Source organism: Alteromonas sp. AMM-1 (assembly GCF_047290655.1).
GTDB lineage: Bacteria > Pseudomonadota > Gammaproteobacteria > Enterobacterales > Alteromonadaceae > Alteromonas > Alteromonas mangrovi.
Genome location: NZ_JBLBUE010000004.1, coordinates 1 through 57,671, shown reverse-complemented (window position 1 = coordinate 57,671; position 57,671 = coordinate 1). Strand labels below are relative to the sequence as shown.

57 protein-coding genes and 1 tRNA gene (1 of these 58 running past the window's edge) are annotated in these 57,671 nt (G+C 47.8%); 29 read left to right on the top strand and 29 right to left on the bottom strand.

All coding sequences use genetic code 11. The features are described from left to right. The 3 genes from ACLR2L_RS01810 to ACLR2L_RS01800 all read left to right on the top strand — a co-directional run. Positions 1 to 167, top strand: the 3' portion of a protein-coding gene (locus ACLR2L_RS01810; protein WP_140958195.1) for a TorF family putative porin. It extends 550 nt beyond the left edge of the window; the window shows 167 of its 717 coding nt (coding positions 551-717); the start codon falls outside the window, past its left edge; its stop codon occupies positions 165 to 167. Between the two features lie 145 nt (positions 168 to 312). After that, on the top strand, positions 313 to 570 hold the full coding sequence (locus ACLR2L_RS01805) for a hypothetical protein (RefSeq protein WP_140958194.1): 258 nt from the start codon (positions 313 to 315) through the stop codon (positions 568 to 570). A gap of 5 nt (positions 571 to 575) precedes the next feature. Beyond that, a complete protein-coding gene (locus ACLR2L_RS01800; protein WP_140958193.1) occupies positions 576 to 767 on the top strand; it encodes a DUF2970 domain-containing protein in 192 nt (63 codons plus the stop codon). A gap of 10 nt (positions 768 to 777) precedes the next feature. Here ACLR2L_RS01800 and ACLR2L_RS01795 read toward each other — a convergent pair whose 3' ends face one another. The 9 genes from ACLR2L_RS01795 to pilM form a co-directional block, all read right to left on the bottom strand. Continuing rightward, positions 778 to 1,632 carry a Dam family site-specific DNA-(adenine-N6)-methyltransferase gene (locus ACLR2L_RS01795; protein WP_140958192.1) on the bottom strand — a complete coding sequence of 285 codons (855 nt, stop codon included), beginning with the start codon at positions 1,630 to 1,632 and terminating at the stop codon, positions 778 to 780. Between the two features lie 252 nt (positions 1,633 to 1,884). After that, entirely contained in the window at positions 1,885 to 3,330 is a 1,446-nt protein-coding gene (locus tag ACLR2L_RS01790) for an SPOR domain-containing protein (RefSeq protein ID WP_413365177.1), read from the bottom strand. 23 nt (positions 3,331 to 3,353) lie between these two features. Continuing rightward, on the bottom strand, positions 3,354 to 4,433 hold the full coding sequence (gene aroB / locus ACLR2L_RS01785; protein ID WP_140958190.1) for a 3-dehydroquinate synthase: 1,080 nt from the start codon (positions 4,431 to 4,433) through the stop codon (positions 3,354 to 3,356). A gap of 21 nt (positions 4,434 to 4,454) precedes the next feature. Beyond that, the gene (gene aroK / locus ACLR2L_RS01780; RefSeq protein WP_140958189.1) at positions 4,455 to 4,970 is read right to left on the bottom strand and encodes a shikimate kinase AroK; all 516 of its coding nucleotides are present in this window, start codon (positions 4,968 to 4,970) and stop codon (positions 4,455 to 4,457) included. A gap of 277 nt (positions 4,971 to 5,247) precedes the next feature. Continuing rightward, positions 5,248 to 7,023, bottom strand: coding sequence for a type IV pilus secretin PilQ (locus tag ACLR2L_RS01775; RefSeq protein WP_140958188.1), 1,776 nt, complete (start codon positions 7,021 to 7,023; stop codon positions 5,248 to 5,250). A gap of 16 nt (positions 7,024 to 7,039) precedes the next feature. Beyond that, positions 7,040 to 7,561, bottom strand: coding sequence for a pilus assembly protein PilP (locus ACLR2L_RS01770; RefSeq protein WP_140958187.1), 522 nt, complete (start codon positions 7,559 to 7,561; stop codon positions 7,040 to 7,042). Further along, positions 7,558 to 8,166, bottom strand: a complete 609-nt coding sequence (locus ACLR2L_RS01765) for a type 4a pilus biogenesis protein PilO (protein WP_140958186.1) — start codon at positions 8,164 to 8,166, stop codon at positions 7,558 to 7,560. Before ACLR2L_RS01765 ends, ACLR2L_RS01770 begins: the two co-directional genes overlap by 4 nt. Further along, positions 8,163 to 8,756 carry a PilN domain-containing protein gene (locus tag ACLR2L_RS01760; protein WP_140958185.1) on the bottom strand — a complete coding sequence of 198 codons (594 nt, stop codon included), beginning with the start codon at positions 8,754 to 8,756 and terminating at the stop codon, positions 8,163 to 8,165. The genes ACLR2L_RS01765 and ACLR2L_RS01760 overlap by 4 nt, the downstream gene beginning before the upstream one ends. After that, entirely contained in the window at positions 8,744 to 9,811 is a 1,068-nt protein-coding gene (gene pilM / locus ACLR2L_RS01755; protein ID WP_413365217.1) for a type IV pilus assembly protein PilM, read from the bottom strand. Before pilM ends, ACLR2L_RS01760 begins: the two co-directional genes overlap by 13 nt. 142 nt (positions 9,812 to 9,953) lie before the next feature. Here pilM and ACLR2L_RS01750 point away from each other — a divergent pair, with 142 nt between their 5' ends. From ACLR2L_RS01750 to ACLR2L_RS01740, 3 genes are all read left to right on the top strand, one after another. Next, the gene (locus ACLR2L_RS01750) at positions 9,954 to 12,626 is read left to right on the top strand and encodes a penicillin-binding protein 1A (RefSeq protein ID WP_413365173.1); all 2,673 of its coding nucleotides are present in this window, start codon (positions 9,954 to 9,956) and stop codon (positions 12,624 to 12,626) included. Positions 12,627 to 12,672: 46 nt separating this feature from the next. Further along, on the top strand, positions 12,673 to 14,364 hold the full coding sequence (locus ACLR2L_RS01745; protein ID WP_413365171.1) for an NAD-dependent malic enzyme: 1,692 nt from the start codon (positions 12,673 to 12,675) through the stop codon (positions 14,362 to 14,364). Positions 14,365 to 14,575: 211 nt separating this feature from the next. After that, a complete protein-coding gene (locus ACLR2L_RS01740; protein ID WP_413365169.1) occupies positions 14,576 to 15,553 on the top strand; it encodes a DUF4382 domain-containing protein in 978 nt (325 codons plus the stop codon). Between the two features lie 30 nt (positions 15,554 to 15,583). Here ACLR2L_RS01740 and ACLR2L_RS01735 read toward each other — a convergent pair whose 3' ends face one another. Then, positions 15,584 to 16,447 (bottom strand): alpha/beta fold hydrolase, encoded by an 864-nt coding sequence (locus tag ACLR2L_RS01735; protein WP_413365167.1) that lies wholly within the window; start codon positions 16,445 to 16,447, stop codon positions 15,584 to 15,586. Positions 16,448 to 16,640: 193 nt separating this feature from the next. Here ACLR2L_RS01735 and ACLR2L_RS01730 point away from each other — a divergent pair, with 193 nt between their 5' ends. Beyond that, positions 16,641 to 16,928 (top strand): hypothetical protein, encoded by a 288-nt coding sequence (locus ACLR2L_RS01730; protein ID WP_413365165.1) that lies wholly within the window; start codon positions 16,641 to 16,643, stop codon positions 16,926 to 16,928. Between the two features lie 124 nt (positions 16,929 to 17,052). Here the strand turns inward: ACLR2L_RS01730 and ACLR2L_RS01725 are convergent, their stop codons facing one another. After that, positions 17,053 to 17,400, bottom strand: a complete 348-nt coding sequence (locus ACLR2L_RS01725) for a hypothetical protein (protein WP_413365163.1) — start codon at positions 17,398 to 17,400, stop codon at positions 17,053 to 17,055. A gap of 786 nt (positions 17,401 to 18,186) precedes the next feature. On the opposite strand from ACLR2L_RS01725, the gene ACLR2L_RS01720 reads away from it, so the two are divergent. The 7 genes from ACLR2L_RS01720 to nadS all read left to right on the top strand — a co-directional run bounded on the left by ACLR2L_RS01720 (position 18,187) and on the right by nadS (position 24,687). Then, entirely contained in the window at positions 18,187 to 19,098 is a 912-nt protein-coding gene (locus ACLR2L_RS01720; RefSeq protein WP_413365161.1) for a sugar phosphate isomerase/epimerase family protein, read from the top strand. 514 nt (positions 19,099 to 19,612) lie between these two features. Beyond that, positions 19,613 to 20,713: a polyamine ABC transporter substrate-binding protein gene (locus tag ACLR2L_RS01715; protein ID WP_413365159.1), complete on the top strand. Its 1,101-nt coding sequence runs from the start codon at positions 19,613 to 19,615 to the stop codon at positions 20,711 to 20,713. Between the two features lie 148 nt (positions 20,714 to 20,861). Beyond that, positions 20,862 to 22,007 (top strand): ABC transporter ATP-binding protein, encoded by a 1,146-nt coding sequence (locus ACLR2L_RS01710; RefSeq protein WP_413365157.1) that lies wholly within the window; start codon positions 20,862 to 20,864, stop codon positions 22,005 to 22,007. Continuing rightward, on the top strand, positions 22,007 to 22,921 hold the full coding sequence (locus ACLR2L_RS01705; protein WP_413365215.1) for an ABC transporter permease subunit: 915 nt from the start codon (positions 22,007 to 22,009) through the stop codon (positions 22,919 to 22,921). Before ACLR2L_RS01710 ends, ACLR2L_RS01705 begins: the two co-directional genes overlap by 1 nt. Next, the gene (locus ACLR2L_RS01700; protein ID WP_140958177.1) at positions 22,918 to 23,733 is read left to right on the top strand and encodes an ABC transporter permease subunit; all 816 of its coding nucleotides are present in this window, start codon (positions 22,918 to 22,920) and stop codon (positions 23,731 to 23,733) included. The genes ACLR2L_RS01705 and ACLR2L_RS01700 overlap by 4 nt, the downstream gene beginning before the upstream one ends. A gap of 334 nt (positions 23,734 to 24,067) precedes the next feature. Then, positions 24,068 to 24,403, top strand: a complete 336-nt coding sequence (locus ACLR2L_RS01695; protein WP_413365154.1) for a type II toxin-antitoxin system RelE/ParE family toxin — start codon at positions 24,068 to 24,070, stop codon at positions 24,401 to 24,403. After that, the gene (gene nadS, locus ACLR2L_RS01690; RefSeq protein WP_413365152.1) at positions 24,400 to 24,687 is read left to right on the top strand and encodes a NadS family protein; all 288 of its coding nucleotides are present in this window, start codon (positions 24,400 to 24,402) and stop codon (positions 24,685 to 24,687) included. The genes ACLR2L_RS01695 and nadS overlap by 4 nt, the downstream gene beginning before the upstream one ends. A gap of 243 nt (positions 24,688 to 24,930) precedes the next feature. Here the strand turns inward: nadS and argA are convergent, their stop codons facing one another. The 7 genes from argA to ACLR2L_RS01655 form a co-directional block, all read right to left on the bottom strand. Further along, positions 24,931 to 26,241 carry an amino-acid N-acetyltransferase gene (argA, locus tag ACLR2L_RS01685; protein WP_140958176.1) on the bottom strand — a complete coding sequence of 437 codons (1,311 nt, stop codon included), beginning with the start codon at positions 26,239 to 26,241 and terminating at the stop codon, positions 24,931 to 24,933. Between the two features lie 6 nt (positions 26,242 to 26,247). Continuing rightward, positions 26,248 to 27,630 carry an argininosuccinate lyase gene (gene argH / locus ACLR2L_RS01680; RefSeq protein WP_413365150.1) on the bottom strand — a complete coding sequence of 461 codons (1,383 nt, stop codon included), beginning with the start codon at positions 27,628 to 27,630 and terminating at the stop codon, positions 26,248 to 26,250. A gap of 2 nt (positions 27,631 to 27,632) precedes the next feature. Further along, on the bottom strand, positions 27,633 to 28,841 hold the full coding sequence (locus ACLR2L_RS01675; RefSeq protein ID WP_413365148.1) for an argininosuccinate synthase: 1,209 nt from the start codon (positions 28,839 to 28,841) through the stop codon (positions 27,633 to 27,635). 14 nt (positions 28,842 to 28,855) lie between these two features. Beyond that, a complete protein-coding gene (locus ACLR2L_RS01670) occupies positions 28,856 to 29,767 on the bottom strand; it encodes an ornithine carbamoyltransferase (protein ID WP_413365146.1) in 912 nt (303 codons plus the stop codon). A 1-nt stretch (position 29,768) separates the two neighbouring features. Continuing rightward, a complete protein-coding gene (argB, locus tag ACLR2L_RS01665) occupies positions 29,769 to 30,560 on the bottom strand; it encodes an acetylglutamate kinase (protein WP_413365144.1) in 792 nt (263 codons plus the stop codon). After that, positions 30,550 to 31,572, bottom strand: coding sequence for an N-acetyl-gamma-glutamyl-phosphate reductase (gene argC, locus ACLR2L_RS01660; RefSeq protein WP_413365142.1), 1,023 nt, complete (start codon positions 31,570 to 31,572; stop codon positions 30,550 to 30,552). Before argC ends, argB begins: the two co-directional genes overlap by 11 nt. 119 nt (positions 31,573 to 31,691) lie before the next feature. Further along, positions 31,692 to 31,814, bottom strand: a complete 123-nt coding sequence (locus ACLR2L_RS01655; RefSeq protein WP_255439114.1) for a hypothetical protein — start codon at positions 31,812 to 31,814, stop codon at positions 31,692 to 31,694. 264 nt (positions 31,815 to 32,078) lie between these two features. On the opposite strand from ACLR2L_RS01655, the gene ACLR2L_RS01650 reads away from it, so the two are divergent. From ACLR2L_RS01650 to trmL, 5 genes are all read left to right on the top strand, one after another. After that, positions 32,079 to 32,495 (top strand): methylglyoxal synthase, encoded by a 417-nt coding sequence (locus ACLR2L_RS01650; RefSeq protein ID WP_413365140.1) that lies wholly within the window; start codon positions 32,079 to 32,081, stop codon positions 32,493 to 32,495. A gap of 426 nt (positions 32,496 to 32,921) precedes the next feature. After that, the gene (locus ACLR2L_RS01645; RefSeq protein ID WP_140958367.1) at positions 32,922 to 33,635 is read left to right on the top strand and encodes a response regulator; all 714 of its coding nucleotides are present in this window, start codon (positions 32,922 to 32,924) and stop codon (positions 33,633 to 33,635) included. Continuing rightward, positions 33,632 to 35,002, top strand: coding sequence for an ATP-binding protein (locus ACLR2L_RS01640; protein WP_140958167.1), 1,371 nt, complete (start codon positions 33,632 to 33,634; stop codon positions 35,000 to 35,002). The genes ACLR2L_RS01645 and ACLR2L_RS01640 overlap by 4 nt, the downstream gene beginning before the upstream one ends. After that, positions 34,989 to 35,972 carry an alpha/beta fold hydrolase gene (locus ACLR2L_RS01635; RefSeq protein ID WP_413365137.1) on the top strand — a complete coding sequence of 328 codons (984 nt, stop codon included), beginning with the start codon at positions 34,989 to 34,991 and terminating at the stop codon, positions 35,970 to 35,972. The genes ACLR2L_RS01640 and ACLR2L_RS01635 overlap by 14 nt, the downstream gene beginning before the upstream one ends. Positions 35,973 to 36,043: 71 nt before the next feature. Then, the gene (gene trmL / locus ACLR2L_RS01630) at positions 36,044 to 36,508 is read left to right on the top strand and encodes a tRNA (uridine(34)/cytosine(34)/5-carboxymethylaminomethyluridine(34)-2'-O)-methyltransferase TrmL (RefSeq protein ID WP_413365135.1); all 465 of its coding nucleotides are present in this window, start codon (positions 36,044 to 36,046) and stop codon (positions 36,506 to 36,508) included. A gap of 10 nt (positions 36,509 to 36,518) precedes the next feature. Here the strand turns inward: trmL and gpsA are convergent, their stop codons facing one another. From gpsA to ACLR2L_RS01610, 4 genes are read right to left on the bottom strand one after another with little or no spacing between them, the layout of a single operon-like run. Further along, positions 36,519 to 37,520: an NAD(P)H-dependent glycerol-3-phosphate dehydrogenase gene (gene gpsA / locus ACLR2L_RS01625; RefSeq protein ID WP_413365133.1), complete on the bottom strand. Its 1,002-nt coding sequence runs from the start codon at positions 37,518 to 37,520 to the stop codon at positions 36,519 to 36,521. A 9-nt stretch (positions 37,521 to 37,529) separates the two neighbouring features. Further along, the gene (gene secB / locus ACLR2L_RS01620) at positions 37,530 to 38,039 is read right to left on the bottom strand and encodes a protein-export chaperone SecB (protein ID WP_140958163.1); all 510 of its coding nucleotides are present in this window, start codon (positions 38,037 to 38,039) and stop codon (positions 37,530 to 37,532) included. Between the two features lie 36 nt (positions 38,040 to 38,075). Beyond that, positions 38,076 to 38,333, bottom strand: a complete 258-nt coding sequence (gene grxC, locus ACLR2L_RS01615) for a glutaredoxin 3 (RefSeq protein WP_140958162.1) — start codon at positions 38,331 to 38,333, stop codon at positions 38,076 to 38,078. Between the two features lie 20 nt (positions 38,334 to 38,353). Continuing rightward, positions 38,354 to 38,779: a rhodanese-like domain-containing protein gene (locus tag ACLR2L_RS01610; RefSeq protein ID WP_140958161.1), complete on the bottom strand. Its 426-nt coding sequence runs from the start codon at positions 38,777 to 38,779 to the stop codon at positions 38,354 to 38,356. A gap of 437 nt (positions 38,780 to 39,216) precedes the next feature. Between ACLR2L_RS01610 and gpmM the strand changes: the two genes are divergently transcribed. The 3 genes from gpmM (at position 39,217) to ACLR2L_RS01595 (ending at position 42,841) form a co-directional block, all read left to right on the top strand. Further along, a complete protein-coding gene (gene gpmM / locus ACLR2L_RS01605) occupies positions 39,217 to 40,752 on the top strand; it encodes a 2,3-bisphosphoglycerate-independent phosphoglycerate mutase (protein ID WP_413365130.1) in 1,536 nt (511 codons plus the stop codon). Positions 40,753 to 40,782: 30 nt separating this feature from the next. Then, the gene (locus ACLR2L_RS01600) at positions 40,783 to 41,922 is read left to right on the top strand and encodes a murein hydrolase activator EnvC family protein (protein WP_413365128.1); all 1,140 of its coding nucleotides are present in this window, start codon (positions 40,783 to 40,785) and stop codon (positions 41,920 to 41,922) included. Positions 41,923 to 42,028: 106 nt separating this feature from the next. After that, positions 42,029 to 42,841, top strand: a complete 813-nt coding sequence (locus tag ACLR2L_RS01595) for a divergent polysaccharide deacetylase family protein (RefSeq protein WP_413365125.1) — start codon at positions 42,029 to 42,031, stop codon at positions 42,839 to 42,841. Between the two features lie 145 nt (positions 42,842 to 42,986). Here the strand turns inward: ACLR2L_RS01595 and ACLR2L_RS01590 are convergent, their stop codons facing one another. Then, the gene (locus ACLR2L_RS01590; protein WP_140958157.1) at positions 42,987 to 46,106 is read right to left on the bottom strand and encodes a TonB-dependent receptor domain-containing protein; all 3,120 of its coding nucleotides are present in this window, start codon (positions 46,104 to 46,106) and stop codon (positions 42,987 to 42,989) included. Positions 46,107 to 46,323: 217 nt separating this feature from the next. Next, positions 46,324 to 48,132: a sulfotransferase gene (locus tag ACLR2L_RS01585; protein WP_413365122.1), complete on the bottom strand. Its 1,809-nt coding sequence runs from the start codon at positions 48,130 to 48,132 to the stop codon at positions 46,324 to 46,326. A 207-nt stretch (positions 48,133 to 48,339) separates the two neighbouring features. Here ACLR2L_RS01585 and ACLR2L_RS01580 point away from each other — a divergent pair, with 207 nt between their 5' ends. Beyond that, positions 48,340 to 48,753 carry a MerC domain-containing protein gene (locus tag ACLR2L_RS01580; RefSeq protein ID WP_140958155.1) on the top strand — a complete coding sequence of 138 codons (414 nt, stop codon included), beginning with the start codon at positions 48,340 to 48,342 and terminating at the stop codon, positions 48,751 to 48,753. Here ACLR2L_RS01580 and ACLR2L_RS01575 read toward each other — a convergent pair. From ACLR2L_RS01575 to rsgA, 4 genes are all read right to left on the bottom strand, one after another. Then, a complete protein-coding gene (locus tag ACLR2L_RS01575; RefSeq protein WP_413365119.1) occupies positions 48,750 to 49,439 on the bottom strand; it encodes a glycerophosphodiester phosphodiesterase in 690 nt (229 codons plus the stop codon). The genes ACLR2L_RS01580 and ACLR2L_RS01575 overlap by 4 nt on opposite strands. A 3-nt stretch (positions 49,440 to 49,442) precedes the next feature. Beyond that, the gene (locus ACLR2L_RS01570) at positions 49,443 to 50,318 is read right to left on the bottom strand and encodes a DMT family transporter (protein WP_413365117.1); all 876 of its coding nucleotides are present in this window, start codon (positions 50,316 to 50,318) and stop codon (positions 49,443 to 49,445) included. Positions 50,319 to 50,321: 3 nt separating this feature from the next. Further along, a complete protein-coding gene (gene asd, locus ACLR2L_RS01565) occupies positions 50,322 to 51,209 on the bottom strand; it encodes an archaetidylserine decarboxylase (protein ID WP_413365114.1) in 888 nt (295 codons plus the stop codon). Positions 51,210 to 51,336: 127 nt separating this feature from the next. Beyond that, a complete protein-coding gene (gene rsgA / locus ACLR2L_RS01560; RefSeq protein WP_413365112.1) occupies positions 51,337 to 52,365 on the bottom strand; it encodes a small ribosomal subunit biogenesis GTPase RsgA in 1,029 nt (342 codons plus the stop codon). A gap of 88 nt (positions 52,366 to 52,453) precedes the next feature. Here rsgA and orn point away from each other — a divergent pair, with 88 nt between their 5' ends. From orn to ACLR2L_RS01545, 3 genes are all read left to right on the top strand, one after another. Next, positions 52,454 to 53,011, top strand: coding sequence for an oligoribonuclease (gene orn / locus ACLR2L_RS01555; protein ID WP_413365110.1), 558 nt, complete (start codon positions 52,454 to 52,456; stop codon positions 53,009 to 53,011). A 100-nt stretch (positions 53,012 to 53,111) separates the two neighbouring features. Beyond that, positions 53,112 to 53,187 (top strand) — tRNA-Gly (locus ACLR2L_RS01550). A gap of 257 nt (positions 53,188 to 53,444) precedes the next feature. Further along, complete coding sequence (locus tag ACLR2L_RS01545; RefSeq protein WP_413365108.1) at positions 53,445 to 53,933, top strand: DUF4442 domain-containing protein; 489 nt, start codon at positions 53,445 to 53,447, stop codon at positions 53,931 to 53,933. 86 nt (positions 53,934 to 54,019) lie between these two features. Here the strand turns inward: ACLR2L_RS01545 and ACLR2L_RS01540 are convergent, their stop codons facing one another. After that, positions 54,020 to 54,217, bottom strand: a complete 198-nt coding sequence (locus tag ACLR2L_RS01540) for a hypothetical protein (protein WP_413365106.1) — start codon at positions 54,215 to 54,217, stop codon at positions 54,020 to 54,022. A gap of 435 nt (positions 54,218 to 54,652) precedes the next feature. Here ACLR2L_RS01540 and ACLR2L_RS01535 point away from each other — a divergent pair, with 435 nt between their 5' ends. From ACLR2L_RS01535 to ACLR2L_RS01525, 3 genes are all read left to right on the top strand, one after another. After that, the gene (locus ACLR2L_RS01535) at positions 54,653 to 56,371 is read left to right on the top strand and encodes an acetolactate synthase 3 large subunit (protein WP_413365104.1); all 1,719 of its coding nucleotides are present in this window, start codon (positions 54,653 to 54,655) and stop codon (positions 56,369 to 56,371) included. Beyond that, positions 56,371 to 56,868, top strand: a complete 498-nt coding sequence (gene ilvN, locus ACLR2L_RS01530) for an acetolactate synthase small subunit (protein ID WP_140958147.1) — start codon at positions 56,371 to 56,373, stop codon at positions 56,866 to 56,868. The genes ACLR2L_RS01535 and ilvN overlap by 1 nt, the downstream gene beginning before the upstream one ends. 229 nt (positions 56,869 to 57,097) lie before the next feature. Next, positions 57,098 to 57,535, top strand: coding sequence for a hypothetical protein (locus ACLR2L_RS01525; protein ID WP_413365101.1), 438 nt, complete (start codon positions 57,098 to 57,100; stop codon positions 57,533 to 57,535). Positions 57,536 to 57,671 lie beyond the last annotated feature (136 nt).

Sequence of the window (57,671 nt, the reverse complement as noted above, 5' to 3'; positions counted from 1 at the left end):
CGTTCAATGGCGTACCAGGAGACTACATCGATTACTCTTTGAGCCTGTCTAAAGACGGTTTCGGATTCATGATCAGCGGTACTGACCTGGACGATTCAGGTCCGGATGCATACGACAACGACAGCATGAAGTTCACTGTTTCTTACGCAGTAGATTTCGAACTGTAAGCGATAATCGCTTAAAAATTATTTGTTGTGCGTACGGGGCCATGCAGAAATGCATGGCCTTTGTACTTTTGGATGATCTTTTCGTTGCCACACGGACGTATCTGGTTATAATTACGCCAATGGAATCTACTGGGTAGATAAGTGAATGATTAAACAAAACCTCAAATGGCGGGTATCAAGCACAGTTTTAACTGTGGGCTTGCTGGTAGGTACATTTCACCTGGCAACGGATAGCCGCGAATTAACTGCAACAGAGTGTCAGCCTCCTTGCACAGATGTGCAACAGCAAGCCGAGCAAGTGAGCTGGATGAGCTGGTTAACAGGTCGCTCTACATCTTACCGATTCCACTATCTCGATCTGCTGGAATTGTTGTCTCGCCAGAAAGGCTCGGAAAGCGAATAAGCAATATGGCCAGTAAACCCGGTTTACTGCAAGTAGTGCAAAGCGTGTTAGCCAGTGCCTTTGGCGTGCAAAGTCAGAAGAAATATCAAAGTGATTTCTCTCAGCCGGATGCGAAAGTCTACATTGCGGTAGGGATTGTATTTGTGGTGCTGTTTGTCTTGTCTCTCATTGCACTTGTGCAATGGATTATACCCTAAACTACAAGCGCTAAGCCTTCGGCTTACTGATGGGCATGACTGGTGTGTCGTCGAAATACGCCAGCAACTCACTTACTGCATTACGTTTACTGCCGTTTTGACTGATTGAGCGTTTCACATTTAATGTTGAAATGCGTGCGCCATTGTATAACTGGCGGGTTAACGGTAGATCGTGATTTGAGATCAGTACAGGTATGTCACGTTTGTATGCGGCGCGTTTGGCCAGGGTAGCCAACTTGTGCTGACACGCCAGGCTAAATTGCTTTGCAGCATAACTGGTGAACAGTGCCGTTTTACTGATGGGGGCATAGGGCGGATCGCAGTAAATCACACTGCCTTTGCGGGCGCGCTGAAACACCTTTTCAAATGGCAAACAGGTAAATTTTGCCTTCTGCGACTTTTCCGCAAACACATACATTTCGCGTTCGGGAAAATACGGACGTTTATAGCGGCCAAAGGGCACGTTGAACCGGCCACTCAAACTATAGCGACACAATCCGTTGTAGCCATGGCGATTTAAGTACACAAACAACAATGCTCTGTAATGTTCATCTGTCGTTTGGTTAAATTCTTCACGCAGAGCGTAATAGGTGGTCTCGTCGTTATTTTTCGGCGTGAAGTACGATTTCACATCATTAATCAGCGCATCTGGCTGCTGCTTTAGCAGGTTGTACAGACTGATTAGATCCGGATTAATATCGTTGAGGACATACTGAGGGTAATCTGAGTTGAGAAACACCGACCCGGCGCCAACAAAAGGTTCAATGAGTTTGTTCGCTGCTGGCAATTGCGCGTTGATTTTTTCTACCAGGCTGTATTTGCCTCCTGCCCATTTGAGGAACGCCCGGTTTTTATTAATTGCCATTATGTTAGTAACTACTCACTGACGATTTATTGATTATTAGTCTTCGTGTAAAGCATAGCCATGACAGCGCACATATTAAAAATGAAGCTGTAATACCAACTTAAATAGAAGTTTCGACTCGCCCTCAGGGATCACTCTGAGAGGGCAAACTTCTATGCGATTTGGTATATAACCTGTTTAACCCAGATAAACCATGATTGTAGCGACCACAGCGGATCCCGACAACCAGCAATTTCCAGAAACCGTAAAAATTTAGTTTGAAGCGTTGAGTTCGCGTTGGATTTGCCTTCCGGACTTCACAAAAACCGCATCCCGGCCTGGAAAAGCTGGCAGCGCGGCAATCATTTCTCTGGCCTGCTGCAAAGACGCCGCGCTGGTTTGCCATAACAGCACATACCAATCGCCGCCATAGCGTGTAGTTTTGTATACTGTTACGTTGGAGGTGAGATTGTGGTCGTTTAAAAAGCTCGTTGCCAATGGTAAATCTTTCATACCTGCTATCTGAATATAATAGCTGGCTGCATCTACAGCCGACATCAGGCTTACGGCAGAGGTATCAGCCGCGTCATTGCTGGTGATTGCCTCAGCACTAAGCGTTGCTTCCGGCTGGTGGCTGGGCATGGCGACACTGGCTTGTTCATGTGTATCTTCCATCAGGCTAACATCCTGACTCTGCTCTGTTTTGGCCGGGTCAGACTCCGTTGCAGATGAAGTAGAAAGTGCAGTGGGCAAACTGGCAGCTGCCGTCAATTCGGGCACAGTATCTTCTTGTTGCTCAACGATGTCGGACTGCGTAGGCAGTGCGTTCATTGCGTCGCTGAAACTGCTTACAACTCGATTATTCGTTTGTTCTGCTTGCAGAGTTGTGTCGTCTGAGCTGTCGGTTTGCATCGGTACGCTAATGGTCTGACTGGGCAAGGATGCCTGTGAAGATAACGCTACTTCGTTTGCGCTATGCACATTCGCGCTATCAGAGTGCTGCTCAATAGGATTGAACAAAGTGCTTAGCGTGGCCCCATATTGCCAGCCTAATAAGGCAACAAAAGAGGAAATAAACACTGCACTGATTACCAGCCAAACCCACGGAGACCGAAGCCGATTCGGCCGTGTTTCTATATGTGCCAATCCTTTCGCTTGTCTGTAACGCTCAAATGCTGCTCTGCGCTGCGCCAGTAACTTGTCTACCTCGCTACCATAACTGTCACGGCTAACAGACTGACTGCTAATAAGTAGTGGTGTATCGGTATTCTTGGCGGGTAGCCATTGCTTGGCTTGTTCTGCCCATTCGGATTCGCCAAACAGTAAAACATTAAGGTGCTGCTTATTGTTGGCGAAGCGGCTTTGTAGTACCAATTCCCACAATTCCTGTAAGAATTGGTTAGGTAAAAACTGCGCGTTGGTAATGGTGATCAGTACCGGACCATTGTGATGATTAAGCTCGGCAAGTAGCTCATTGAGTGGCCTTACAAAGCTCCCGACCACCTGACCTAATAACTGACGGCACACATCGCGGCGATAATCCGCAACCTGCATAGTTTCGTTGGCAGTAATAAAGGCCAACTCAGTATTGTCGGCCTGTTGAAATACAAATGATTCAAGCGTGCGCTGCTGTTCTGCAATAGAGTCACCGCTAACAAAAATTAGCTGAGACGAATAATTGACCAGATATTCCAGTCGGTCATGCAGTTCAGACGCCACGTTGTAAACCTTATAGCTTGTAATTAACCTGCTGGTTGGCTTAACAACTCTGTCAGTATGGCTTCACTGACGTTCTTTGTTACCACCGCGTGCCCGATACCTTGCGGAATGACAAAGCGAATGTGTCCGGCCTCAACTTTTTTGTCGCGAGCCATATGACGCATATAATCGTTGTAAGACATGGTGTTGGGTCCGGCAACCGGTAAATCAAATGCCTGTTGCAACGCCTCAACCCGACGGGTTTCTGACGGTGTTAGCCAATCCAGCTTCTCTGCTGTCTTGCAAGCAAGGATAATACCAGCCGCAACGGCCTCGCCGTGTAACCAGTTGCCATAGCCTTGCTCGGCTTCAATGGCATGGCCAAAGGTGTGTCCCAAATTCAGTAACGCGCGAATGCCACCTTCGCGTTCATCCTGGGCCACCACCTCTGCTTTTATTTGGCAGCAGCGGAAGATCGCGTGCGCTAAAGCGGATTGATCCAACTCCCTGAGCGCTTGCTGATTGGTCTCCAACCATTCAAAAAAGGCATTGTCGTAAATGATGCCGTATTTGATCACTTCGGCCATACCTGCTGAAAATTCACGTGCTGGCAGCGTGTTGAGCGTGTTGATATCAATAGCAACCAAAATGGGCTGATAAAACGCGCCAATCATGTTTTTGCCAAGCGGATGATTTACTGCGGTCTTGCCACCCACCGATGAATCAACCTGAGAGAGCAGGGTAGTAGGTACCTGAATAAAGGGTACACCCCGCTGGTAAGTGGCGGCCACGAAGCCACACAGATCACCAATTACACCACCACCCAACGCAATCAGTGTGGTATCGCGCGCAGCGTTCATTTCAAGCAATCGCGTCATCACCACTTCAAATTGCTCTAAGGTTTTGTATTGTTCGCCGTCGGGCAATGTGACTACATCTACCTGCTTGTCACCACAAGCCGCAATAACCTTTTCCAGATACAAAGGGGCAATGGTTTCATTGGTAACGATAACTGCCCGCGGACCTTTTATGTAAGGCACAAAAAAGCCGGCTTGGTTTAGTAAGCCGGCTTCTATCTGGATTGGGTAGCTACGATCGTCAAGTTCTACAGTTAAGATTGACACCGGGGTAGCTCCTAAAAAAATTTATAATCCGATTTTGCTGATGATTTGATTTGCCACTGCCCGGGCAGATTGATCATCGGTATCCACCACGTAATCAGCCACTTCTTCGTACAGTGGATTACGCTTTTCAGCCAGATCTCTTAATACCTGCTCTGGATCGTCCTTTTGTAATAATGGACGACGCTTATCGCGCTGAGTGCGGGCGACCTGCTTGTCGATTGTTGTTTGTAAATACACTACGATGCCGCGAGCCGATAAACGATTGCGAACTGCTTTGGTCATAATAGAACCACCGCCAGTTGCTAATACAATGCCTTGCTTATCGGTAAGGTCGTTAATGACAGTCTCTTCGCGCTTGCGGAAACCTTCTTCGCCTTCTAAATCGAAAATCCAGGTAATATCAGCGCCAGTGCGACGTTCAATCTCCTGATCAGAATCGTAGAATTCCAGATGTAATTCATCTGCTAAATGACGACCAATGGTACTTTTACCTGCGCCCATTGGACCAACCAAAAAGATATTACGTTTTTCAGCCATATTTGCTTATTTCACAACTCATCAATGTTAAGGGTGCGTTAACTGAGTTTCTCAACCACCCATTCACACGTGCTTATTTTGTTGCTAATAAGCACATATACTCAACCTCGTAAAAATTTCGAGAGCGGGATTATCTCAGTTTCTCAGACCGCTATGCAAGTGTTGTTGCAACATTGGGGTGGATGTTTTGAAATCAAGGGGGAAATCAACGCTGTGCGCAACAAAAAAACAGCAAAATTATGTTGCGGCTGACCAATACCCCTATTTTTCATAGGGGCTAAAGGTCCTCTGTTACAATTTTGGGGGTCACAAATATTAGTAGCTCGCGTTTTTGATAAACAGTAGAACTGTTTCTGAATAGCGCGCCGACTACCGGTAAATCACCAAACAACGGTACTTTGCTAACGTCATTGCTGTTTACTTGCTGGAATATGCCTCCCAGCACAATGGTTTCGCCATTCTCTACCAGTACCTGGGTTTTGATTTCCTGTGTATCAATGGCAACGGCATCGCCGGTTGCCGTTGCAACGGTTTCGCCTCGGGTATCCTGCGTAACCACCAGATCCAAAATAATACGATTATCCGGTGTGATATGAGGGGTTACTTTCAGACTCAGTACGGCCTTTTTGAATTCTACCGAGGTGGCACCACTGGAAGTGGCTTGAGAATAAGGAATTTCAGTACCCTGCTCAATGTAAGCTTCTTGCTGATTGGCAACAGTGATGCGCGGGCTGGCAATGATTTCACCTTTGTTTTCCGTTTCCAGTGCCGACAGTTCTAAATCAAGAATAGTACCGTCTGCCAGGCTCGCAATTTGAAAACCAATTGCGCCTGCTGCACTGGTTACCGGTAAATTAACGTTCAGTCGGTCACTTAAATCAGGCACTACGCCACTTGCAATAGTGTCAGCGCCTTCCAGTGAACCTGAAATGCCGTTGTCGTCCTGACGGTCAGAGAATCCCCAGCGTACACCGAAGTCTTCTCCAACGTTGTCGCGCACAGTTACCATACGCGACTCAATAAGTACTTGTTTAACCGGAATATCCAGTGATGAAATTACTTTTCTGGCTTCATCAATGGATTCTATGGTATCGCGAACCAAAATGGTGTTAGTGCGTTCGTCTACGGTTACTGTACCGCGCTCGGTTAAGATGCCGCCGCTACCTTCACTGGCTTTCAGAATATTTGCCAGCTCGATTGCCTTTGCATAATTTACGGTAATGCTGGCTGAAGATAATGGAGCAAGTTGCGCTACCTGCTGGTCGCTTTGTAGTTTTTGCGTTTCCCGTTGCGACAATTCTTCGCTTGGCGCAATCAGCAGAATGTTGCCTTCACGACGCTTATCCAGACCTTTGATCTTCAGGATCATATCCAGCGCCTGATCCCAGGGTACCCCGGTGAGGCTAATGGTGACATTACCCGTAACGGTATCAGTAGTCACCAGGTTAAAGCCGTTAACTTTGGCAATAATTTGCAGCACCTGACGAACGGGGACGTCCTGGAAATCCAGCGAAATCGGTTCGCCTTCATACTTACTGCTTGCCAGGCTGGCTACCTGATCGGCACTCATTGGAATAATGATTACCCGCAGTGTTTTACCATCCTGCTCTGTGCTGGCGGTTACTTTTCCTTCGTAGTTAAATACCACGCGCGATGATTCTTTTTCCTGAAAAGTCTCAATGCTGGTTACTGGCGTACCAAATTCTGTTACGTCCAATTCAACCAATTGGTCTTCACCTAATTCCGTTTTAGGCAAAGTAAGTACTAACTTTCCTTTTGCTTCAATAAGCTGTGGCTGACTTTTGCTGTTCGAAAACGTAAAGGTTGTTACCGCGCTTTGCTTTGCGCTGCGGGTAAAAGCAATGTCGTTTAACGCAGATTGAAAAACAGATTCTTGTGCGGCGTTGGGATTCAGTAATTGAGGAGATTCCTGTGCGTTTAATTCCGACGCAACGACATTGGCAAGCAATAAGGTAACCGCCAGGCCAACCAGCCAGGTTCGGCGTTTACTGCGCTTGTTCAGTCTTTCGTTAAAGATATATCGCTTAGACATCTTATTTATCTCCTGCTCACGAACCCATCGCGAGCGTTGTTTCTTTGCGCTGCCAGCATCCGGTGCCATCCGGCACTAATTCTTCGATGATTACGCTGTTATTCTGAACGTTTATAATCCTGCCAAAAAACAACCCGATACGGTTACCCACCTTGGCCTGATACAAGTTGCCATCATTGGTTTTAAACAATACCCAATTCGCGCCGTTCGACCGGAAGCTACCGGTTAATTGCAACGCATCTATACCGTAAGATTCCAATGGCTCTCTTGTCCGGCTTAAATCTGGCTGGGTACAGTTCGCTTTGGTTTGCATAACTATGGGAGCCATTTCGCGTTTGGGTCGCATGAACGGGCTTCTGAATTCAGAGGCGCCGTAAATAAAAGCCGGTTGCTGCGTAAATTCAGGATATGGCTCAATACGAGATTGCGTAGTTTGCTTCACCTGATCTGTGTAAGCAACTAAATCATCCATTTGCGGAGCACAACCTGCTGTTAAGCCTACTAAAACCAATATAGCCAGCGAACGTAAGGGCTTCATTTTTTGTCCCCTTCGTTTTTGGTGTTTGCTGCGCGGTAGGTTTTAGCCAGCAAGCTCAATTTAAGGCCGTCTTGTTCGGCTTTCAGTTCAAAATCGTGCATGGTAACGATGCGCGGTAATGCTGCCACCTTTGACACAAACTCGCCGATATTGTGATAACCACCATTCACTTCGATTTTTATCGGCAACTCGGTATAAAACTCTTTAGGAATTTCATTTTCCCAGTTTATTAACCGGAATGTCAGTCCCGCGCTGGTACCTACGTATGTAATATCATCCAGCAGGCCGGGTGTTTCGTTGCGGGTAGGCAACGACTTCAGCATCGACGAAAAGTCTTCTTCAATCTGCGCCAGTTGTTTTTTATATGCAGCAAGGTTTACTGCCAGACGGTACTTGGCTTCAAACTGTAACTTGAGTTCGGCTTCCTGACGCTCTGCCGCGTCCAGCATGGGCAATTTGGGGCTGATAATGGCAAAGTAGCTGATTGCGCAAATCACTACCGCTACAAACAGCGAAACCACTACTTTTATTTCAAACGGCCATACCGCAACCTGTTCAAAATCCAGATCGTTCATTTCTTTCAGGCGAGACACATCAAACTTCATTTTTTGCCTCCCTTGGATTTTTGTTCAGCTTCGCGCTGAGCATTTGCAAGTACCTGGCTTATCGAGAAAGTCAGGGTGAACTCGCTTACCGAATCACTTGCACTGGTGTCCGCTACAATCGAAGACAGGTCGCCAGCACTGAAAACTTTGGAGCGCTCCAACTGACGCATAAACTCGGCCAGACGGTTGTTTGATTCACTGGTACCGCGTACTTCAATTTCTGCACCTTTGCGGATCATAGATTTGAAGCTCACGCCTGGGGGCACCAGTCGTGCCAGCTCATCCAACACGTTTGGTGTGATGTTTCGGCTGCTTTGTAACTGTTCAATCAGTGCCATGCGCTGTTCAATTGCCGCCTTGCTTTCCTTAATGCGTTTAATCTCGGCGATTTGGCTTTCCAGCGCGGTTATTTCATTTTGCAGGTATTGGTTACGGGTGTTTTGATTGCTGATTTGCGTTTCAATTACCTGGCCAACAATCCAAAACACCAGTCCACAGAATACGGCTACCAATGCCAGCGTTACCAGGAACTGTTGTTTTTGTTTTTGACGGCGCTGTTCACGCCAGGGAAGCAGGTTTATATGTGCCACGACGAAAACCCTCTGCTCGCCAATCCTGCGGCAATAACCATCATAGGAGCCAGCTGTTTAACCTGCTCAGGATTCACTTTGTCACCCATCTTCATTTGTGTGAAGGGGTCAAAAATATCAACGTCGATACCTAAATCCTGTTTAAGTGTTTCAACCAGTGCGGGCATAACGGCGCCTGCACCGCAAATCAGAATGCGGTCGGGGCGGTCGGCGTGCACCGTACTCATGTACATTTGTAGCGCACGGTTAATTTGTTGCTGAAGGTTGGCCGCAAATACCGGTAGGGTTGCGAGTTCCCAATTAGCAGGTAACTGCTGGTTTATCAGCTGCTCTTCGGTGTCTTTGCGATCTTGCATGTGTACCAGTGCCAGATCCTGGATAAGCATATCCACACCAAAGTTATGTTCTTTGCTGTACAGCACCTGACCCGCCTGCCATACGCACACTTGCAGTAGTGATGCGCCGATATTAATGCAGCAAATCCGCTCATTTTCCACTTTGTTTGGATAGAAATGGTCAATGGCATTGCCCAGTGCATAGCCTTCCACGTCTACCACCAAAGGTTCAAAGCCTTGTTCGCGAACCAGTGTAGAACGCAGCATCACAATATCCTTGTGGGCTGCAGTAAGCAGTACATTGACTTTACCAGCATGCGTTATGCTCATACCCAGTTCTTCAAAGTCCAGGTACACCTCTTCAAGCGGGTAAGGAATAAGACTGTCGGCCTCTACTTCTATCTGACCTTCCAGTTCAAAGTCGGTCTGATCGGGTTCCATATGAACTACTTTACTGATCACCGATGCACCCGCAACAGCAATAGCAGCGGGTTTGAGTTTACTCTTCATCGACTTTCTTACTTTGCGAAGGGCAAGACTCACCGCTTCCATATCGGTAATTTCACGCTCGCGAAACGCATCTTTAATTATGGGCTCGCAGGCAAAGGCAGACAGCGTGTAATCGCCGTCGCTACCTTCCAGCACCACTGCTTTAATACAACGCGTACCAATGTCGAGCCCGACAATGGGTGGTTGCTTCTTTTTAAACAGCGATTTCAACATATAAACCGTGCCTTTGAGTGCCTGCGTAAATTTCTACCATATGATGTTACTGAATTTTTTTCTATTAAATGGTTCTAATAAATACACTTAGGTATAAAATATAAGTCATTTTGGCAAAAAAGCCCTGAAATATTGCATCGTGAAGTACATTAAAATCTTATTAAAACTCGGCATTATTGCCGCACTGCTCGGAAGCATTGTACTAACGGGTATCTATTTCTATATCAAACCTGATCTGCCCAGCGTGGTTATCCTTAAGGATGTCCGCTTGCAAACACCGATGCGAATTTACACGCACGACGGCAAATTGATTTCCCAATACGGTGTCAAAAGACGGATTCCAGTAACACTGGACGAAACGCCAGATTTACTTAAAAAGGCAATTCTGGCTACCGAAGACAATCGGTTTTATGAGCATTTTGGTATTGATCCTATCGGCATCACGCGCGCTTTCATTAACCTGGTTGTTACTGGTGAGAAAAGTCAGGGTGCCAGTACCCTTACGCAGCAGTTAGCCCGGGGCTTCTTCCTTACCCGCGAAAAGACATTTATTCGCAAAATAAAGGAAGTGTTTATTTCGTTTCATATGGAAGCGGAGTTAACCAAAGACGAAATCTTCGAGCTTTACCTGAATAAAATTGAGCTTGGGCACAGGTCATTTGGATTTGGTGCCGCGGCACAGGTTTATTATGGAAAGAAGCTGGATGAACTAACGCTGGCACAAATGGCTACCCTGGCGGGGTTACCGCAGGCGCCTTCGGTATTAAATCCCATCAGTCGTCCCGAACGCTCGCTGGAGCGCCGCAGAATTGTATTGCTCCGTATGCTGGATGAAGGTTACATCACTCGCCAACAATTCGATGAGGCAGTGAATGAGCCTGTAACGGCGAAGAAACACGGCGCTGAAATAGAAGTGGATGCTCCCTATCTGGCTGATCTGATCTACAGCGAAATGGTTGAGCTGTACGGTAAAGAAGAGGCAGAAACGGGTGGTTATCAGGTTTACGCTACAGCAGATTCGGCAATGCAGCAGGCTGCTCAGCGTGCAGTGAAGCAAAATCTGCATGACTACGATGAGCGTCATGGCTATCGCGGAGCAGTTGCGCGTTTATGGCCCAAGCCTGACCCGAAAAAAGCCTCGCGTCAAACCGATGCTGCGTTAGCCGGAATATCGGTTGATGAATGTGAAACGCCTGCGCTTTACACCAACTGGCCGTGTGATATTCGCCAGGAGCAGATCATGGCAGCGCTCGACAGCGCTGGTGCGTATGGTTTTGTTTTTCCGGTAGCGGTAACAGAAGTAGAAGAACAACGTTTTATTACCCGCGATATTTCAGGGGTGGAGCGGGCAATTGAATGGGAAGGCATGGATTGGGCGCGTCCCTTCTTAAGTGACAACCGTCAGGGCGAATCACCCCAAACTGCAGCGGAAATCGTATCCCCCGGTGACGTTGTATATATTCGCGAAATGGACGGCCAATGGCGACTCACACAATTACCCGATGTGGCCGGTGCGTTTGTAGCACTGGATCCCCACAATGGCGCTGTGCAGGCCATTGTGGGTGGCTACAGCTTTTATCAGAGTCAGTTTAACAGGGCAACCCAGGCTAAACGTCAGGTTGGTTCAAATATCAAACCATTCATTTATTCAGCGGCACTGGAGTATGGCTATACCATTGCCAGCGTGATCAATGATGCCCCAATAAATGAATGGGACGAAGCGACTGGCGTTGCGTGGCGGCCGCAAAATTCGCCAGCTGAATACGATGGCCCTATCCGCATGCGTGTAGCTCTGGGTAAGTCTAAAAACGTAGTATCGGTGCGTTTATTACGGGGCGTTGGTCTGGATAACACAATCAATCACCTCACAAAATTTGGCCTCGACCGGGCCGACATACACCGTGATGAAACTGTGTCATTGGGGTCCAGTTCTCATACCCCGCTGGAAATTGTGCGCGGTATGGCTGTTATTGCTAATGGCGGCTATTTAATTGAGCCCTATTTTATTGACCGCGTGGCGAATGAAATGGGTGAAGTGCTTTGGAAACACAAGCCCGTAGTGGCATGTGGTGACTGTGCCGAGAAACGCAACACAGCAGCGAAGCCGGAAAGTGAAGAGGTAGATATTGAGGCGCTGCTTGCCGCAGAGCTTAATCAGTCGCCTGCTACTCAATCGCAAAGCGAAGACGAGATTATTCCGGCTCCGCAGGTAATTTCATCGCAAAACGCATTTTTAGTGGCTGAAATGATGCGTTCAGCAGTGCGTTACAATGGTAGCTACAACAAAAAAACGGGATGGCAAGGAACAGGTTGGCGGGCAAGTAATATTCTTGGTCGCGAAGATCTGGCCGGAAAAACGGGTACGACCAATGATTCCCGCGATGCCTGGTTCAGTGGATTCAACCGCAATCTGGTTGCAACTGCCTGGGTGGGATTTGACGATATGAGCCGTCAGTTAGGTCGGGCTGCCTACAACCGGCCATTGGCCGAGCGCAATCCAGAGCGGTTTGGGTGGATTGGTAACGCACTGGTTGGCGCAGAAAGTGGTGCCAATGCCGCGCAGCCAGCCTGGATTCGATTTATGCAAGTTGCGTTAGATGGTGTACCTGAAGCACCCATGCCGGTACCCGATGACATTGTGCGCGTTCGCATTGATCGTACCAGTGGGAAGTTGACCCGACGCACCGACCATACCACACTATTCGAATATTTCCTGCGGGGCACTGAGCCGACCGTTTATGTTCTGGAAGATGACATCGACGATCCGGCACAGCAGGATGAGGAAAGTGTAGACGTAGAGGAAATTTTCTAACGTTTGCGCCAAACGGCAATGCATAAAAAATAAATGGTTAATTACAATGTCTGATGACGATAAGCGCTATCTGTATATCCCTCACGCGGGACCTTCGTTGCTGGAAACGCCACTGCTGAACAAAGGCAGTGCGTTTACCGCTCGTGAGCGAACCGCGTTTAACCTTACTGGTTTGTTACCGCCCCGGTACGAAACCATCGAAGAGCAAGTAGAGCGGGCGTACATGCAGTACAGCTCTTTCGACGAGCCACTGAATAAGCACATTTATCTTCGCGCTATTCAGGATACTAACGAAACCCTGTTCTATCGCCTTATCCAGCGACACATTGAAGAGATGATGCCGATCATCTATACCCCAACAGTAGGGGATGCCTGTGAACAGTTTTCCGATATCTATCGCAGTTCCCGTGGTTTGTTCATTAGCTGGGAAGAAAGACATCAAATCGATGATATCGTGCGCAATGCCACCAAGCGTAAAGTAAAAGTGATAGTGGTGACCGACGGTGAACGTATTCTTGGCCTGGGTGATCAGGGCATAGGTGGTATGGGGATCCCCATCGGCAAACTGTCGCTGTACACTGCCTGCGGAGGCATTTCTCCCGCCTACACGCTGCCTGTAATGCTGGATGTAGGCACTAACAACGAAAAGCTACTGAATGACCCCATGTATATGGGCGCGCGCCATCCGCGGATTAGTCAGGAAGAATACGACGAATTCCTCGACATGTTCATGCGTGCAGTTAGCAGACGCTGGCCCGAAGCTATGGTGCAGTTTGAGGACTTTGCCCAGCCCAACGCCATGCCGTTGTTAAAGCGCTACCGCCACAAAGTCTGTTGTTTTAACGACGATATCCAGGGTACCGCTGCGGTTACACTGGGCACTATTCTGGCCGCGTGCCGCATGCGTAAAGCAAAGCTGTCTTCAATGAATATCGCGTTTGTGGGGGCTGGCTCGGCAGGTTGTGGTATTGCCGAGATGTTGATCCAGCAAATGGTTCATGAAGGTTTACCGGATGCCGAAGCGCGCAAGAAAATCTTTATGATTGATCGCTTTGGCCTGGTAATGGAAGGACAGGAAAACCTGCGTGATTTCCAGCAGCGATTGCAGCACACCGCCGACGAAGTGAAAGACTGGTCTTTCAGTGGAGAATATCCATCGCTTCTGGATGTAGTGAATTGTGCACAACCTGATGTGTTAATTGGTGTGTCGGGACAGCCGGGACTGTTCACTGAGCAGGTTATCCGAGCGATGAAACGCAATAGTGAAATGCCCATTATATTCCCTCTAAGCAATCCATCACGTCAGGTAGAAGCGCGTCCGGAGCAGGTAATTGAATGGACCGAAGGTGATGTGATCATTGCCACCGGCAGCCCGTTTAAGCCAGTGGAATACAAGGGTAAGTCTTATCCGATTGCCCAGTGCAATAACAGCTATATCTTCCCAGGTATTGGCCTTGGTGTTATCGCGGCGAAAGCCCGTTTGATCAGTGACGAAATGCTAATGGCTGCCAGTAATGCGTTAGCAGATGCGTCGCCGTTAGCGAATACCGGTGAAGGGCAGTTATTGCCACCATTGCGCAAGATTTCGCAGCTGAGTCGCGATATTGCCTTTGCGGTGGCCAAGGTGGCGATGCAGCAGGGATTGGCACTGGAACAGACCGATGAAAATCTTCTGGCTAGCATTGAACGCAATTTCTGGCGGGCGGAATACCGGCCATACAAGCGAGTCAGTATTTAACTCGTTTTCCCGGGGCAACGTCATGTTGCCCTTTTTATTTGCCTGAACCGTGTAATTTCTGTAGCGATATTGCAACACTTTCACACTGTTTTAACTCTCTTCAATTAATTTAATTACGCTAACGCCATGATACTTATACTTTTGTTGTAATTGGCATATGCCTTGATACTTCTTGCTCTGTAAAGATAAATAAAAACAAGCAGGAGTAGTTATGTTGTCACTACGTCAATATAGTCTTAAGCCGGTTACCCAGGCCGTTTTAATTAGTTCACTTGTTGGAACGCTAGCAGCGTGCGGCGGTTCTGGTTCCAACAATACCAACGTTAATAACCCGGACAGTCAGCCCGATAGCACCTCATTTTCGCTGGCGGTGTCAGATGCACCAGTTGATCAGGCAAGTGAAGTAGTGGTGTATTTCGATGCGGTGGAGTTGATTGGCGAAAGCGGTAATCAAACGTTTGATGTTCGCGACGGCAATGGCGACCCAAGGGCCATTGATTTATTGCAATATCAGGGCAACGCTTTTGTAGAAATTGTAGCTGCGACTGATATCCCGTTGGGCACGTATTCTCAGTTGCGACTGGTGGTAACCGATGATTCTTATATCGTTACCGACGCAGGTACGTTTAACTTATCTGTACCCAGCGGAGAATTAAAATTGGACGGATTTGTTGCACTGCCAAATGTTGAGGCTGCTTATACCGTGGAATTTGACTTGCGCAAGAGCGTTGTTGATCCGGTTGGGCAAACGTCTACTTATTTCCTTAAGCCACGTGGTGTACGTTTGGTTACGAATAGCGAGGTGGGTACCCTTAGCGGCACAGTTTCAACCGATTTAATCACGCATGCTGATTGCAGTGTAAAAGCCGACAGTGATGTGGGGAATGCCGTCTATATCTACAACAGTACTAATTTAGATGCAGGTTCATTGGGCGACGATGCGGATAGCCCGGAGAATGCTGCCGAAATTTCACCCTACGCCATTGCAACAGTGAATTACGAGGCGTCTTCAGACTCTTACCGTTATGTTGCAGGTTATCTGCCTGCGGGCGATTACACAGTCGCATTCAGTTGTCTTGCCGATGCAGACTTACCAGAATCAGATGAAAATGCGGAAGACGGATTCAATTTCCAGTTGGTTACCGAAACCAGCATTAGCGCAGGTAACGAAACGGTATTATCGCTTTAACCCTTGGTGGGCAAGGGACTGCCCACTTTTTTATGCCGTTTGCTTTTGCAGCCACTGACTGGCGATAGACCATAATGGCAGGCAATGGCGTGAAAAAAAGCGCATATGGCCTATATGGTCCAGACCGTAAGTGGCAGGATCCAATGATTTTTTCTCTGATTTCAAACGGCTGTAAACAGCCAGCATTTCGTCTACATTCTGCGGGCGGGCTATTTCATCATCGGTTGCAGTAAGCCATAGCGAAGGTTGAGTTAACTCATCGTAATAATGTTGGTTTACGCCTTTGCCAAACTCGGTTTTCACATAACCCTGACCGTTACACCATTTTTGCCACTGTGACGCAACGCGCTTAGGTAATGGTTCGCCCATACCGACCCAGTGAGACTGCGTCTGCCCAAACAGCAGATTGGTTAGCGGAATAAAGCAGTTCATATAAAAATGCGCTTTAAACTTATACGGCCACTGAAAATTACGTAAGCTGCCAGATGAACTGCCAAAGGTAACAAAGCTATGTAGCTGGTGGCTGTTCGGCATAAGTCCAACCAACTGACCTCCGGCACTGTGGCCAATTAGATGCAGCGGTAAGTCTGGATACAGTTCTTTTAGCATATCCAGTACCGCAGGCATGTCCAGTTCACCCCAACTCTGCAGCGAAGCCTGGCGCATAACCAGCTTGTGCTTGTCAGACTCACCAATGCCCCTGTTATCGTATGTCAGCACGGCAAAGCCCTGTTCACTCAGGAATTTGGCAAAATGCTGGTAAAAGCGCTGACTTATGCCGGTGGCGGGAGCCAGCATAATCGCGCCTGTCGCCAGACGTTTTGCCGGGTAGAGTGTTGCTGCCAGCTTAACGCCGTCGGCACAGGTAATTGTGATTGGCTTAGGTATGGTCATGAAATGTTATTATATCTATGCTTTCTGGTCTAACCAGTTGGCATTATAGCGAAGCAATATCTGAAGTGCTACTTTAACAAGACGGGGAACTCTGAGCCGATAAAAATGTCCTAAGCCTTGTTTTTGGGAAAATCATACTCCATTTGGCTCTGCAACAGATGGGCTAAAGTCTAATAAACGCAGGGAGAGCAATATGCTTAAATCATTCACACGCGGTGCCGGTAAGGTGTTTGCATTTTGTTCTGGCGGCGTTGCATTGAGTTTGTCAGGTTGTACGGTTAGTTACGATCCTACTGCAAACACCGGTGCAGAAAGGCAGGCTTGTGTTGCCGTTGCTGCAAGAAAACTGAATTGCCCGAATGAGCCTTTTGCAGGAAACAATATTGATCCAAACAGTGAGGCTCAGCAACAAATGTTACCCATGGAACAAAGAGACGAAATATTAAGAAATGAATTAGAAACGCTCAACCAAGAGCACTAACCGTTTCCCTGGCATGTCAGGTGTTGTCGGCTTTACCCTTAGCAAGCAGCACAGGGGATATCGGGAAAGTTACGTACTTGATTGCGTAGTAATCAGCCTCAAACCATGCCGGCAGGCGAGATAGCTATTCGTCCTTCTGGTTGGTTTTTTCTAGATGCTTTCTAATATGGTCATTTAGTTGTTTAACCTTGGCGAGGCAATTTTTCTTTTGCGCACCCAATAGGTCGTCACAGCTTTGAGGTTGAGGCGAACCTTGTGGTGTTTCACCGGTAAGCGCAAAGTTTAAAATTGCTAAATCAATTTCCCCGCCAAGTCCCGAAAGCGAGCTGTCATTCTCTAAACGCTGTTTAGCCAGGCTTGAATTTTGGTGTTGCGCGCTGCTTGATTCGCCCAGTTTGCTGTCGAGAACGGCGCCTAACATTGAGCATCCTTGGAGTGCAGTAACAAGCATGATCACGCCGTAAATTTTCATCTGTTTAATCTCCCGGTTGGTCACTTGTTAACATAAAGGTCGTCTGCCCTGATTGACTCAGCCTTACAATCTGCCTCTGGACTTCCACCCTAAATATCCACCAACGCAATAGCAAATAGGCGACAGCAGTAATCCGGCCAACCCCCCAATATTTGCTCCGGCTCCATTGTAAAAAATGACTATCGACAGGGAATATAGCGTAATCAATACGGACACGACCAGTAAGCCGATTGTCAATCCCTTCAGGGCGTTCACATTAGCCCGGACAGTCATTGATGCCAAGAGGGAAGAGAGTAGAAATGGCGCGCCAAACATCATTGCACATAGTGTCAGGATTGTTTGCGAACTTTCATTTGGCAACAACAGCACAAGCATAGCGTAAGACAAAATGGTTACCGCAATACCTGCGAGAGCAAATTTAATAGCGAATGATTTCCTGTCTATTGTGGTGTTCACGGCTCTTACCTTCCTTGTAGAAACCAGTATTTTCAATTTTGGGTGCCGGTACTGAGTACAAAATGGCAAAGCAGACCGGCGTATATGCGCACATGACACATTGTGAATACCTTGATTATTAAGAATGAAAGCAAGGTTAAAAGCAAGTGCAGGTATGCTCAGGAGGCGCAATCCACAGTAACCTCTAAGCAAACAGGTGATGAATCGGTATTACCCTCGCAGGCTATCCCAACCTTTCCGGGTTTGAATGGCACTTATTCATTGTTGATATGTTAGCCAAATGTTAGTCTGCATTTTATTACCCATTACTGATAATTCAGGCTTTTCAACATGGATCGTCGTCGTTTTTTGCGTTATTCCGGTGCAGCAGTTACCTCCTCGTTATTACTTCCTTCTGGTTTTGCTCAGGCTCTCACTGCCTCAAAGCAGGAATACAAATTGGGCTATCAGCTCTACAGTGTGAATAAAGACATGCAGCGTTCTCCCTGGTCTACGTTGTTAGCGTTGAAGGACATGGGTTACCGGGACTTCGAAGTATTCGGATTTGAGCCGGACTCAGTAAGTTACTACGGGTTATCTGCGAAAGATTTCAAACGCACACTGGATGAACTGGGGTTAACTGCGTCGAGCGGTCATTATGGATTTGCGCCTTATCTTGCCAAATCTCAGGCTGAAATGGATGCGTTTGTAGCACAGTGTATTAAAGGTGCTAAAAAACTCGAAACCCCGTTTATCACGTGGCCCTGGATGGCACCCGAACAACGCACCCTGGACACCTTTAAAAGACTGCCTGACATATTGAATCGCATTGGCGAGCAGGTTTCAAAAGCCGGATTGCAGTTCGCTTATCACAACCATGGATTTGAATTTGAGATTGTTGATCCGCAAACCGGTCAGTCTGGGTACGACATGGTGTTAAATCAAACCGATCCCGATCTGGTAAAAATGCAGATGGACATGTACTGGGTAAGTTATGCTGCCAAAACCACTCCCAAAGCGTTGGTAGAAAAATACCCCGGTCGTTTCGTAATGTGGCATATCAAAGATATGGATAATGTATCCCGGGATTACACAGAACTGGGTAATGGCAGTATTGATTATCCGTCGGTGTTGCCTAATCCTTCCGACTCAGGTTTGCGTTATTACTATATTGAGCAGGGCGGAAATTTTGCCAGCTCACCGCTGGAAAGCGCTGCGGCCAGTGCCGCGTATTTTAAAGCACATCTGGCGTCGCATTTTTAGCTGCGCCGTCGTACTAATGCCTGTTAGTCGATGAGAATTCAGTAAGTTGATTATTGAACCGCATGACTAACAGATACGCAGGATGGGAGTGGTAACCCTGTTTAGCGATTGTGCTGAAATCTCTTTATACTCTCATGTGTTTGCGGTTCGTTTCCCGGGGCAGCCACGATCGACAATACAACCCATGCCAGCCAGTGTAAAAAGAGTATTACTATTGATTTAATTGGCATATCGCGTAACTGAACTATGATAAACAAGTCCGGCGTCAGCAGCGCTTCGGGACAGGGTATTTATCTGTTTTCAGGTGGCGGAATGCCACAGCGGTATACAGCAACAAATTCACCAATGAATGCACCAATCATGAGCATGCAAAAAAAATGTCGGGTAAGCGAAAATAATTCTTTTTTTTTCGACGTTTTTCTTTCATATTCAGCGCGTCAGCGCCGAGGCAAAATAAGTAGATTGGTATCACTCGAGATGACAACGTAATTCTTTATTCAGGAGTCGTTTATCAATGAAAATGTCTAAGTTAGTAAACAGCGTTGCTGCAATGGCGCTTACTGCCACTGTGAGTACGGTTAATGCCAGTGAAGAACTGCATATTTACAATTGGTCGGATTATATTGCCGAAAACACGGTAGCTGATTTTGAAAAGAGCAGCACAATAAAAGTAACCTACGACGTGTATGACTCAAACGAGATTCTGGAAGCTAAAATCCTGGCCGGAAAAAGCGGCTATGATTTGGTATTCCCGACGGCGCGCCCGTTTGCTGATCGTCACGTAAGGGCGAAGCTGTATCAGCCAATCGACAAATCGGTACTCACCAATTACGGTAATTTGGACCCAATCATTCTTAAGTCGCTCAACGATATCGACCCGGGTAACCAATATCTTGTACCTTACATGTGGGGAACTACAGGCATTGGGATTAACCTGGATAAAGTAAAAGCCATTTTAGGTGACGACATGCCTCTGGATACATGGCGACTGGTGTTCGATCCGGCTATTGTGTCGAAACTGTCTGCCTGTGGTGTGAGCCTGATGGACGACGCTACTGAGGTGTTTGTGGCTGCACGCGCTTACTTAGGCAAGGACACCACTGATTTTAGCCCTGCTGCCACTGAAGAAGCAGCTAAAGTGGTGAGTAATGTTCGCGAGCATATTCGTTACTTCCACAGTTCGCAATACATCAACGATTTGGCCAATGGCGACAGCTGTGTTGCTCACGGCTATTCGGGTGACATTTTACAAGCCCGTGACCGCGCTGCTGAAGCGGATAATGGTGTAAACATTGCATATTTAGTGCCTTCTGAAGGTGCGGTTGTGTGGACAGACGTAATGGCAATTCCTGCTGACGCACCAAACCCCAAAGCCGCGCATGAGTTTATTAACTACATGCTTACACCAGCGGTAATTGCCGATGTAACCAATTACGTTGCTTATGCCAATGCGAATGCCGCTGCAACTGAGCTGGTAGAGGAAAGTATTCGCACAGATGCAGGGATTTATCCTCCAACAGCGACCCGTGAGCGTTTGTTAATTCTTAAAACGCCTTCGGATAAACAAGCGCGTAATATGAACCGCGCGTGGACTCGCACCAAAACGGGCCGCTAATATATATCGCAATACTCCGGTCAACACATAAACAGTGTTGATCGGGGATCACTTGCACGTTAGTATTTTTGACGTATGTTTTTTACCCCTTTTAATTCAGTAACTATTATTATTCCGGGCGCATTTGTGCGAGGAGATGACAGATCTAATGACCGACACCCGTTCTGCCGATGAGCTGGCCAGCAGTGCGCCGGATACATCCAATAACCGCGATATTATTCTTCAGATAGACAAAGTCACTAAGCACTTTGATTCAGCGTATGCGTGCGACGATATCAGCCTGAGTATACACAGGGGAGAATTCTTTTCGCTTTTGGGTGCGTCAGGGTGTGGAAAAACCACACTGCTGCGGATCCTGGCAGGGTTTGAAACACCCACCAGTGGCCGCGTGTTAATTGATGGCGTTGATGTGACTAACGTACCGCCTTATCAGCGGCCGGTTAACATGATGTTTCAGTCTTTTGCGCTATTTCCGCATATGAGTGTTATCGACAACATCGCGTTTGGCTTGAAGCAGGAAGCTATTTCCAAGGCTGAACGCAATGATCGCGTGCGTGAAATGATGTCTCTGGTGCAAATTGAAAAGTTAGCGGGTCGTAAGCCGCATCAGCTTTCGGGTGGTCAGCGCCAACGTGTGGCGTTGGCACGCGCTTTAGCCAAACATCCCAAGTTATTGCTATTAGACGAACCATTAGGCGCGCTCGATAAAAAGCTGCGGGAACAAACGCAGTTTGAGTTAATTAACCTACAACAGCGACTTGGCATTACGTTTATTATGGTTACCCATGATCAGGAAGAAGCCATGACTATGTCGTCGCGGATTGCACTGATGCATGAAGGCAGGGTAGAACAAGTTGATACGCCACGGCGTATCTATGAGTTCCCGGCTACCCGCTACGCAGCAGGCTTTATCGGCCTGGTTAACCTCTTTCAGGGTGTGGTAGTGAGTCATGAGAACGATCAGGTGCTGATTGAATGTGAGGAGTTACCGGGTCAGCTTCTGGTGCATCACAGCCAGCCGCTGGCAGTGGGTATGGATGTATCGGTTGCCCTGCGTCCGGAAAAAATCCGTGTGCTGCCTGGTAACGATAATCAGCCAAATCGCGTTAACGCGGTAATTAAAGACATTGCCTACCTGGGCGATGTGTCGATTTATCATGCTGAAGTAGCCAGTGGCAAGCGTATTAAATTTACGCTGCCCAACGTGCAGGCCCTGGCCGAGCAACCTTTGACATGGGAACAGGAAGTTACGCTGGGTTGGCATGCCGATAGCTGTGGAGTGTTAACGCTGTGATATCGCTCAGGCAGCTCCCGCAGTTCTTGCGCCAAGAAAGTCGCTCATTAATTATTGCCGTGCCCTGGCTTTGGCTGGCGCTGTTTTTTATTCTGCCATTCTTATACATACTTAAAATCAGCCTGGCGGAACCGCAGCTTGCACAGCCGCCTTACACCGACTTGATACAGACAGATGGTGAAGGGCTGGTTACCGTGCTGTTGAACTTCGCCAACTACATGCTGATTTGGGAAGATTCTCTTTATCTGGATGCATTTGTGGGGTCGCTCAAAGTCGCTGGTGTGTCCACAATTTTGTGCCTGCTGGTGGGATATCCCATGGCTTATGGCATTGCTCGGGCACCTGTGCACATGCGTTTGCCGCTATTGATGTTAATTATTCTGCCATTCTGGACGTCGTTTCTGATTCGGGTGTATGCCTGGATGGGGATCTTAAAAAGTAACGGATTGCTGAATAATATGTTGATGTGGCTGGGCGTAATTGACGAACCGTTGGATATTCTGTACACCCCGATAGCCATATACATTGGTGTAGTGTACAGCTATTTGCCGTTTTTAATCCTGCCGCTATATGCAACCTTGGTAAAACTGGATAACACGCTGCTTGAAGCAGCGGCGGACTTAGGGTGCCGGCCATTTAAGCAGTTTTTAACCATTACGTTGCCGCAATCTGTGCCCGGCATTCTGGCTGGTGGCATGCTGGTGTTTATCCCTGTAATGGGCGAGTTTGTGATCCCCGATTTGCTCGGTGGTCCTGATTCTCTGATGATTGGTAAGCTGCTATGGACCGAGTTTTTCAATAACAAAGACTGGCCGCTGGCTTCCTCACTGGCTGCTGTTCTGCTGGTAGCATTAATTATTCCGTTTATGCTTATGCGTCATTTTGAACGGAAATCTGAGGAGGGTCAGGCATGAGAAAGCGTTCCACATTCCTGCTCACCGCAATGATTATGGGCTATGCGTTCTTGTATATCCCCATTTTTAGTTTGGTGGCTTACTCCTTTAACGAGAGTCGGCTGGTAACCGTGTGGAGCGGATTCAGCACTAAGTGGTATGCAGCGTTACTGGAGAATGATGCCCTGCTTGATGCGGCCTGGTTGAGTATTAAAGTTGCCGCAATTAACGCGTCTTGCGCCATTGTACTGGGTACACTGGCTGCCTTGGCGTTAGTAAAACTTAAAGGGAAACGCGGCACGCGCAGTTTAGGCGTAATGGTAACGGCACCATTGGTAATGCCCGAAGTCATCACAGGCTTGTCGTTGTTGCTCTTATTTGTGGCAATGGAAACCATGCTGGGTTGGCCCGCTGGCCGCGGACAAACCACCATTATTCTGGCACATGTCACGTTTTCAATGGCTTATGTTACAGTAATAGTGCAAAGTCGGCTGGCTAATATGGATCAATCACTTGAAGAAGCGGCGATGGATTTAGGGGCAAAGCCACTGAAGGTATTCTTTGCTATTACGTTACCGATTATTTCTCCTGCACTGATTGCCGGTTGGTTACTGGCATTTACGTTGTCGATGGACGACCTGGTTGTTGCCAACTTTGTGTCCGGGCCAGGTGCCACTACGTTGCCCATGGTGGTGTATTCCAGCGTGCGGTTAGGCGTAAGTCCACAGATAAACGCCTTGGCAACCATTATGATTTCGGTGGTGGCGATAGCAGTATTGATTGGCGGCATCATTACGTGGCGACAAGAAAAGCGCAATACTCAGCGTCATTAATGCCATTGATGTTTGTTGCTCGGTAAAGCACACCATTCGGGCAATATAAGTCTGCACTGATAATAAAAACGGGATCATCATGGTCCCGTTTTTTATAAGCAATTATCAAAGCTGATAAATAGTATGTGCATTCTGAGTTCCTGGGGAGTTTCGACGTTGGATTCAGCGAGGACGTCGAGCGGGTTAATGACTTCAGGAAAGCTAAGCTTGCATATCCCGCGAGAATCATCCTCAGTTACTCGCAATGAGATATCACCACACCAAGCAATTCACTGTTGATTAGTGAATTTTTAAGGTGTACATTGTACACTTGTTAATAAAGGGATTTTGATTGGTGAGTCATGGAATTGAGTTTGTCGAAACTTCGATCTTTACTAAACAGATCAAGGAACTTGCGACAGATGATGAATTAAAGGATTTGCAGGTAGAACTCATTGCACAGCCTGATAAAGGCGTAATTATCAGGGGGACGGGTGGTCTACGAAATGTAAGGATGGCAGTTGGCAGTGCCGGTAAGAGCGGTAGTGTACGGGTCCTATATGTCCTCTCTCATGCCGACAGGATCTACCTTGTACTCGCTTATCCTAAATCCGTTAAAGAAAACTTGACTGACGAAGCAAAATCTAATTTAAAACAATTGGTTAAATTACTTAAAGGAGAGGGAAAATGAGCATATTTAACGAACTTCAAGCCTCTCTCGAGGAAGCTGTTGAGATTCAACATGGTCGTAAAAAGCCCGCACGAGTAACTCGCTATGAGGTTGCTGATGTAAAGAGCATTCGTGAAGATCTGCTCAAAGTGACACAGGCTGAATTCGCTGAAACGATGGGGGTAAGTGTTGATACTATTAAGAGCTGGGAAGGCAAACGTCGAAATCCAGCAGGATTAGCCGCTAAAGTTCTTGCGTCAATTCAGGATGATCCCAAAATCTACGCGGTTCTCGCAGCTCATTAAAACTCACAACGATCCTTTTAGGTACTCTCGATATAACCGCCCTGGAAATATGTTGAGTAAGGCTGTAAAACGGGAAGAACCAGTACCGCCTCATTCAGAATGGACTGTAACCTAAAGACCTTTTGTAGTTAATTTCACCTCGTTGGCTAGTCTTTTGAGCGAGGAGTAGCGCGAAGTGAATTAAAAAACGGGATCATCACGATCCCGTTTTTGCTATCTATACTGCGTAAACTGCTTATTGAGTTATAAGTCCAGTGTGAACACTTTGGATTTACGCTGGTAGTTATACAGCTCTTTTTTAGACGCTGGCAGTACATCAATACTTGCCGCTTTAAAGCCGTGATCCAAAAACCAATGCGCGGTAACGGTGGTTAATACGAACAAGCGGTTAATGCCTCTTTCGATTGCCCGTTCACGTACTTCTGCCAGGATACGGTCACCGCGGTTTTTACCTCGGTAATCCGGGTGTGTGGCAACACACGCCAGTTCCGCAGAACCGTCTTCCGGATACAGATAAAGCGCCGCACAAGCGATAATCATTCGGTCGCGTACAATCACGATAAACTGATGGATTTCGTTTTCCAGACGCTCACGAGAGCGTTTTACCAATACGCCGCTTTCTTCCAGGGGTTTGATTAGATTAATAATGCCGCCCACATCATCTATGGTAGCTTCGCGGATCTGCTCGTATTCGTTTTCCATTACCAGCGAACCAGCACCGTCACGGGTGAACAATTCCTGTAGCAGGGCGCCATCGGTTTCATAACTCACACAGTGAGCGCGCGGGATACCGGCTTTTACGCTGGTCACCAAGGCTCGAATAACCGTGTCTTCGGTCATGATTTCCTGGTCTTTGTGCATTTGCTCTAGTACAGAACGTTCGATGGTTCTGACTAACTTACCGTCTTTGCGGAAAATACCCGAATAATTCGAGAATACAATCAGCTTATCGGCTTTTAGCGCAATGGCAGCCTGTGTAGCCACATCTTCGTGCGATAAGTTAAATACTTCGCCTGTCGATGAATAGCCCATTGGTGACAGTAAAACAATAGAGCCGTCGTTCAGGTGATCGTTGATACCCGTGGTATCAATTCGGCGAACTAAACCACTATTTTCAAAGTCGACACCATCGAGAACCCCTATGGGTTTGGCTACCACAAGATTACCGGTACATACGCGTATTTGCGCACCGTACATTGGCGAGTTTGGAAGCCCCATAGTTAACAGTGCTTCAATGTGGCATCGCACCGAGCCTGCAGCGTCTTTCACGCATTCCAGGGTTTGTTTATCGGTTATGCGGGTACCATGACTGAAACGCCCTTCAATTTTACGCAGTTCAACGCGCTGATCAATTTGAGGACGAGCCCCATGAACCAGTACCAGACGGATGCCCAGACTGCTTAGCAGGGCAATGTCCTGAATGATGTTTGCAAAATTGTCGTCTTCTATGGCCTCTCCGCCAAACATTATGACAAAGGTTTTACCCCTGTGTGCATTAATGTATGGCGCAGAACTGCGAAACAGGCCAATGCTTTCGTGATGCGGTAGCACCATGTGTAATTATCCCAACTTGTCTAGATTTTCTAACTCCTGGTACAGCGCTTTCGTCACTGTTTCGGCACTGGTGCCGCCCAGAATATTGCGTTTGTCTACCCCGTATTCTAATTGCAATACCGGGTAAACGTCTTCTTTAATTTCAGCGCATACTGATTGTAACTGCGCTAAAGAAAGCGCTTCGATGGCCGCGTTATTTTCAATTGCCAGTAATACAATCTGGCCAGAAATATCGTGCGCCGTTCTAAACGGAATACCTTTACCAACCAGATAGTCGGCAAGTTCAGTGGCATTCGAATAGCCTTGCGCTGCCGCGATACGACACCGTTCTTCATTCAGCGCCAGTGTGTCGAGCACTTCACCGGCAATGCACAAACAGCAATGCCACTGATTTACTGCGTCAAACGCACCCTCTTTGTCTTCCTGCATGTCTTTATTGTACGCCAAAGGCAAACCTTTCATGGTGACCAATAAAGCCTGTAAGTGTCCAAATACGCGGCCGCATTTACCGCGCAGTAATTCTAATGCATCCGGGTTTTTCTTCTGAGGCATTAGCGAAGAACCAGAGGTTACGCTATCACCCAGTTGAAGGAAACCCGCTTCACCTGAATTATAGAAGATTAAATCTTCTGCCAAACGCGACAGGTGCATCATGCTGGTGCTTGCCACAAATAATAACTCCAGCACGAAATCCCGATCGGATACTGCATCCAGACTGTTCAGGCAAGGACTGCTAAACCCTAATTGACTGGCGATTTCATGGCGATCTACCGGATAGGTAGTACCAGCCAGAGCACCCGAACCCAGTGGACACTGATTCATGCGTACATGTAAGTCATCCAAACGGCTCAGGTCGCGTTTAAACATTTCTACATAAGCTAAACACCAGTGCGGGAAGCGAATAGGCTGCGCGCGCTGTAAGTGAGTATAGCCCGGAATTATAGCTTGTTGGTGTCGACTTGCCGTATTCAATAAACTACGGATCACACCAATAACATCGGTTTTCAGCGATTCAATGTGGGTACGGCACCACAAGCGGAAATCGGTCGCAACCTGATCGTTACGGCTACGGCCAGTGTGCAGCTTACGCCCCACGTCACCAAGCTTATCAATCAATGCGGCTTCAACAAAGCTGTGAATATCTTCTTCGCCACTGGCGTTGAAATCGATTTCACCGGCTTCCGCCTGGGCTTTCAATTCACTGAGCGCAGATTCTAACTGCTGCTGTTCTTCGGCGGTTAATACACCGGCTTTCGCCAGTGCACGAGACCACACAATCGATCCTTCCATATCCTGCGCGGCCATGGCCTGATCGAAGGGTAAGGAATCATTGACCTGACGGAACATACTGCTGCTGCCGGCAGCGAACCGGCCTCCCCACAATGCCATGCTTACTCTCCCTGCTTCTTCAGCGCCGCGATACGGCTTGATAAGCTGAACAAACGGATAAAGCCTTCTGCGTGTTTCTGGTCGTAAACGTCGTCGGCACCAAAGGTAGCGAAGTCTTCAGAGTACAGGCTGTTTGGCGACTGGCGCTGAGTAACTGTAGCCTGACCTTTGTAAAGTTTAACTACGATTTCACCGGTTACGTACTTGGCAAATGATGCTGCGCCAGCAATCAACGCTGCGCTCAGTGGTGTGAACCAACGGCCATCGTACATTACGTGTGAGAATTCCAGAGCCAGCTGTTCACGGTGTTTCAGTGACGCTTTGTCCAGTACCATGGTTTCCAGCGCTTTGTACGCTTTAACCAGCACTGTGCCTCCAGGTGTTTCGTAACAACCGCGTGACTTCATACCCACCAGACGGTTCTCAACGATGTCGATACGGCCTACACCGTGGGCTGCTGCCAGCTTGTTCAGCTCGGCCAACCCTTCATAAGGTGACACAGCCTTGCCGTTAACGTGCGTTAATGCACCTTCAAAAAACTTCAGGTTTACGCGCTCTGCCTGGTCTGGTGCTTCTTCCGGATCAACCGTCATTGTCCAAACTTGTTTGCTAGGCTCGCACCATGGGTCTTCCAGTTCGCCACCTTCGTGAGAAATGTGCCATGCGTTGGCGTCACGGCTGTAAATCTTTGTTGCTGATGCAGTGGTTTTGATGTTGCGCTCTGCCAGGTAAGCCAGCAGGTCTTCACGTGATACCATGTCCCACTCACGCCATGGAGCAATAACAGCCAGATCCGGTGCCAGTGCATTAAATGCACCCTCGAAGCGCACCTGATCGTTCCCTTTACCGGTACAACCATGACACAGTGCATCGGCACCTACTTTACGGGCGATTTCTACTTGTGCTTTGGCGATAACAGGACGCGCCATTGAGGTACCTAACAGGTATTCACCTTCGTATACTGCACCGGTAGTAATAGTTGGGAATATGTATTCCTTAACAAATTCTTCTTTCAAATCCGCGATATAGCATTCGCTAGCACCAGTAGCAATGGCCTTTTCTCTGAGACCTTGCAACTCTTCGTCGCCCTGACCTACATCAGCGGCAAATGCGATTACTTCGCAATCATAGTTTTCTTTTAACCATGGAATGATAGCAGAGGTATCTAAACCGCCAGAGTAGGCGAGCACAACTTTATTTACTTTGCGCATAACGGGTGTCCTGATTAGGCTCCTAACAATTGAGTTAATATAGCATTTTGGCCGTGCATACGGTTTTCTGCCTGTAGCATAAGTAATGATGCATCACTGTCCATCAGGCTTCCGGTAATTTCCAGATCACGGTGAGCTGGCTGGCAGTGCAATACGTGTGTCGCGCCTGTCAGGGCCATAAGTGCTTCGTTAACCTGGTACGGCATAAATTTATCTTTTATGGTTTCCAGTGGGGTTTTGTCGCCCATAGATAACCATGTGTCGGTATATACAACGTTAGCGCCTTTTCCGGCGGCAACGTCATTGGATTCGGTAATTTTTGCGCCGGTTTGTTCGGCGAGAGTTTTAGCCTGAGCAACGATTGTTGGATTGGCTTCATGGCCCTCAGGTGTTATCAGCACAACATTACAGCCAAGTAATGCGCCCACAATGATCAGCGAGTGTGCAACGTTATTGCCATCACCTACATATGCCAGTGTTAATCCTTCGGTACTGCCAAATGTTTCGAATAACGTAAGGTAATCAGCAACGGCCTGACACGGATGATACAAATCGCACAAAGCGTTAATCACAGGCACTTTGGCAGCTTCCGAAAAGGTCACGAGTGTATCATGCGAATACACTCGCGCCACAATGGCATCTGCCCAACAGGCCAGGTTGGCTGCAACATCGGCAGCATCTTCACGACCAGCCAGTCTGTTTGACTGACTGTCCAGGTACACCATGTGCCCGCCCAAGCGGTTTATACCCACGTCAAAGCTAACGCGGGTGCGTAACGAGGGCTTCTCAAACAGGGCTACCACGGATTTGCCTTTCAGTACGTTGGCATAGGATGCCGGCGACTGTTTTATCTGAACAGCCAACCCAAGCAACGCTTGCATTTGGTCGGGTGTCCAGTTGGCAAAATTTAGAATGTCCTGCTTCATACTACTCTCCAGAGAGCTGGGATCCCGGAATCACTCTTGTTCCGGTTTGATTCGATAATATTGCGGTTAGTGATTGTGACCAGCTTGCAATGGTAACTGGTTTGTTTAACTGAGAAGCTGCTTGCATAGCGGCTTCTACTTTTACCAGCATGCCGTCTTTGATCACGCCTTTACTGACTTCTTCCTTAAGCCGTTTTTGATCCAGTGAATGAATCAGCGCTTTGGTGCCGTCGAGCACGCCATCAACGTTACTCAGCAGCAGCAGATCGCCTCCGGTCAGTTCAGCAATAACCGTCGCAGCCTGATCGGCATTCACATTCAGTAAACGTCCTTTGTCTGTTGCGCCAATTGAACTGATCACTGGCAGGCAACCACTGGCCAACAGGTGATTAAGTAATACCGGGTTGCCAGGCGATGGAATGCCTACCGCACCGTATTTTTCATCGAGCACAGTACACTGAGTCATACCACCATCAAGTAGACCAATGCCTACTGGAGTAATACCTACGCCAATGGCGAGTCCACACAGCATTTTGTTGGCTGTACCGCCCAGCGCACCACTTACAATAGGCATGTGCTCGTCGGGGGTAACCCGCAACCCGTCAATTTTTGTGCTGGTTAGCTGCATTGCACCCAACAGGGTGTCCACCATAGCGCCGCCACCATGCACCAAAATGACCGGGCGAGTGGCCATTAACGCTTTTATCTCGGTTAATAATTGACCAGCAATGGCTGGATTCTCTAATAATGCACCGCCAACTTTAATAACAACCGGAAGCGTATTAGCTGACATGAATCAACCCCTCTGTTGCAGAAAGTCCCAGTGCCAGGTTGGCACATTGCATAGCTTGCGAGGCCGCGCCTTTCATTACGTTGTCGATTGCGCTGGCTACGACGGCGTAGCCTGATTCCGCATCTACTTTCCAGTGCAGATCACAAAATGGCGTGTGGGCAACATCGTCTACCTTGGGGAAGCTGTCGCGCAGTCTAACGATAGGCTGGTTGGCGTAAACCGAATGATAAAGGCTATTCAGGTCGGCCTGAGTGGTACCTGCTTTTAGTTTTACTGTAATGGTTGCCAGAATACCGCGCTTAAAATTACCCAAATGCGGTGTGAAGATAACTGGCGTGCCCAAATGCGCTTCGATTTCCGGCATGTGGCGATGACCAAGTACGCCGTAGGCTTGTAAGCTCACTTCATAGAAACTGGTAGTAAGACTGGCTTTTCTGCCCGCACCGCTTACACCGGATACAGCGTTAATAATTGGGCGCATGCTGGCATCCAATAGTCCTGCATTAAACAGTGGCTTCAGTGCGAGAAGTGACGCTGTGGGGTAACAGCCAGGTACGGCTACAATACTGGCGTTCTTTAACGCGTCAGACTGATACTCTGCCAAGCCATAAACGGCTTTTTCCAGACAGTCTGTAGACGTATGGGCAAAGCCATAGTGCTTGGCAAAGACGTCGGTATCCTTAATGCGAAACGCGCCGGACAGATCAAATACTTTGGCTTTCCCCTTCGACAGCGCTGCCATCCAGTCATGGCTTGCTTCGTGAGGGGTTGCCAGGAAAATCCCGTCCATCTCAGATGCCAATTCTGCCAGCAGCTCATCGCTAACCGGTGTCAGTACGTATTGCGACAGGTGAGCGAGGTGTCCGTGCACCTGTGCCATGGTTTTACCCGCATCGGCACTGTTTTCTGATACCAGCACATGTTGCAGCGACATTTGAGGGTGTCCTGCAATTAAACTAACTAGTTGTGCCCCGGTGTACCCGCTGGCACCAATCACTGCAATTTTAAACATAATTTGTTTTCGTAGAGTTTGAGTAGTTACAAATAAAAAAACACTTTTTACCTTTGCGTGGGGCTTGTGAACAGGCCGACCAAAAAGCACAAAGGTAAAAAGTGTGCTACAGCAAGTGTTTACTGCTTGGGCAACCTTACTACAAATCGTCGCCGATCACACTGCATTATGTAGCCAGCCAGGGGAGAGCTAAACTGGTCTTTGGCAACCGGTTCGTCAAACCGATTGGTTGTTTTATTCATGTTCCGATCCTATTGAGTTTTCCCGAAACCCCGCACACAATTCAGACAAAAGCAGGGTTGAAAACCATTACCGCGTGTCATCATACAACAAGGGAATATTTATGCAATAAAAACGTATAAATATTTATCGAATGTGACTAAACTCAGTTTTTTTCGGGTGTCAGTGGCAAACTATCCATTTTTTCAGCATAGCGTGACCATTTCATTACCGGCCGATAAATGATACAAAAAGCGAATAATCATACAATACAGAAAGGAATTGCCATGCCTAGCCGTACCATTGCACTGGTTGCTCACGACCATAAGAAGCCAGAGTTACTCGAATGGGTAAAACAACACATCGATACATTACGCCCCTTCAACATTGTAGCAACCGGCACTACTGGTTCACTGATTCAGGACAACACAGGTCTGGAAGTGCATCGCTTTAAAAGTGGTCCGCTGGGTGGCGACCAACAAATCGGTGCGCTGATTGCAGAGGGCAATCTGGATGGATTATTTTTCTTTTGGGATCCATTAAACCCAGCGCCTCACGACCCGGATGTGAAAGCCCTGTTACGCTTGTGTTCTGTATGGAATGTGCCGGTTGCCTGTTCGCCGGCCACGGCAGATCTTATCGTAACCTCGCCGTTATTCAGTGATGTTAATCATGTCCGTAAGGTCCCGGATTACGGGAAATAGTCGGCTGTTAATACGCACTCTCCCGCAATGTTGGCGTGTAAAAAATTACACGCCCGATTGTTTTCAGCTTAGCAGCAATAAGAATACTTGTTCTGGCGAATAAATATACGCATCTGTCGTGCAGAATAACTGTATCTGATCGTTAATTAACAGAAATATTACCTAATCTGGGCAACTACGATCGCCATCGTTTGGGGTTTTTAACCTAGCGCCTTTAACTCCAACGTATAGTATGGTCAGGTAGTGTAAAAGTTGCGTAAATCACCGGCTTTATTTTTGCTTGTATATTAAGCAATCAGTAATCTTGCGGTCAGAATTGTCTTCCACATTAATGGAAAAATTATGACCACATTGAAAGCCCGTGCTATATCTACCGTTAATGTAATTAATCACGTATGGCAAAAAAAGGAAATCGACGTGAGCAATATGAGCAAGCCGTCGTTTTCGGCTTATCAGTCTATCCTGTTGATTGATGATGACGATGAACTAAGCGACATGCTGCAAAGTTATTTAGAAACCATGGGTTACGAGGTTACGGTTGCCCATGACGGTGAGGCGGGTTTAAAACTGGCTACCGGAACGGGTAATTTCGATCTGATTCTGCTGGATGTAATGATGCCGAAGATGGATGGGTTTGACGTACTGAAAAAACTGCGCCAGACGCATTTAACCCCGGTATTAATGCTCACCGCTAAAGGCGATGACTACGACCGTATTTTAGGGCTGGAGTTAGGTGCCGACGATTACCTGCCAAAGCCGTTTAATCATCGCGAATTGGTCGCGCGTATCAAAGCAATTTTCCGACGCCTGGATCTTGGCTCTCAGGTAAAACAGCAGCAGGATTTGGTTATTAACGACATTGAGCTAAGTGTGACTAAACAAGAGGCGTCGGTGAAAGGCGTACAACTCACCCTCACCGGCACTGAATTCTCAATTTTGCGTTTGTTAATGGTCAATGCAGGTGAGCTGGTAACGAAAGAAGATATCAGTCAGCAGGTGCTTGGACGCAAACTTATGGCATTCGACAGAAGTATAGACATGCACGTGAGCAATTTACGCAAGAAATTATCTGCGTCCTGCAATGACGAAAAAATCAAGACCATACGCGGTTCTGGTTATCTCTTACGGCAGCAATCATGAAATTTTTAGCGTTTCTCAATCCCACACGGCGCCTCGTTGGGCGCCTTTTTCTTTGGTTCTGGGTTACCCTGGTGCTTACGGCGGTTACCTCTGCCTGGCTGGCCAGGATGTTCTATCAGCCATTTCAGATCGAAAAGCCATTAAATAGCGATATTCAGCAATTAGTGTCGATGGTAAATGATCTGGAAAGGCGCAAAACCGAGTACGACCGATTCCGGACATTGTTACGTGATATCAGTATGGAAAAGCGTCGCTCATTGATTGCGGTAGACGTAGACACCGGTAAGGTATTCAACGATGGCGGGCCACCTCTACGCGAAGACGAAGAAAACCTGTTGGCCCAGTTTGCCCGTCAGTCTAATTATATTTCAGTGCAGTTGGGCCCAATGGTGGCTATCGGGCCGGTGCTGGTGGAATTTAACGGCACCAGTCATGCCATATTCTGGCGTCGCCCCGATGGAAAGGGCGGTCCGGAGCGCATGCTTACCTGGATAATACCTACGGCGGTGGTAATTTCTGCGCTGTTTTGCTGGTTGTTTGCCAAGTCGATTGTGCGTCCAATTCGGCATTTACAGCATACCGGACGCCAATTAGCTGAAGGTGACTGGCAGGCGCGTACAGACATAAAGAGTTTCAGAAGAGATGAGATAGGCGAGTTAGCAGCAGATTTTAATCTGATGGCAGAGCAGCTATCCAGTATGTGGTTGGGGCAAAAGCGTTTGCTGGCCGACATTTCTCATGAGCTGCGTTCACCGCTGGCCCGTATGCAAATGGCCATTGGACTGGCACATCAACAAGCGTTTGATACGCCAACGCTGGATCGCATAGAGCGGGAAGCGGAGCGAATGGAGGCGCTGATTAATCATCTGTTACAGCTAACCCGTGCAGAAGCCGGGAAGCCGTTGATGAAGCGCATTGCGCTGCGCGAAACCATGAAAGAGCTGTTTCAGGATGCCGCATTTGAAGCCAGCACCAACAGCAAACACTTTAACAGTGAAGAGATTCCTGACATAACGCTCAGAGCAGATACTAACCAGCTCAACAGCGCCGTAGAAAACGTACTACGAAACGCAATTCGTTATGCCGATACGCAGGTGGACGCAACATTTACGGTAACAGATGAGCAATTAACACTTGAGATAAGTGACGACGGACCGGGTTTAACACCGGCAGAATGCCAGGAGATATTTAAGCCGTTTTATCGGCCATCGGCCTCGCGGGAGCGCAAGTCTGGTGGTGTCGGTTTAGGGCTGGCAATAGCGCAAGCCGCGGTTGCATTGCATAAGGGAACAATTCGGGCGCGGCCAGGAGATTCTGGTGGTCTGGTAGTCACAATTACCGTACCCTTAGGGAATGAGCGAGAGTAATTACCCATATTTCACCGAAGCTAACCTGAAACAAGGATTTGCTGAGCGTGTTGAGCCTTTTTGGCAGCAGCAGGTTACGCAAGGCCAGTTTGTCGGGCGGGGCGACGTTTTGGTGCATTATGCCTTCTGTATTCCAGAAGCCGCCAGGGCTACCGTCGTCATTAGTTCTGGCCGTATTGAGTCGTTACTGAAATACCAGGAGGTCATTTATGATCTCTTTCATCAAGGATTTGCGGTTTTCATTCTGGATCATCGCGGCCAGGGTTTATCCGGGCGAATGCGCGATAATCCGCATCTTGGATTCGTTAATCATTTCGACGAATACGTTGCTGACATGGCGCATTTCCTAAACCAGGTAGTGCTTCCCAACCAAAAAGGCCAACTCAATTTGTTGTGCCATTCCATGGGCTCGGCCATTGGCGCGTTAACTATCCTGGCAATGCCAGACGTATTTTCCCGCGTTGTATTTTGTGCCCCCATGTTCGGCATTCGACCTGCGCTACCAGCATGGCTTGCTGCATTACTTATTACCCTTAATCGCATATATAACGCTGTCATTCCTGGCGCGAGTGGATACTTTTTTGGACAGCGAAACTATCACGAAGAGCCGTTTGCCACCAACCGGCTTACCGGTAGTGAACCCCGTTATACGCTATTTCGTGAACTTTATTCACAGCAACCTGAAATCCAGCTGGGTGGGGTTACCCCTGAGTGGCTTGCTGCAGCCAGTGCCGCCATGTGGCACATTGAGCAACATGCCGGTGAACTCACACTGCCAGTGAAGGTGTTCAGCGCGCAACTGGACGAAGTAGTAGACAACCGCAAGCAACAATACGTGGTAAGCAATATGCCCAATGCAAGCTGGGAATCAGTAGCCGGAGCCCGGCACGAAATTCTGATTGAGCAAGACGCTATCCGTATGCCAGTGATGCGCAAAATAGTGACTTTTTTTAATTCGGCAACGGCGTAGCGGATTTTGACGCAACGCCCGAAAACTCGCATAATGCGGCCCCACTGCTAGCCCCTGTCAGGATTTGAGTAATGCTGGATATTGTACTTTATCAACCCGAAATTCCGCCTAACACCGGCAATATTATTCGCCTGTGCGCAAACACAGGTTATGCGCTGCATTTAATTGAACCACTGGGATTTGACTGGGATGATAAGCGTGTGCGTCGTGCAGGATTGGATTACCATGAATTTGCCGACGTAAAACGCTACGCCAATTTCGATACTTACCTTGCGCAGCGCAATCCAAAGCGTGTATTTGCCTGTACCACCAAGGGCAAAGCGTTTCACTCCGACGTACAGTATCAGGCGGGCGATGCTTTGTTATTTGGTCCGGAAACCCGCGGATTACCCGATGACATTATCGAATCGCTACCACCTGCACAACGGGTACGCATTCCCATGTTGCCCAATAGCCGAAGTATGAATTTGTCTAACGCGGTGTCGGTATTCGTATATGAATCCTGGCGTCAGTTTGGATACGAGCAGGCCAGATAGCCTGCGTCGCTTATTCGCTTTTTAACGAACGGCCCAGTAAGGCGAGTGCTGCATCTTTGGGAGACTTGCCTTCGTAAAGTACGGCGTAAATTTGCTCGCAAATAGGCATCTCTACACCTAAGCGCTCTGCCAGTGCCTTAACCTCTTCGGTATTGCGGTAGCCTTCAACGACCTGGCCTATGTCTTTCATGGCTTGCTCAACCGACACGCCTTTACCCAGTGCCAATCCGAAACGGCGATTACGCGACTGGTTATCGGTACAGGTGAGCACTAAATCGCCCAAACCTGCCATGCCCATAAAGGTTTCGGGCTGCGCACCGGCTTTCACACCCAAACGGGATAGTTCGGCTAAACCGCGCGTAATAAGCGCGGTTCTTGCGTTTGCACCAAAGCCAAGGCCATCTGCCAATCCGGCGCCGATAGCAATTACGTTTTTTACCGCGCCACCCAGCTGCACACCAATAAAATCCGGGTTTTTATATACGCGGAAAGACTTAGAACAATGCAGCTTGGCTGCCATATCATCTATAAAGTCATCATCGGTAGACGACAGCGAGATAGCGGTAGGTAATCCGGCTGCCATTTCTTTGGCAAACGTAGGACCAGACAACACCGCCAGCGGATAGTTGTCTCCCAATACATCCTGAGCCACGTCTTTCAGCAACCTGCCGGTGCCGGGTTCAAGCCCTTTAGTGGCCCAGATAATCCGATGTGTGGGTTGCAAGACAGGCGCAATAGCTTCCAGCATGTCCTTAAATGCATGACTGGGCACTACTACCAGAATATCGCGACTGGCGGACACTGCTTCGCGCAAGTCAGCTACTATTTGCAGGCTGTCAGGAAAGGCAATGTCGGGCAGATAGCGTTGATTTTGTCTGCGCTCAGCCATCTCGTCGAGTTGTGAGCTGTCACGCCCCCACAACAACGTTGGCGTGCCATTCCGGGCCAGGCAAATAGCCAGAGCGGAGCCATACGACCCCGCTCCAAGTACCGTTACCGATGCTTGATTCATGCTGAAAAATTAAGCGTCTAACTGCTGAGATGCTTGTTGTGCGTCCTGTGCACGTTTTTGCATGTATGCTGCAAAAATGGCGTCAAAGTTGACTGGTGCCAGGTTCAGAGGAGGGAAGGTGCCACGGTTTACCAGGTTTGAAATGGTTTCGCGTGCGTACGGGAACAAGGTAGTTGGGCAGAATGAACCCAACATGTGTGCTTTGTTCGCCTCTGGCATATCGCCAATCATAAAAATACCCGCCTGCTGCACTTCACACAGGAATGCCGTTTCTTCGCCCATGCTGGCCGTTACTGTTACCGACAGTGTTACTTCGAACAGGTTGCCGTCAAGCTTGTTGGTGGCAGTGTCGATATCCAGCTTGATTTCCGGCTTCCATTCTTTGGTAAAGATGCCTGGCGCATTAGGTGATTCAAAAGAGATGTCTTTTGTGTAAATACGCTGAATGTTGAATTGTGGAGCCTGGCTCTGTGTGCCTGCTGCTGCGTTCTCTTGATTTGTTTGATTTTCGTCAGACATGATATTACCTATGGAATTTATATAATTGTTATAAAGCTATTGGCCAAGCAGTGGATCGAGCTTTTGCTGACGCTCTAGTGCGTGCATGTCATCACAGCCGCCAATGTGTTGCCCGTTAATAAAAATCTGCGGTACTGTGTAACCACCATTTGCACGCTGTATCATTTCGTCACGCAGTTCTGGCTGCGCATCAATGGCGTATTCAATGTACTCTACACCTTTTTGCTGCAGCAGTGCTTTAGCCCGGTGACAATACGGGCAATAGCCCTTGGTGTAAATTTCAACTTTGCTCACAGTGTTACCCCGCTGGGTGATTATTTTGCTACGGGCAGTCCGGCCTGTAACCAGGCATTCATACCACCGCGCAGAACATTCACTTTGGTGAAGCCTGCTTTAGTCATGGCCGCTGCAACGCCGCGGGCACTATTGCCCATTGCGCAAACCACTATAATGGGTGTGTCTTTGTATTTTTCAAGCTTACTGAAGTTACGCTCGCGTAATTCTTCTGCTTTAATTTGACGGGCACTGGTTACATGGCCTGCTTTGTAATCGTTGGCAGAGCGGGTATCCAGTACCACGGCGTCTTCGCGGTTAATGAGTAGCGTCATCTCGTGCACGCTGACTTCCTTAACCGGGGAGATCAGTCCGCTGATATAGCTGAACACCAACATACCCACTAATGCCAGCCAAATGCCGGCCAGCATAAAGTTGTTGCCAGCGAATTCGATGATTTGATCCATTACGTCTTCCCAATGCATCGGTTTTCAAAAAAGAGAGCAAAGTATATAGAAAAAACCAACAGAAGCTAGGGCAGGGCCAGAACTGGTGCTTCAAAAATAGTCGATGCGGGGTGTTTTTAATCGTTTAACAGCGGTTGCTTCGCTGAAATTGATTGGCCCGGGCAATGATGTTTGCTTGTCTGAATTATCCGCAGTAAGTTTAATCGGAAAAAACTATACAAAGGATTTGCTGAATTTTTGACTTATTCGCTTCAATCCCTTGTAAGGTTTGGTAATATAGCAACCAAGCCTCACCCTACGGAACGTTACAACGCGTCTTAACGAGCCAAAGCGATCAAACAAGAGTACCTGTGAGTACCCAATATACCCCTTTGGTAACACGTATCGCCTGAGCAGGATAGCCTGCCCGGAGGCACAGAATTTTGATAGGAGAACTCATGACTGAATCCAAGAAAACACTGGCGTTAATTGTACTCGACGGCTGGGGTTATCGTGAAGATCCAGAAAATAACGCCATTCTGGCTGCTAATACGCCGAATCTGGATGCGTTGTTTGCAGACTACCCAAGTACATTGATCAGTGGCTCGGGTTTGGATGTTGGCTTGCCCGACGGACAAATGGGTAACTCCGAAGTAGGTCACGTTAACCTGGGTGCAGGTCGCGTGGTGTATCAGGACTTTACCAAAATCACCAAATCTATTGCGGATGGGGAATTTGAGCATAACCCTGCACTTACCAAAGCAGTGGACGATGCCGTAAGCAAAGGCAAAGCGGTGCATATCATGGGCCTGATGTCGCCAGGCGGCGTACACAGCCACGAAGATCATATTTTTGCTGCAGCGAAAATGGCTGTAAGCCGCGGCGCGACTAAAGTGTACTTACACGCATTTTTGGATGGTCGTGACACGCCGCCTCAAAGTGCACAGGCGTCACTGGAAAAGGCCGACGCCGTGTTTAAAGAACTGGGTGTAGGTAAAACAGCCACCATCATTGGTCGTTACTTTGCAATGGACCGTGACAAGCGTTGGGACCGGGTACAAAAAGCGTATGATTTGATTACCCAAGGCAAAGGCGAAGCGCAAGCTGCCAGTGCGGTAGAAGGCCTTAAAGCATCGTATGCAGCAGGTAAGAATGACGAATTTGTACCGCCCACTGTGATTGGTGACAGCGTCGCCATGGAAGATGGCGACACCCTGTTGTTCATGAACTTCCGTGCTGACCGCGCACGTCAGTTGAGCCAGGTATTCCTGGATGCGGATTTTAATGGATTCAAAAAAGCCGTTGTGCCTGAGTTGTCAGCATTTGTAATGCTGACAGAATATTCAGCCGATCTGAAAGCGCCGGTAGCTTACCCACCAGAAAAACTGGTTAATGTGCTTGGCGAGTGGTTGGCTAAAAACAACAAAACTCAACTGCGTATCTCTGAAACTGAAAAATACGCCCACGTTACGTTCTTCTTCAGCGGTGGCGTAGAAAAAGAATACGACGGCGAAGAGCGAATTTTGATTCCCTCTCCAGATGTGGCTACTTATGACTTGCAGCCAGAAATGAACTCAGAAAAGCTCACGGATGAACTCACCGGCGCCATTGAGTCAGGCAAGTTCGACGTGATCATCTGTAACTATCCAAACGGCGACATGGTAGGTCACACAGGTGACTTTAATGCCGCGGTGAAAGCTTGTGAGGCGGTTGACCGCTCAATTGGCCGCGTAATTGAGTCTCTGAAGAAAGTAGGTGGCGAATGTTTGATCACTGCTGACCACGGCAATGCTGAGCAAATGGTGGATAAATCTACTGGCCAGGCTCACACTGCTCACACCAGTGAACCGGTTCCTTTCATATACTTTGGCCGTGATGCACAGCCGAGAAAGGGTGGCACACTGAGTGACGTTGCCCCTACCATGCTGCATTTGATGGGCATGGAACAACCAAAAGAAATGACCGGTAAAACCATCATGACACTGAAGTCGTAACTTCAGGTTATGTTTTTAGCAGCAGGCAATATGCGGTTAAGGGCCACTATCCGAGCGGTAGTGGCTTGCTGCATGTTGCTGCTGTTATCTGGCGTAGCACACGCTCAGCAGACTGACGACGCAGAAAAAGAACTGGCGGCGCTGCAGGCCGAATTAAAGGCAAGGCAACAGGCGCTGGTGAACAGTAAGGCGTCTGCTGATGAACTGCAAACTGTGCTGGCAGAGTCTGAAAAGCAAATTGGTAGCGTGGCGGGCAAGCTTAATGCTACACGCAAGGCGCTTGCGGAAAACAAGCAACAGCAGGCTGTGTTGAGCACTCGCAGAGATGAATTACGCCAGGCGATTGCTCAGCAGCAAACCATGCTGGCAGGGCAGTTAAAAAGTGCCTTTATTGCAGGGCACTATGATTATGCCAAAATGATTTTTTATCAGCAGGATGCGGCTAAATTCGAGCGTATCATCACTTACTACAAATATTTGAATCAGGCCAGACAGGCCAATATTAGTGAATTCACTTCTACGGTAAATGAACTGGAATCGGTGACGGCGTCATTGCAAGTAAAAGCCGACGAGTTAACGCAACTGCAAGCAGATCAGCAAAAACAACAGAATGAGCTGGTGGCGCGTCAGCAGGACAGGCAGCAAACCCTGCAACAACTGAACAATAAAATCGCCAGTGAAGAGTCGCATATAGCCCAGTTACGCGAAGCCGAACAGGCGTTAATGGAAGCCATTGAGCGGGCTGAGCGAATGAGCCAGATCCCTCAGGAGCTCACGGGTTTAACGTCAGACAAAGGCCGGTTACTGCAACCTGCCGATGGTACCGTGAGAAAGCTGTTTGGCAAACGCCGTCAGGGGCAGGTGCGCTGGAAAGGCATAATGATAGATGGTCGCGAAGGCAGCGCAGTGAAGGCGATTGCCCACGGACGCGTAATATATGCAGACTGGTTGCGCGGGTTTGGACTGGTCACCATTATTGAACATGGCGATGGTTTTATGAGCGTATACGGACACAATCAGGCGTTATTGCGCCAGGCCGGAGAATCAGTTGCGCAAGGCGAAACCGTTGCCTTGCTGGGTCAAAGTGGTGGCCAGAGTTCGCCCAACCTGTATTTCGAAATCCGTCATAAAGGCAAAGCCGTCAATCCCGCCGACTGGCTGGATATATAGGCCCATTCGGCACGTCACCACCTTGTATAAAATCCTTTCTTGGTGATGATAGTTCAGGCTGGTATGCTTGGCGCACAACAATAATACAACAGTGCGTGTAAGGTTAGTGACAAGTAAGCAGTGGTTTATTCAGATGTGTTGCCTTGCCGGTTTACTTTTAGGAGTAAGCTTTAATAGCAATGCTGCGCCAAACAACAAAGCTACTATTTACGTGATCATCGACGATATCGGTTATCGTCATACCGATGATCAGGCCCTTGTATTACCCAACGAAGTGACGCTCTCTATTTTACCGCATACCCCACTTGCAGAGGCGTTGGCTAATAAAGCCCATGGGCAGTCCCGCGAAGTGATGCTGCATTTACCCATGGCTGCCTATTCCGACAAAACACTCGGGCCCGGTGCGATTACGCCGCAAATGGTACCCGAAGAAATCAGCTATACATTTGCAAACGCGATAAACTCAGTACCCTTCGCGATTGGGGTTAACAATCATATGGGCAGTGAGTTAACCGCCTCAGAAGAAGCGATGACACTCGTTATGCAACAAATAAAGCAACGGAATTTGTTTTTTGTTGATAGCCGTACCACACCCAATTCAGTGGCGCAGGAGGTTGCGCAGCAACAGCATGTGCCGAATGCTCGCCGACATGTGTTTTTAGATCATGAATTAACCGAAGATTTCATGCAGTCTCAATGGCAGCGGCTGATTCGTTTGGCAAAACACAATGGGCAGGCCATCGCTATTGCTCATCCACACCCTGAATCAATCGCATTCTTACTTCAGAAATTGGGTAATCTCGACACTGAACACATTGAACTGCGCCCTATCAGCCATTATTTTCGGCAGGGGAGTTCGCAAGCGCTGTTTACAGCAGAGGGTGCAGTATTGCCTGCTACTCCGATCGCCCCGCGTTAGCATGCTCGCCCTAGACTAGGCTTGTGGTGTTTACCACACAGGTAAGCATAAAAAACGGCTAATTACGCAGAGTAATCAGCCGTTTTTCAATTAAGGTGGGCACCAATGCGAGGCAGTTATTACCACCTCGTGTCCACAATCTGCATTACATGGTGTAGTTAACACCCATAAAGAATGTCCGTCCGCGCGGGCCAACCGGCCAGGCTTCCTGAGTGGCGAATGGTGATTCGTCAGTGATGTTATTTACGCCACCAAATACGGTGAACGTTTCATCCAACTGGTAGCTGGCGTTAAAGTCGTGGATAAGTGTGCTGCCGAAGAAACCGCCGCCCTCGCCGAACAAAATAGCCTGACCATTAAGACCAAGCGAGTTCTCAACTTCCTGATAAGCCTGACGGCTTTGGTAAGTTGTTTGCAGTGCCATACTCAGCTCATTGCGCGTCCAGCTAAACTCAACATTGGCTGCAGTTTTAGGCGTTTGAATCTCTTCCAAATCAATATCCACATCAGTTGGATCGGTTGGATTGTAGTAACGATTCAGGGTTTTCTGGCGTGTGCCAACCACGCTGATGCCAAACTCGTTTTCATCAATGTTGAACGTGTAGTTAGCTGAGAAATCAATCCCTTCTGCTTCAACCCGGGCGAAGTTAATTTCACCCGTTGTGAGGAAGTTTAAGCCGCCATCAGCACGACGTGAAATCTGTCCGCAATAACCGATAGCCGGGTAATTTGTTGAATCGTAGCAGCCGTTTAATACATCAGCCGGACCAACAGCAGAAATCGCATCCTCAATTTCTACATTCCAGTAATCAAGCGTAACGGTAAAGCCTTCGAGGAAACTGGGGCGGAATACGGTTCCAATGGTGTAGGTTGATGCTGTCTCTACGTCCAGATCCGGATTACCACCAGATGTACCGGAGAAACGGGCGGTTAACGGGTTAGTCCAGATATAATTGCCATCGGCATCCTGGATATCCGCTAAATCAACACCTACCGCTTGCAGTGCGGCCACACAGTTAGCCTGACGTACTGAACTACCTGCATCAATGTTTGCCGGATCGCACGGATCATTGTCCAGGTTGATGGTAATGGGCAATTGTGGGTCAAATAACTCAGTAATGTTCGGTGCCCGTACTGCTTCGGAAACGGTACCGCGGAAGTTCAGTTCTTCTATTGGGCTATAAGAGAAGCCCAGTTTCCAGGTGGTGGCGTTACCCAGTGTTGAGTAGTCAGCTACGCGCACGGCACCGTCAACGGTAAATTCGTAGGCGTATTCTCTGTCCTGGAAGATGGGTAAACGCACTTCAACAAAGGCGTCCAGTACATCGTATTTACCCGAAGTATTAAATTGTTGAACGTTATCGATACCGGTGAGGAAGTTCAGCCAGGGAGACACTTCACTAACGAGTTGTCCGGCTGTGTAGGATGTCCCTTCCGGAAGAATACCCAGCGCCGCAGGATCCAGGCGGTTGTCACTCGATTCCTCGCGATATTCCAAACCCGTTGCGTAGCCCAGTGCACCATCTAATACACTGTCTAACAGTTTATCAAACTGACCAACGGCGGTTAACGTAACTACGGTTTGCTTAATCGTTAGTTCGTCTTTCATGCGGTTAGAGATAAAGGCTTTGGCCTCGTCGCTCAATGCATCTGTACCAAACGGATTTAACGGGGCACACTGGCCATCACCAGGGGTAAAGGTGTAATAGCGGTCGCTGTAGAAGTCGCCATTTGCATAGTTCACGTTATAAGCGAAGTAGTCAATTTCATAGGCAGCAGTAGGGTCGATATCTGAGCGACATACTGGCGTGCCGTCTGGGCCCGTAACGGCATCCATGGCGGCAAATACGCGGTCGATATACTGCTCAGTGTATCGGGTGGTATTAGAAAATTCGCCGTGATTGAACGCGAGTTCCAGACTGTGATCGTAAGAGTAATCCCAGGTAAAACCGCCTACAAATCGCTTGGTTTCACGTACGTAATTGGTGTCATCGTCATCCCATGCGATGGCGTCCTGAGTGATCAACAAGCCACCAGTCTGATCAACTACGGGCAGTAACTGTTCAGGGATGTAAGGGTTGTCAGGTAAAATGAACAACGTATCGTAGTAAGAGTCGTATTCTGCATAGTAATTGGTTTCTGCTCTTACGTACTTGGCTTCAAAAAACGCGTTTAATTCGTCGTTGATTTGGTAGTTACCGTTTAAGTTAACAATAAACTTATCGGTGTTTGGCATCAGGGTGTCGTTGTCGAAATTGAACTTCGCACCGTCGCCACCACTACTTAATAAACCGTTGTAAATCGGACCATCGCTATTTACGCGCACGGTTCCGTCTGGATTGGTTAACCAGCAACCTGCCAGGTAACCCGTTTGTCCACCCAGCGATTCCTGACAGTCGGCGATGCCGTTGTTGTTAATATCAACATAGGTGACATCACGGCCGCCAAAAGTAGGGGCAATTGAGCCTTCATTAGATGTTAACCAGTAACGCACATCACTTGCCAGCATACGCTGCGTTTCACCGCTTGGATTTGGCACAATTGAAGACAGTCCGTTATTACGTGACCATGAGCGATCGCCATGCAGCAATTCTTCTTCTTTTTCGTACGACAGGGTAAATACTACGTTACCTTTGCCATCGTCGAAATTTTTACCATACAAACTGTCTACAGCAAACGAACCACCGCCCGATTCCTCAGGTAAGGCGCCAGTGGCGTTGATTTGGAAACCTTCGTAGTCATCTTTCAGGATGAAGTTAACAACACCGGTTACCGCGTCAGCACCGTACACGGCAGACGCACCACCGGTGGTTACTTCAACACGCTCAACCAGTGCCCTTGGGATAGTCCCAATATCAACAGCAGAGGTACCGCGGAAACCCGCAACGTGGCGGCGGCCATTAACCAGTGTCAGGGTTCTCTCTGCACCCAATCCACGCAGGTTCAGTGAGTTTGCACCGGTGTCGTTATTTTCGGCCGTTGAAGACGAAATTAATGCAGGAATATCATTCACGATATCAGCCAGGTTTAGCTCACCCGATAGCGCAATGTCTTTGCTATCAACTGACTGAACCGGTACCGACGAGATCACGTTGGGATCGGTAGGGATTCGTGAACCGGTAATGTTAATCACTTCTACCGACTTTAATGCTTCTTCTGTTTCCTGTGCCAGTGAACTGGCGGAATAGCCTAATCCCAGCGCGGTTGCGATACACAGGGATATCGCAGAGCGCTTCTTGTCGTGAAGTGTATTGAATGTGCTCATTGTGGTTTCCTCAGACTGTTCTGATGTTTTTATTTTTGCAAACGTTGTCAAAAGCATACTTTATACCATGTGCAACGAGCCTTTAACGGCGTGTGCTGCAAGGGGTAATGTCAATGCAACCTGACAATTGGCTCCATAGGAGTGCAGGATTGCACCAAGATAGGGAGTTGAGTGTATTATAGAGGGTTATCGCGTATACACAATTTGCAGACTGGTTTTAGGTTTGCTTTAGCGCAAGTGATTCACTTAAATATGCAGGGTCAAGGCTGTCCTGCAACACCTGAAGTTCTCCGGCTAAATTTACCCAACCACACACACCGTTGCGATTAATAGGCTGGCGCACCTGCTCACTACTAGCGGTGTGAATGGCTCGGCTGGTGGTGTGAAAAGATAAACACTGTGGTTCGAATTCGAGACCCATGTAGTTCAGGACACGTGTAATCTGGGTCGTTGGGTCGTCGATGAGTGATTCATAATGTATCCGAATAACTTTGCCTGGCAATACGCTATCCCAGTGCGCCATCATACTGCGGTAATGGTTATATACCGTGCCTATGTGGTTAAGGTTGTAGCTAAAATCCACACCAGAGTGAAAATACTGTTTAAACAGGCTGAGTCCGCAATCCATGGGGTTGCGCACAACATCAATAATGATCGCTTTGGGGAGTATTTTGTGGATCAGACCTATCAGACGAAAGTTAAAAGGCTGTTTATCGGTAAAAAAGCGCATATTCTGATGCCGGAATACTGCGCTTTCTTTCAGATAGATATTGCCAAAATCCGTTAGTTCTTTTGCCGAAAGTTTGCTGAGCGTGTCTCCAAGTTTGGCGTGATAGTGCGTTTGTGAGTGACGGTTGGCACGCTGCTCAACATGTAACAACGTGGGTTGCTCCATCGTACCTTCTATGTGGCTATGACAAGCCAGCATCTGTTCAACAAGCGTAGAACCCGAGCGCGGTAAACCCACAATAAATACAGGCGTTGGGTGCGAGTTTAACGCTTCCGCCTGTTCATAAAGAGCACTGGCGCAGTATTGGTGTTTGATGTTTGCTAAATCCTGTTGAATCCCCTCAACAACGTGGGGGTTGGTTACCTTTAACGCATTGGCAGCCGCGTAGTGTTTAAAGCTCGCCTGAGTGTTGCCTTTGGCGTCACATAAGCGGGCATAAGCGAAGCTTGCCATACACTTTACTTCAGCAGAAACAGGGCGGTTTAACAGGGATTCAAGTTGATGCTTTTGGGCTTCAGTGAACACGTAATCTTTGAAATCGGCCAGAGCAAGCCAGGCTTCGGCATTGTTTGGGTTTATTGTCAGACTGGATGTAAGGCAGTGAATGCTTTCATCCCGTCTCCCCAATACTCTTAAAGCCTGGCCTTTTAACAAAGCCAATTGGCTGGATTCATCCGATTGATTATCTACATACTTCGCCGCAATCTCACAGAAGTGAAGAAATTCGTCATACTGGCCGTATTTAAATAGCAGTCCCAGCAAGCGCCACAGATTCTCAAAACACTCATCCAGTTGCACCAACACCTTACTTGCAGCAATAGCGTTTGAGTATTGCCCGGATTTGGCATAACCATCGGCAAGTAATCGTCTCAGCGTAATGTTGGCAGGCTGTAGTGGCACTTCCGGTGTCAAGATGGCTATTGCGACTTCTGGTTGCCCGGCCGACAACGCCAGGCTTGCCAGCGTAAACAGGGCCTTGCAATGATGCGGTACGTCCTCCAGCATAGCCCGGGCAATGCCGGTTGCCTCTTCGATGCGTTGATGCTGCATACACTGCTGGATGCGTTGGAAGTGCGAAGCCAATGGGTCAACACTGTCGGCATGTCTGGCTATTTGCACTGCTTCTTTTACATAACCAGTCTCGAATAAACAACGGCTGAATAAAAGCCAGGCCTGATAGTACCCTGGGGATTGTTGAACAAGCGGATATAACAGTTTAATTGCGTCGGCCGGTTTTCCCTCATTTGCCAGATCCACAGCCTGTTCATAACGTATCTGAAATGGTGATTGTGGCATACAGACAATCTCAGGCGGTATGGGAAATGGGAGGTTGAAGAGCCTAGCAGTAAACATGGTGGGCATCAAGTCGGTGGCACAGCGTATTAGGAGCAGCGTATTAAAGGTTCAGCATATTGAAGCAGTTAGCCGGCGAATTGCATTTTTGACTTGATAAAAAACAGCTTTGTTATATTATAACATCCGTTCGTAACACTAAGGCTTGATATGCAGTCACCCATCGACAATCCAACTATTCTCGACCGGCTAGGGATCTGGATCTCTGGTTTGTGTGCGTTGCATTGTCTGGCTATTCCGGTACTTCCTTTACTGGCATCCAGCGTATTTGGTGAAGTATGGTTTGAACGCACCATTCTTAGCTTGTCTATTCTGATTGGCAGCGTTGCACTGATTGTTGGTGCAATTCGTTACCATGGTCAGGTTTACCCTCTGTTACTGCTATTAAGTGGTGGCGCGATTTACTGGTTCAAAAATATGTTTGGTGAAGCCGGTGAGCCATTCACTATCGCTGTGGGAGCCATGCTCATTATTGTGGGACACTGGCTTAACATGCGTTTGTGCAGAAAATGCCGTTGTTGCCATGGCAAGATTGGCGGCCAGCATTTGGCCGATAGTAATTAACCCAGTGTGTTAACCGCAATATCGGGTACGTTGGTAAAAATACCATCAACACCCCAATCAGCCAGCATAACCATATCCTGCGGATGATCCACGGTATACACAAGTACCTTTAAGCCGGCTTGTTTGGCTTCCCGAACATAATTTTCGTCAACCACATCAAGCGCCATGTGCAGTGAGTAAGCACTGAGATCCTCAGCAAATCCTAAACCGCTCTGTGGATACGTTGCGGTAAGTGCACCAATTTTTACCCCGGACCAGGCCTGCTGAATACTGCGAAGCCAGCGATGGTTAAACGACGAGATAATGATATTTTCCACGGGAAAACCGGATTGCCGGATACCTTGTTGCACCGTTGCTATCCAGCTTTCTGTGCAATATAAATGCTTAATTTCAATATTGAACAGGGCGGTGTGTGGCAGCAAACGGAATACATCCTGTAGCAATGGAATGCGCTCGCCATTGCCTGCATCCAGGCTCATCAAATAGGGCAGAGTCTGGCAGGTTACCAAGCCTGTTCCATTCGTTGTGCGGTTTAACCACCGGTCGTGAATAACCACGATTTGACCGTCAACCTGATAGGTGTCCAGCTCAATGCCGTGTGCGTGTTGAGCGAAGGCCAGAGAGAACGCGGCCAGGGTATTTTCCGGCGCGGCTTTGCTGGCACCGCGATGCCCAAGTATCCACATACATTAACTCTTTTTGGATGCCACTGACTTATGGGTGTTTACTGTTTCATAAATCGAGGCAGAGGTCACCAACAATCCACCAATCAGTGTATTCCACCCCGGACTTTCATTTAGTAATACAATCGCAAATGCAACACCGTAAAAGGGTTGCATACAGGCGATGAGTGAGAAGGTTTTTGCACGCAAGTGGGCAAGGCTGCTGGCTACCATTGCATGAGGTAGCGCTGTGAAAAATGTACCCAGGGCTAACAATAGTAGCCAAACATTCATGTCGGCATGTAGTAGTGACGCGCCGCTGAAAGGTAATATGCACAGCGCAATAACCAGCGTTTGCCAGGCCATGGCCTTGGCGCCACTGTAGTGTGAAAAGTACTTGCGATGTGACAGGTTGCGGATGGCATATAACACCGCAGAGGCAATCCCTAATCCCACCCCAAGCGTGATGTCATTTTTCAGCGAAATTTCCGGCACAATCAATACTATTCCCAGCACCACGACAAGTGTACTTAACACATCCTGCCACACCAGGCGTGTACGCTCGAAAAAAGGCTCTAACAGTACGGTGATCACCGGAAACGTAAACATGGCAATCATGCCTACCGATACCCCGGCATGTTGCATGGAGGCAAAATAGGTGATCCAGTGCACCGCCATTAACAGTCCCAGGCCAATAGCTATGCTGTAGTCGCGACGGCGTTCAAGCGCCAGTCCCTCTTTGCCAATGAACACTACGCAACACAATGCAACGCAGGCAAACAGGCTGCGGCCCAGCGTGATGTCGGTAGCCGAAAGCGGAATAATATTTGAAAAGAGCCCTGTACCCCCAAGCAGAATTACGGCGATATGCAGGGAGATCAGGCTCTTTTTAACGGGTTCCATGAATTAATCTGGTTGGGTTTGCGTGTCCGCAGAAATAGCGAAAGTGGCAAAAGGCGTACCCAAACGGGTAACTTGTTCGGTAGCCAAATCAGCAAAGTCTACTTTGTCGGCTTCGAAGCACACAACAATAGTTGAGCCTAATTTGAACTGGCCCATTTCTTCGCCTTTGCCAATGGTAATCGCGCCTTCACCTTCGGTGTCATATCGCCAGTGCGTTACGTGTTTACCGGCGGGTGGCGTCACTGTACCAGCCCACACTGTGTCGATGCTGGCTACAATGGTTGCCCCTACCAACACAATGGCCATTTTGCCTACAGGCGTATCAAACAGGGTAACTACACGTTCATTGCGGGCAAATAAACCGGGCACATTTTCGGCCGTTAGCGGATTTACGGAGAACAATTCGCCTGGTACATATACCATGTCTGTGAGTGTGCCCTCGATAGGCATATGGATTCGATGGTAGTCTCTGGGCGAAAGGTAGATAGTGGCAAATTTACCGCCTTTGAAATGTGCGGCTAAATCCGGATTGCCACCTAACAGTGCACTCAGTGTGAACTTGTGGCCTTTAGCCTGAATAAGGTCTTCACCCACAATATCGCCGAACTGACTAACGGTGCCGTCTACTGCGTGGCAAAGCCCGTTTTCACTGTCGTCGATGGGGCGTACGCCGGGTTTTAACGGCCGGGTAAAGAAGGCGTTAAACGTGCGGTAATCCTCTGGCTGAGAATACATGGCTTCATCCATGTTGACCTTAAACTGCTTTACAAACAGCTTGATAAGCCACGTGGTCAGTGAGCCGGCTTCGGCAGCGGCAAGCTTACCTACCAAACGTGAAATAGGGTGTTTGGGTAAAATGTACTGTACGTTAACTTTAAACCAATCCAGCAAAAGGGATCTCCTTACTTATTCTGTGGTGTCTGCCTGAACCCTTCTGGGAATACTCAGATATACGACCCTGTTATGCAGCGCATTGTACCGGATCCCGTGGCTAAACATAGCAATTTACGGTTATGGTTCATGAGGGTTTGATATAAGACGGCCGTTGTTCGTCCATTGCAGCAATAATTTTGTGATAATTTTCGTAGCGCTGAGGGGCTATTTCTCCGTCTTCCACTGCCTGACGGATGATGCAGCCGGGGTCATTCAGGTGTTTACAATCGCGGAATTTACAGCCACCCAAATAGTCGCGGAACTCTTTAAAACCCCATGTGATCCGCTCTTGCGGCAAATGCCATAGTGCGAATTCCCGTACACCGGGCGAGTCGATCAAATCGCCGCCAGTGGGAATGGGCAATAATTTGGCTGCGGTGGTGGTGTGTTGCCCAAGCCCGGAGTTTTCCGAAATTTCGCCAACCAGCTCATCCGCATCGGGCAGTACCTGATTAATGATACTGGATTTGCCCACGCCCGACTGGCCAACGAATACACTGGTTTTATCGCGCAGTGTGTCGTGCAGGGTATCGATACCTTCACCGCTTTTACAACTGGTGTAAAGAAAGCGGTAGCCAAGCTTTGTATAGATTTTTAGCGAAGTCTCTACGGACTCGCGTTCTTCGGGGCTTAATAACTCAACTTTATTCAGCACCAAAAGGGGGGCAATACCGGTGTCCTCACAAGCTACCAGATAACGGTCGATAATATTCAGGGATAAGTCTGGCTTAACCGACGAAACAACGATGATTTGGTCTATATTGGCGGCGATGGGCTTTACGCCATCGTAAAAGTCAGGCCGGGTTAACACTGAGCGACGGTCTTGCACCAGCTCAATAACGCCACCGAGGTTTTCATCTGGCACTTCCGAGCGCGCAAATAGTACATTGTCGCCGCATACCACCGACGCTATGGTTCGACGTATGTGACAACGCACAATCTCGCCGGCGTGGTCCTGAACGTCTGCCTGTTTACCAAATCGCCCGACCACGCGACCCGCTATTAACGAAGATAAATCCGGAGAAGATTTTGCCTGTCGGCGAGCTAGTCGCTTTTCGCGATTTGCTGCTACCTGACGTTGTTGTCGCTGGGATAATTTGGGTTTCTTGGCCACGCCGCTCTCTTTTATTGCGTTTTAAGCTGTGCATGATACCTTTTGTGCACTTTATGTGTCACCACTTCAACGCAAATAGGTGTGCTTCATGACTACTTCCGCTGTATTTTCGCCAGATAATCTGGTTTGGATCGATATGGAAATGACCGGCCTTGATCCAGAGACCTGCGTGGTTCTGGAAATAGCAACCATTGTAACGGACTCGCAGTTAAATATTTTGGCCGAAGGGCCTGTGATTGCGGTTCATCAGCCCGATGCCGTGCTGGATGGCATGGATGATTGGTGTACCCGTGTGCATGGTGAGAGTGGATTAACTCAGCGTTGTCGCGAAAGCCAGGTAGATGAGTCGAGCGCAGCAAAACAGACCATTGCGTTTCTGGAACAATATGTACCGGCGGGTAAATCACCGCTATGCGGTAACACGATAGGCCAGGATCGCCGCTTCATGGTGAAGTACATGGCAGAGTTGGAAGCGTACTTCCATTATAGAAGCATTGATGTGAGTACAATAAAAGAGCTGGTTCGTCGGTGGCAGCCAACCGCGCTGGAAGGTTTCACTAAGAAAGGAACGCACCAGGCACTGGATGATATTCGCGAATCCATTGCGGAATTACAGTTCTACAGACAAAAAGTGTTTAGTATTTAAGCAGTCAGTGCGCAGATTACAAAAAAATTGAAAATAGGTATTGCGTTAGATAAATAATTTTGTAAAATGCGCACCACTTCAAACGAAGTACCACTCTTAAGCGGGAATAGCTCAGTTGGTAGAGCACAACCTTGCCAAGGTTGGGGTCGCGAGTTCGAGTCTCGTTTCCCGCTCCAATTTCTCTTCAGAAATTATAAAAAATCCAAACACAGAAAGTCATAGCGATTCGCGACCCCAAGGGGCCAGCGACAACGTGCATGTCGTTCAGCGATTAGCAGTTTATATCAGATTTTGCTTTCTTAATTTCTAAGCCATTGAACCAGAAAACATAACCAGTTCTGAACCGCTACTCATTGTGCTTTCACGCATTCCGCTTGAATAGATGACAAGATCCGACTACTCTTCTGGTTCGACCAGTAAGAGTTAACGATGTATGAAACCAAACCCTCTGCGCGCCTTTGCGCAAAAAGCGAATCAGTATCCTACGTGGTTGCGTCAGCGCTTGTTAACCTGGATGTTCAGGTACAAAGTGAAGCTGGCAGGAACGGCGAAGGTGGATATTCTGGAAACAGACCTGAAACAGGTTACCTTCCGGCAGAAGAACTACAAAAAAGTACAAAATCATATTGGCAGTGTTCACGCAGCCGCAATGGCATTATTGGCTGAATCGGCAACGGGGTTTATTGTGGGAGTGAATCTACCTGGCGATAAGTTACCGTTAATTAAGTCGATGAATTTGCAGTACGTGAAACGTGCTCAGGGTGACATGCTGGCCGTTGCGACACTTACCGATGCACAAATTGCCCAAATGCAGGAGCAGGAAAAAGGGGAGGTTACCGTGCAGGTAAAAGTTACCGATGCACAAGGTATTGAGCCTATTCTGTGCGAAATGATTTGGGCATGGGTGCCCAAAAAACGCTGATTGCTGAAAGCGCTAAAGCGACAAGCTCGCACCAGATAGCCGATAATCCCGCTTAGCCCGCAACTTTACTGCCTGGTTGGACGTGTTCAATCAGCAGTGAAGTTGCCTAATTCTAAATCGTATAACAACGCGCGTTGCCACATTGTTATCATCTCTGCCGAAATATTGAGTCCTTTGGGTCCATGCGAGTCGATCAGCTTGTTTAGCTCCTGAGGCGATGTAACGCCATCAGAGTCAGGTACTGTTGGGGTGAGTGAATTATTAAACAGTCTAGATAGACGCAACGACGATGAATTCCCCAATATCTAACGAACATTTTCTCAAATAAAACATCAAACGAAATGTTTATCCTAATTTAGCATATTTATGGAAATCGAAATTTTTGGGATGAATTGCCTTGAGGGCCAATATCTATGCGGCATTAGACTAAAGTTTACACAATTTCAGTGTTAATTTAATGTGAAAAAATATTTCGTTTTAACGGGTTAAATAGTTAAAATCGAAAGATTCATCCTAATTATTTCCATTATTGGGATATATGTCTCACTTTTATTCAGAAAACTGTTTGATCTTCCTAATTGCTTCGATATAGTCCGCGTACCGTGAATAGGTGATAAACAAATTTTGCCATTTTTCTCGTTCGTCAAACTGTGTTTGTCACTTATTACGGTTAACTATTACGCTGCAACAGGCACAATTATCTAGTAGGAGATAACACCGTGAAGATGATGTCGGGCGCCGCCATGGTGGTGGAAGCGCTAAAAGATGTAGGAGTTACACATGTATTCGGTTACCCAGGCGGTGCCGTTCTTGACATTTATGATGCTTTATTTGCTCAGGATGATGTCAAACATGTCCTCGTACGTCACGAACAGGCCGCTGCACATATGGCAGACGGGTACGCGCGTTCGACCGGCAAGACGGGTACTGTCCTGGTCACGTCTGGCCCAGGGGCAACTAACACCCTGACCGGTATTGCAACAGCGTATATGGATTCTATTCCAATGGTCGTTCTGTCTGGCCAGGTACCGTCTATGCACATTGGTGAAGATGCGTTCCAGGAAACAGACATGGTGGGTTGTTCACGCCCTATCGTGAAGCACAGCTTCCTGGTTAAGCGTGCTGTGGATATTCCAGAAGCCATTGCAAAAGCATACTACATTGCAAACACAGGTCGTCCTGGCCCGGTAGTGGTGGATTTACCAAAAGATATTGTTAACGTAATGGAAGAACACCCCTATGTGTTTCCAAGCAGCGTGGCAATGCGTTCTTACAATCCTACGGTGCGTGGTCACAGTAAGCAGGTTAAGAAAGCCGTTACGGCACTGCAAAAAGCGGAACGTCCTGTACTGTATGTTGGTGGTGGCGCGGTAACAGCTGAAGCGTCGGGTTTGGTAACCAAACTGGCTGAGCTGTTGAATGCACCGGTAACCTGTACCCTGATGGGCCTGGGCGCATTTTCAGGTACGCACCCGCAATTTGTGGGCATGTTAGGCATGCATGGCACAATGGAAGCCAATAAAACCATGCATAACTCGGATTGCATTCTGGCTCTTGGTGCACGATTTGACGATCGCGTAACGAACAACGTTGCGAAATTCTGCCCCCATGCAGAAATTATTCATGTTGATATCGATCCTGCTTCGATTTCAAAAACAGTAAATGCACACATCCCGGTTGTAGGCTCAGTTGACGTAGTTCTGGAGCAAATTCTTGAGTTATTGAATCCTCAGGACTTTGCTGCGCAAACAGAAAAGCTGGCCGACTGGTGGCAGCAAATTGAACAGTGGCGCTCTCGTAAGTGTTTGAATTACGAACAAGGCGACACCGTAATTAAACCACAACGTGTTATTGAAGCATTGTATAAGTACACCGATGGTAAGGCCTATGTGAGTTCAGATGTAGGCCAGCACCAGATGTTTGCTGCGCTTTATTACCCCTATGCCAAACCACGCCAGTGGATCAACTCAGGTGGTCTTGGCACCATGGGCTTTGGTTTACCAGCCGCCATGGGCGTGCAGTTTGCACATCCTGAGGCGACCTCTGTGGTTGTAACAGGAGATGGCAGTATCCAGATGAATATTCAGGAACTGGCTACCTGTTTGCAGTACAACCTGCCTATTAAGATTATTTCACTGAATAACCGTGCTCTGGGTATGGTGCGTCAGTGGCAGGATATGATTTACAAAGGCCGTCACTCTCATTCTTACATGGATTCTCTACCGGATTTCGTGAAACTGGCTGAAGCTTACGGACATGTAGGCATTAAAGTAGATTCACTCGATCAATTAGATGCTGCCATGGAGAAGTGTTTTAGCTTAACCGATCGTCTGGTGTTCATGGATATTGCAGTAGACCAGAATGAACACGTATACCCAATGCAAATTAAGTACGGCGCAATGGACGACATGCGTTTAAGTAAGACGGAGAGAACCTGATGAAAAGAATCATATCTGTATTAATGGAAAACGCCCCAGGTGCTTTGTCGCGAATTGTAGGTGTGTTCTCTCAGCGTGGTTACAACGTTGATTCTTTGTGTGTGGCACCAACAGAAGATGCCAGTTTGTCACGCCTGACTATTATTACCCATGGCGATGATAAAGTAATCGAGCAGATCACCAAGCAGGTAAACAAGCTGGTAGATGTACTTAAAGTGGTTGATTTAACTGAAAACGCACACATAGAGCGTGAAATGATGTTAATCAAAGTGGCAACGCGTACGGAAGCCATTCGCGCTGAAGTAAAACGCAATGCTGATATTTTCCGTGCAAACATACTGGATGTGTCGGTAAGTAATTACACTATTGAAGTAACAGGCACCACCGATAAGCTGGACGCCTTTGCGACTACCATGGCGCAGTGTACCGAGATCATCGAGTCGTCGCGTACCGGTGTATGTGGTTTAGCGCGCGGTGAGCGGGCCTTACGTCCCTAGTACACAGTGACTAATAAAACCAAAAAAGCCCGATTTTATTCGGGCTTTTTTTTGATTAAGCAATGGTTGTTCAAGCCCTTCATTCGTCATTCTTGCATCTCCAAAGCAATCAATATTGGGGCAGAAGTTGTATTGAATTCGATTTGCGCAATTTACCTTTTCTTAATAGCCAGATAGCATGAATTGCTTCTTTAATAATGGATTTTAGATTTGGTTTAAAAAGGACGATATGAAAAAAACAATGTTATCAATGGCGCTGATGGCTGTCGTAGGTTTTCTGTGGCATCTGGCCACAGATGATCCATTAGACACAGAGGCAAGACTATGGATTCAGTATTTTTCAAAAGCTCCAAATCTAAACCAAAATGCTTATTTATCTTTAATTGCACTTGGAAAACAAGGTTCCACCCCCTACGAGGATGCTACTGCAGAATATTTGGCTTCTGTAAGTATGATCCAAAAGGGTCTGTTAGATTATGAAAAACAGCTCAAATATCCAAAAATAGATAGGTTGCCAAATTATGACAATGAAGAAATCTATTGCTCGCTGGAGGAGAAAGGGTGCTTTAGTCAATTACTTGAAAATAAGGATGTAATTACTCAGCAGATGGCTCAATTTGATTCAATATTAAGCCGCTTTTTGGATATATCTACGCTCAGTATATAGAACGTCAACTATCTTGACCGGTCTGGCGTCAATTAACTTGACCGGTTGTCGCTGAGTTATCCTTCCTGTTTTATGGCTGCTTTTCTACGGTAGCTTTCTCCTTGTAATTGAATGATATGTGAGTGATGGACCAGTC

Bases quoted from the DNA above. Each gene is read 5' to 3' on its own strand.
- trmL (WP_413365135.1), top strand. From the start codon at position 36,044: ATGCTGGATATTGTACTTTATCAACCCGAAATTCCGCCTAACACCGGC.
- ACLR2L_RS01700 (WP_140958177.1), top strand. From the start codon at position 22,918: ATGAGAAAGCGTTCCACATTCCTGCTCACCGCAATGATTATGGGCTAT.
- ACLR2L_RS01720 (WP_413365161.1), top strand. From the start codon at position 18,187: ATGGATCGTCGTCGTTTTTTGCGTTATTCCGGTGCAGCAGTTACCTCC.
- ACLR2L_RS01645 (WP_140958367.1), top strand. From the start codon at position 32,922: ATGAGCAAGCCGTCGTTTTCGGCTTATCAGTCTATCCTGTTGATTGAT.
- secB (WP_140958163.1), bottom strand. From the start codon at position 38,039: ATGTCTGACGAAAATCAAACAAATCAAGAGAACGCAGCAGCAGGCACA.
- ACLR2L_RS01635 (WP_413365137.1), top strand. From the start codon at position 34,989: ATGAGCGAGAGTAATTACCCATATTTCACCGAAGCTAACCTGAAACAA.
- ACLR2L_RS01795 (WP_140958192.1), bottom strand. From the start codon at position 1,632: ATGGCAATTAATAAAAACCGGGCGTTCCTCAAATGGGCAGGAGGCAAA.
- ACLR2L_RS01710 (WP_413365157.1), top strand. From the start codon at position 20,862: ATGACCGACACCCGTTCTGCCGATGAGCTGGCCAGCAGTGCGCCGGAT.
- ACLR2L_RS01765 (WP_140958186.1), bottom strand. From the start codon at position 8,166: ATGAAGTTTGATGTGTCTCGCCTGAAAGAAATGAACGATCTGGATTTT.
- argA (WP_140958176.1), bottom strand. From the start codon at position 26,241: ATGGTGCTACCGCATCACGAAAGCATTGGCCTGTTTCGCAGTTCTGCG.
- ACLR2L_RS01570 (WP_413365117.1), bottom strand. From the start codon at position 50,318: ATGGAACCCGTTAAAAAGAGCCTGATCTCCCTGCATATCGCCGTAATT.
- ACLR2L_RS01675 (WP_413365148.1), bottom strand. From the start codon at position 28,841: ATGCGCAAAGTAAATAAAGTTGTGCTCGCCTACTCTGGCGGTTTAGAT.
- ACLR2L_RS01745 (WP_413365171.1), top strand. From the start codon at position 12,673: ATGTCTGATGACGATAAGCGCTATCTGTATATCCCTCACGCGGGACCT.
- ACLR2L_RS01590 (WP_140958157.1), bottom strand. From the start codon at position 46,106: ATGAGCACATTCAATACACTTCACGACAAGAAGCGCTCTGCGATATCC.
- ACLR2L_RS01585 (WP_413365122.1), bottom strand. From the start codon at position 48,132: ATGCCACAATCACCATTTCAGATACGTTATGAACAGGCTGTGGATCTG.
- ACLR2L_RS01805 (WP_140958194.1), top strand. From the start codon at position 313: ATGATTAAACAAAACCTCAAATGGCGGGTATCAAGCACAGTTTTAACT.
- aroK (WP_140958189.1), bottom strand. From the start codon at position 4,970: ATGGCTGAAAAACGTAATATCTTTTTGGTTGGTCCAATGGGCGCAGGT.
- ACLR2L_RS01610 (WP_140958161.1), bottom strand. From the start codon at position 38,779: ATGGATCAAATCATCGAATTCGCTGGCAACAACTTTATGCTGGCCGGC.
- argC (WP_413365142.1), bottom strand. From the start codon at position 31,572: ATGTTTAAAATTGCAGTGATTGGTGCCAGCGGGTACACCGGGGCACAA.
- ACLR2L_RS01800 (WP_140958193.1), top strand. From the start codon at position 576: ATGGCCAGTAAACCCGGTTTACTGCAAGTAGTGCAAAGCGTGTTAGCC.
- ACLR2L_RS01670 (WP_413365146.1), bottom strand. From the start codon at position 29,767: ATGAAGCAGGACATTCTAAATTTTGCCAACTGGACACCCGACCAAATG.
- ACLR2L_RS01655 (WP_255439114.1), bottom strand. From the start codon at position 31,814: ATGAATAAAACAACCAATCGGTTTGACGAACCGGTTGCCAAAGACCAG.
- ACLR2L_RS01740 (WP_413365169.1), top strand. From the start codon at position 14,576: ATGTTGTCACTACGTCAATATAGTCTTAAGCCGGTTACCCAGGCCGTT.
- argH (WP_413365150.1), bottom strand. From the start codon at position 27,630: ATGGCATTGTGGGGAGGCCGGTTCGCTGCCGGCAGCAGCAGTATGTTC.
- ACLR2L_RS01650 (WP_413365140.1), top strand. From the start codon at position 32,079: ATGCCTAGCCGTACCATTGCACTGGTTGCTCACGACCATAAGAAGCCA.
- ACLR2L_RS01640 (WP_140958167.1), top strand. From the start codon at position 33,632: ATGAAATTTTTAGCGTTTCTCAATCCCACACGGCGCCTCGTTGGGCGC.
- ACLR2L_RS01580 (WP_140958155.1), top strand. From the start codon at position 48,340: ATGCAGTCACCCATCGACAATCCAACTATTCTCGACCGGCTAGGGATC.
- ACLR2L_RS01730 (WP_413365165.1), top strand. From the start codon at position 16,641: ATGCTTAAATCATTCACACGCGGTGCCGGTAAGGTGTTTGCATTTTGT.
- gpmM (WP_413365130.1), top strand. From the start codon at position 39,217: ATGACTGAATCCAAGAAAACACTGGCGTTAATTGTACTCGACGGCTGG.
- ACLR2L_RS01575 (WP_413365119.1), bottom strand. From the start codon at position 49,439: ATGTGGATACTTGGGCATCGCGGTGCCAGCAAAGCCGCGCCGGAAAAT.
- ACLR2L_RS01600 (WP_413365128.1), top strand. From the start codon at position 40,783: ATGCGGTTAAGGGCCACTATCCGAGCGGTAGTGGCTTGCTGCATGTTG.
- orn (WP_413365110.1), top strand. From the start codon at position 52,454: ATGACTACTTCCGCTGTATTTTCGCCAGATAATCTGGTTTGGATCGAT.
- ilvN (WP_140958147.1), top strand. From the start codon at position 56,371: ATGAAAAGAATCATATCTGTATTAATGGAAAACGCCCCAGGTGCTTTG.
- ACLR2L_RS01725 (WP_413365163.1), bottom strand. From the start codon at position 17,400: ATGAAAATTTACGGCGTGATCATGCTTGTTACTGCACTCCAAGGATGC.
- ACLR2L_RS01770 (WP_140958187.1), bottom strand. From the start codon at position 7,561: ATGAAGCCCTTACGTTCGCTGGCTATATTGGTTTTAGTAGGCTTAACA.
- nadS (WP_413365152.1), top strand. From the start codon at position 24,400: ATGAGCATATTTAACGAACTTCAAGCCTCTCTCGAGGAAGCTGTTGAG.
- ACLR2L_RS01715 (WP_413365159.1), top strand. From the start codon at position 19,613: ATGAAAATGTCTAAGTTAGTAAACAGCGTTGCTGCAATGGCGCTTACT.
- ACLR2L_RS01775 (WP_140958188.1), bottom strand. From the start codon at position 7,023: ATGTCTAAGCGATATATCTTTAACGAAAGACTGAACAAGCGCAGTAAA.
- ACLR2L_RS01525 (WP_413365101.1), top strand. From the start codon at position 57,098: ATGAAAAAAACAATGTTATCAATGGCGCTGATGGCTGTCGTAGGTTTT.
- ACLR2L_RS01545 (WP_413365108.1), top strand. From the start codon at position 53,445: ATGAAACCAAACCCTCTGCGCGCCTTTGCGCAAAAAGCGAATCAGTAT.
- argB (WP_413365144.1), bottom strand. From the start codon at position 30,560: ATGTCAGCTAATACGCTTCCGGTTGTTATTAAAGTTGGCGGTGCATTA.
- gpsA (WP_413365133.1), bottom strand. From the start codon at position 37,520: ATGAATCAAGCATCGGTAACGGTACTTGGAGCGGGGTCGTATGGCTCC.
- ACLR2L_RS01735 (WP_413365167.1), bottom strand. From the start codon at position 16,447: ATGACCATACCTAAGCCAATCACAATTACCTGTGCCGACGGCGTTAAG.